The sequence below is a fragment of the Sphingomonas sp. SL1004 genome (assembly GCF_057815015.1).
The window spans coordinates 1,368,766-1,424,190 of sequence record NZ_JBYMUX010000001.1; the positions used below are offsets into that span (position 1 = coordinate 1,368,766).

General features: G+C 66.0%; 57 protein-coding genes, 1 tRNA gene and 2 other RNA genes (2 of these 60 cut by a window edge). 20 read left to right on the top strand and 40 right to left on the bottom strand.

What is annotated here, in order from left to right:
• Both AC3D24_RS06050 and AC3D24_RS06055 read left to right on the top strand, forming a co-directional pair.
• Nucleotides 1-344, top strand: partial view of a SulP family inorganic anion transporter gene (locus AC3D24_RS06050; RefSeq protein ID WP_489029076.1) — the 3' end only. Its footprint begins 1,237 nt before the window's first position; only the last 344 of its 1,581 coding nucleotides appear in the window; its start codon lies off the left edge, out of view; its stop codon occupies nt 342-344.
• Entirely contained in the window at nt 341-979 is a 639-nt protein-coding gene (locus AC3D24_RS06055) for a carbonic anhydrase (RefSeq protein ID WP_489029078.1), read from the top strand. The genes AC3D24_RS06050 and AC3D24_RS06055 overlap by 4 nt, the downstream gene beginning before the upstream one ends.
• Before the next feature lie 161 nt (nt 980-1,140).
• Here AC3D24_RS06055 and AC3D24_RS06060 read toward each other — a convergent pair whose 3' ends face one another.
• From AC3D24_RS06060 to AC3D24_RS06105, 10 genes are all read right to left on the bottom strand, one after another.
• Complete coding sequence (locus AC3D24_RS06060) at nt 1,141-3,087, bottom strand: energy transducer TonB (RefSeq protein ID WP_489029080.1); 1,947 nt, start codon at nt 3,085-3,087, stop codon at nt 1,141-1,143.
• Nucleotides 3,088-3,192: 105 nt separating this feature from the next.
• Nucleotides 3,193-3,577, bottom strand: an RNA gene (rnpB, locus tag AC3D24_RS06065) — RNase P RNA component class A.
• A 90-nt stretch (nt 3,578-3,667) separates the two neighbouring features.
• On the bottom strand, nt 3,668-4,300 hold the full coding sequence (locus AC3D24_RS06070) for an N-acetylmuramoyl-L-alanine amidase (RefSeq protein WP_489033069.1): 633 nt from the start codon (nt 4,298-4,300) through the stop codon (nt 3,668-3,670).
• 167 nt (nt 4,301-4,467) lie between these two features.
• Complete coding sequence (locus tag AC3D24_RS06075) at nt 4,468-5,310, bottom strand: CheR family methyltransferase (RefSeq protein ID WP_489029082.1); 843 nt, start codon at nt 5,308-5,310, stop codon at nt 4,468-4,470.
• On the bottom strand, nt 5,307-6,395 hold the full coding sequence (cheB, locus tag AC3D24_RS06080) for a chemotaxis-specific protein-glutamate methyltransferase CheB (protein ID WP_489029084.1): 1,089 nt from the start codon (nt 6,393-6,395) through the stop codon (nt 5,307-5,309). Before cheB ends, AC3D24_RS06075 begins: the two co-directional genes overlap by 4 nt.
• A gap of 52 nt (nt 6,396-6,447) precedes the next feature.
• Nucleotides 6,448-6,813 (bottom strand): response regulator, encoded by a 366-nt coding sequence (locus AC3D24_RS06085; RefSeq protein ID WP_489029086.1) that lies wholly within the window; start codon nt 6,811-6,813, stop codon nt 6,448-6,450.
• Nucleotides 6,814-6,888: 75 nt separating this feature from the next.
• Nucleotides 6,889-7,317, bottom strand: a complete 429-nt coding sequence (locus AC3D24_RS06090; protein ID WP_489029088.1) for a chemotaxis protein CheW — start codon at nt 7,315-7,317, stop codon at nt 6,889-6,891.
• Nucleotides 7,314-9,602, bottom strand: coding sequence for a chemotaxis protein CheA (locus AC3D24_RS06095; RefSeq protein WP_489029090.1), 2,289 nt, complete (start codon nt 9,600-9,602; stop codon nt 7,314-7,316). Before AC3D24_RS06095 ends, AC3D24_RS06090 begins: the two co-directional genes overlap by 4 nt.
• 113 nt (nt 9,603-9,715) lie before the next feature.
• The gene (locus AC3D24_RS06100) at nt 9,716-10,360 is read right to left on the bottom strand and encodes a histidine phosphotransferase family protein (RefSeq protein ID WP_489029091.1); all 645 of its coding nucleotides are present in this window, start codon (nt 10,358-10,360) and stop codon (nt 9,716-9,718) included.
• A gap of 161 nt (nt 10,361-10,521) precedes the next feature.
• Nucleotides 10,522-10,965: a M67 family metallopeptidase gene (locus tag AC3D24_RS06105; RefSeq protein ID WP_489029093.1), complete on the bottom strand. Its 444-nt coding sequence runs from the start codon at nt 10,963-10,965 to the stop codon at nt 10,522-10,524.
• A gap of 17 nt (nt 10,966-10,982) precedes the next feature.
• On the opposite strand from AC3D24_RS06105, the gene AC3D24_RS06110 reads away from it, so the two are divergent.
• The 4 genes from AC3D24_RS06110 (at nt 10,983) to mtgA (ending at nt 14,862) form a co-directional block, all read left to right on the top strand.
• Nucleotides 10,983-11,930, top strand: a complete 948-nt coding sequence (locus AC3D24_RS06110; protein ID WP_489033071.1) for an RluA family pseudouridine synthase — start codon at nt 10,983-10,985, stop codon at nt 11,928-11,930.
• 78 nt (nt 11,931-12,008) lie between these two features.
• Nucleotides 12,009-12,911, top strand: a complete 903-nt coding sequence (gene rpoH, locus AC3D24_RS06115) for an RNA polymerase sigma factor RpoH (RefSeq protein WP_056048373.1) — start codon at nt 12,009-12,011, stop codon at nt 12,909-12,911.
• 4 nt (nt 12,912-12,915) lie between these two features.
• The gene (locus AC3D24_RS06120) at nt 12,916-14,181 is read left to right on the top strand and encodes a flavin monoamine oxidase family protein (protein WP_489029095.1); all 1,266 of its coding nucleotides are present in this window, start codon (nt 12,916-12,918) and stop codon (nt 14,179-14,181) included.
• A 9-nt stretch (nt 14,182-14,190) separates the two neighbouring features.
• A complete protein-coding gene (mtgA, locus tag AC3D24_RS06125; RefSeq protein ID WP_489029096.1) occupies nt 14,191-14,862 on the top strand; it encodes a monofunctional biosynthetic peptidoglycan transglycosylase in 672 nt (223 codons plus the stop codon).
• A gap of 227 nt (nt 14,863-15,089) precedes the next feature.
• On the opposite strand, the gene AC3D24_RS06130 is transcribed toward mtgA, so the two are convergent.
• From AC3D24_RS06130 to AC3D24_RS06170, 9 genes are all read right to left on the bottom strand, one after another.
• On the bottom strand, nt 15,090-15,332 hold the full coding sequence (locus AC3D24_RS06130) for a hypothetical protein (protein WP_480964011.1): 243 nt from the start codon (nt 15,330-15,332) through the stop codon (nt 15,090-15,092).
• An 84-nt stretch (nt 15,333-15,416) separates the two neighbouring features.
• Complete coding sequence (locus AC3D24_RS06135) at nt 15,417-15,740, bottom strand: YbaB/EbfC family nucleoid-associated protein (RefSeq protein WP_254687211.1); 324 nt, start codon at nt 15,738-15,740, stop codon at nt 15,417-15,419.
• Nucleotides 15,737-17,434: a DNA polymerase III subunit gamma/tau gene (locus AC3D24_RS06140; protein ID WP_489029098.1), complete on the bottom strand. Its 1,698-nt coding sequence runs from the start codon at nt 17,432-17,434 to the stop codon at nt 15,737-15,739. Before AC3D24_RS06140 ends, AC3D24_RS06135 begins: the two co-directional genes overlap by 4 nt.
• Before the next feature lie 337 nt (nt 17,435-17,771).
• Nucleotides 17,772-17,865, bottom strand: an RNA gene (gene ffs / locus AC3D24_RS06145) — signal recognition particle sRNA small type.
• Between the two features lie 58 nt (nt 17,866-17,923).
• Nucleotides 17,924-18,163, bottom strand: a complete 240-nt coding sequence (locus AC3D24_RS06150) for a hypothetical protein (protein ID WP_489029100.1) — start codon at nt 18,161-18,163, stop codon at nt 17,924-17,926.
• Between the two features lie 82 nt (nt 18,164-18,245).
• Nucleotides 18,246-18,551, bottom strand: coding sequence for a hypothetical protein (locus AC3D24_RS06155; protein WP_489029102.1), 306 nt, complete (start codon nt 18,549-18,551; stop codon nt 18,246-18,248).
• A 112-nt stretch (nt 18,552-18,663) separates the two neighbouring features.
• Nucleotides 18,664-18,969: a 2Fe-2S iron-sulfur cluster-binding protein gene (locus AC3D24_RS06160; RefSeq protein WP_489029104.1), complete on the bottom strand. Its 306-nt coding sequence runs from the start codon at nt 18,967-18,969 to the stop codon at nt 18,664-18,666.
• Entirely contained in the window at nt 18,966-20,060 is a 1,095-nt protein-coding gene (locus tag AC3D24_RS06165) for a cysteine desulfurase family protein (RefSeq protein WP_489029106.1), read from the bottom strand. Before AC3D24_RS06165 ends, AC3D24_RS06160 begins: the two co-directional genes overlap by 4 nt.
• Nucleotides 20,057-21,076, bottom strand: a complete 1,020-nt coding sequence (locus AC3D24_RS06170; protein ID WP_489029108.1) for a cysteine desulfurase family protein — start codon at nt 21,074-21,076, stop codon at nt 20,057-20,059. Before AC3D24_RS06170 ends, AC3D24_RS06165 begins: the two co-directional genes overlap by 4 nt.
• 93 nt (nt 21,077-21,169) lie before the next feature.
• Here AC3D24_RS06170 and AC3D24_RS06175 point away from each other — a divergent pair, with 93 nt between their 5' ends.
• Nucleotides 21,170-21,826, top strand: coding sequence for an alpha/beta hydrolase (locus tag AC3D24_RS06175; protein ID WP_056048342.1), 657 nt, complete (start codon nt 21,170-21,172; stop codon nt 21,824-21,826).
• 148 nt (nt 21,827-21,974) lie between these two features.
• Here AC3D24_RS06175 and AC3D24_RS06180 read toward each other — a convergent pair whose 3' ends face one another.
• Nucleotides 21,975-22,154, bottom strand: coding sequence for a hypothetical protein (locus AC3D24_RS06180; RefSeq protein ID WP_489029110.1), 180 nt, complete (start codon nt 22,152-22,154; stop codon nt 21,975-21,977).
• A complete protein-coding gene (locus tag AC3D24_RS06185; RefSeq protein ID WP_489029112.1) occupies nt 22,151-23,113 on the bottom strand; it encodes a threonine ammonia-lyase in 963 nt (320 codons plus the stop codon). The genes AC3D24_RS06180 and AC3D24_RS06185 overlap by 4 nt, the downstream gene beginning before the upstream one ends.
• Nucleotides 23,114-23,250: 137 nt before the next feature.
• Here AC3D24_RS06185 and AC3D24_RS06190 point away from each other — a divergent pair, with 137 nt between their 5' ends.
• From AC3D24_RS06190 to AC3D24_RS06210, 5 genes are all read left to right on the top strand, one after another.
• On the top strand, nt 23,251-24,486 hold the full coding sequence (locus tag AC3D24_RS06190) for a type III PLP-dependent enzyme (RefSeq protein ID WP_332746997.1): 1,236 nt from the start codon (nt 23,251-23,253) through the stop codon (nt 24,484-24,486).
• A gap of 162 nt (nt 24,487-24,648) precedes the next feature.
• Nucleotides 24,649-25,710 (top strand): 1,9-bis(guanidino)-5-aza-nonane synthase, encoded by a 1,062-nt coding sequence (locus AC3D24_RS06195; protein ID WP_056048328.1) that lies wholly within the window; start codon nt 24,649-24,651, stop codon nt 25,708-25,710.
• A gap of 205 nt (nt 25,711-25,915) precedes the next feature.
• The gene (locus AC3D24_RS06200) at nt 25,916-26,341 is read left to right on the top strand and encodes an MAPEG family protein (protein ID WP_489029114.1); all 426 of its coding nucleotides are present in this window, start codon (nt 25,916-25,918) and stop codon (nt 26,339-26,341) included.
• A gap of 93 nt (nt 26,342-26,434) precedes the next feature.
• Nucleotides 26,435-27,439 (top strand): alpha/beta hydrolase, encoded by a 1,005-nt coding sequence (locus AC3D24_RS06205; RefSeq protein ID WP_489029116.1) that lies wholly within the window; start codon nt 26,435-26,437, stop codon nt 27,437-27,439.
• Nucleotides 27,440-27,507: 68 nt separating this feature from the next.
• Nucleotides 27,508-27,699 (top strand): hypothetical protein, encoded by a 192-nt coding sequence (locus tag AC3D24_RS06210; RefSeq protein WP_489029118.1) that lies wholly within the window; start codon nt 27,508-27,510, stop codon nt 27,697-27,699.
• Nucleotides 27,700-27,702: 3 nt separating this feature from the next.
• On the opposite strand, the gene AC3D24_RS06215 is transcribed toward AC3D24_RS06210, so the two are convergent.
• The 12 genes from AC3D24_RS06215 to AC3D24_RS06270 form a co-directional block, all read right to left on the bottom strand.
• On the bottom strand, nt 27,703-29,589 hold the full coding sequence (locus AC3D24_RS06215; protein WP_489029120.1) for an XrtA/PEP-CTERM system amidotransferase: 1,887 nt from the start codon (nt 29,587-29,589) through the stop codon (nt 27,703-27,705).
• Complete coding sequence (gene xrtA / locus AC3D24_RS06220; RefSeq protein ID WP_489029122.1) at nt 29,590-31,077, bottom strand: exosortase A; 1,488 nt, start codon at nt 31,075-31,077, stop codon at nt 29,590-29,592.
• Nucleotides 31,074-32,354 carry a glycosyltransferase gene (locus AC3D24_RS06225; protein ID WP_489029124.1) on the bottom strand — a complete coding sequence of 427 codons (1,281 nt, stop codon included), beginning with the start codon at nt 32,352-32,354 and terminating at the stop codon, nt 31,074-31,076. Before AC3D24_RS06225 ends, xrtA begins: the two co-directional genes overlap by 4 nt.
• Entirely contained in the window at nt 32,351-33,391 is a 1,041-nt protein-coding gene (locus AC3D24_RS06230; RefSeq protein WP_489029126.1) for a FemAB family XrtA/PEP-CTERM system-associated protein, read from the bottom strand. Before AC3D24_RS06230 ends, AC3D24_RS06225 begins: the two co-directional genes overlap by 4 nt.
• Nucleotides 33,388-34,248, bottom strand: coding sequence for an XrtA system polysaccharide deacetylase (locus AC3D24_RS06235; RefSeq protein WP_489029128.1), 861 nt, complete (start codon nt 34,246-34,248; stop codon nt 33,388-33,390). Before AC3D24_RS06235 ends, AC3D24_RS06230 begins: the two co-directional genes overlap by 4 nt.
• On the bottom strand, nt 34,235-35,305 hold the full coding sequence (locus AC3D24_RS06240) for an ExeA family protein (protein ID WP_489029130.1): 1,071 nt from the start codon (nt 35,303-35,305) through the stop codon (nt 34,235-34,237). Before AC3D24_RS06240 ends, AC3D24_RS06235 begins: the two co-directional genes overlap by 14 nt.
• Nucleotides 35,306-35,318: 13 nt before the next feature.
• Nucleotides 35,319-36,950, bottom strand: a complete 1,632-nt coding sequence (locus AC3D24_RS06245) for a hypothetical protein (RefSeq protein ID WP_489029131.1) — start codon at nt 36,948-36,950, stop codon at nt 35,319-35,321.
• Nucleotides 36,947-37,963, bottom strand: coding sequence for an AAA family ATPase (locus AC3D24_RS06250; protein ID WP_489029133.1), 1,017 nt, complete (start codon nt 37,961-37,963; stop codon nt 36,947-36,949). The genes AC3D24_RS06245 and AC3D24_RS06250 overlap by 4 nt, the downstream gene beginning before the upstream one ends.
• Before the next feature lie 6 nt (nt 37,964-37,969).
• Complete coding sequence (locus tag AC3D24_RS06255) at nt 37,970-39,493, bottom strand: XrtA system polysaccharide chain length determinant (RefSeq protein ID WP_489029135.1); 1,524 nt, start codon at nt 39,491-39,493, stop codon at nt 37,970-37,972.
• Nucleotides 39,494-39,503: 10 nt separating this feature from the next.
• Nucleotides 39,504-40,148: an XrtA/PEP-CTERM system exopolysaccharide export protein gene (locus AC3D24_RS06260; protein WP_489029136.1), complete on the bottom strand. Its 645-nt coding sequence runs from the start codon at nt 40,146-40,148 to the stop codon at nt 39,504-39,506.
• 185 nt (nt 40,149-40,333) lie between these two features.
• Nucleotides 40,334-41,560, bottom strand: coding sequence for a pyridoxal-dependent decarboxylase, exosortase A system-associated (locus AC3D24_RS06265; protein WP_489029138.1), 1,227 nt, complete (start codon nt 41,558-41,560; stop codon nt 40,334-40,336).
• Nucleotides 41,557-43,230: an acyl-CoA ligase (AMP-forming), exosortase A system-associated gene (locus AC3D24_RS06270; protein WP_489029140.1), complete on the bottom strand. Its 1,674-nt coding sequence runs from the start codon at nt 43,228-43,230 to the stop codon at nt 41,557-41,559. Before AC3D24_RS06270 ends, AC3D24_RS06265 begins: the two co-directional genes overlap by 4 nt.
• A 77-nt stretch (nt 43,231-43,307) precedes the next feature.
• Here AC3D24_RS06270 and AC3D24_RS06275 point away from each other — a divergent pair, with 77 nt between their 5' ends.
• Genes AC3D24_RS06275 through AC3D24_RS06285 form a run of 3 tightly spaced genes read left to right on the top strand, consistent with a single transcriptional unit; the run spans nt 43,308 to nt 45,024 of the window.
• Nucleotides 43,308-43,586, top strand: coding sequence for an acyl carrier protein (locus AC3D24_RS06275; protein WP_489029142.1), 279 nt, complete (start codon nt 43,308-43,310; stop codon nt 43,584-43,586).
• 11 nt (nt 43,587-43,597) lie between these two features.
• Nucleotides 43,598-44,278, top strand: coding sequence for an alpha/beta hydrolase family protein (locus AC3D24_RS06280; protein WP_489029144.1), 681 nt, complete (start codon nt 43,598-43,600; stop codon nt 44,276-44,278).
• Complete coding sequence (locus AC3D24_RS06285; RefSeq protein ID WP_489029146.1) at nt 44,266-45,024, top strand: hydrolase 1, exosortase A system-associated; 759 nt, start codon at nt 44,266-44,268, stop codon at nt 45,022-45,024. The genes AC3D24_RS06280 and AC3D24_RS06285 overlap by 13 nt, the downstream gene beginning before the upstream one ends.
• 22 nt (nt 45,025-45,046) lie before the next feature.
• Here AC3D24_RS06285 and trxB read toward each other — a convergent pair whose 3' ends face one another.
• Nucleotides 45,047-46,015: a thioredoxin-disulfide reductase gene (gene trxB / locus AC3D24_RS06290; RefSeq protein WP_423322737.1), complete on the bottom strand. Its 969-nt coding sequence runs from the start codon at nt 46,013-46,015 to the stop codon at nt 45,047-45,049.
• Between the two features lie 126 nt (nt 46,016-46,141).
• Here trxB and AC3D24_RS06295 point away from each other — a divergent pair, with 126 nt between their 5' ends.
• From AC3D24_RS06295 to fdhD, 3 genes are read left to right on the top strand one after another with little or no spacing between them, the layout of a single operon-like run.
• Nucleotides 46,142-48,430 (top strand): FdhF/YdeP family oxidoreductase, encoded by a 2,289-nt coding sequence (locus tag AC3D24_RS06295; protein WP_489029149.1) that lies wholly within the window; start codon nt 46,142-46,144, stop codon nt 48,428-48,430.
• A gap of 26 nt (nt 48,431-48,456) precedes the next feature.
• Nucleotides 48,457-48,942: a molybdenum cofactor guanylyltransferase gene (mobA, locus tag AC3D24_RS06300; protein ID WP_489033073.1), complete on the top strand. Its 486-nt coding sequence runs from the start codon at nt 48,457-48,459 to the stop codon at nt 48,940-48,942.
• Entirely contained in the window at nt 48,939-49,751 is an 813-nt protein-coding gene (gene fdhD / locus AC3D24_RS06305; protein ID WP_489029151.1) for a formate dehydrogenase accessory sulfurtransferase FdhD, read from the top strand. The genes mobA and fdhD overlap by 4 nt, the downstream gene beginning before the upstream one ends.
• Here the strand turns inward: fdhD and AC3D24_RS06310 are convergent.
• The 4 genes from AC3D24_RS06310 to AC3D24_RS06325 form a co-directional block, all read right to left on the bottom strand.
• Nucleotides 49,730-49,806, bottom strand: a tRNA-Met gene (locus AC3D24_RS06310). The two genes, fdhD and AC3D24_RS06310, sit on opposite strands and share 22 nt — an antisense overlap.
• 66 nt (nt 49,807-49,872) lie before the next feature.
• Nucleotides 49,873-50,394, bottom strand: a complete 522-nt coding sequence (locus AC3D24_RS06315; protein ID WP_489029153.1) for a 2'-5' RNA ligase family protein — start codon at nt 50,392-50,394, stop codon at nt 49,873-49,875.
• Nucleotides 50,395-50,560: 166 nt separating this feature from the next.
• Nucleotides 50,561-52,459, bottom strand: coding sequence for a potassium transporter Kup (locus tag AC3D24_RS06320; protein WP_489033075.1), 1,899 nt, complete (start codon nt 52,457-52,459; stop codon nt 50,561-50,563).
• A gap of 171 nt (nt 52,460-52,630) precedes the next feature.
• Complete coding sequence (locus tag AC3D24_RS06325; RefSeq protein ID WP_489029154.1) at nt 52,631-53,074, bottom strand: Lrp/AsnC family transcriptional regulator; 444 nt, start codon at nt 53,072-53,074, stop codon at nt 52,631-52,633.
• 127 nt (nt 53,075-53,201) lie between these two features.
• Between AC3D24_RS06325 and ald the strand changes: the two genes are divergently transcribed.
• Both ald and AC3D24_RS06335 read left to right on the top strand, forming a co-directional pair.
• Nucleotides 53,202-54,308: an alanine dehydrogenase gene (gene ald / locus AC3D24_RS06330; protein WP_489029156.1), complete on the top strand. Its 1,107-nt coding sequence runs from the start codon at nt 53,202-53,204 to the stop codon at nt 54,306-54,308.
• Nucleotides 54,309-54,359: 51 nt separating this feature from the next.
• Nucleotides 54,360-54,578 (top strand): DUF3072 domain-containing protein, encoded by a 219-nt coding sequence (locus AC3D24_RS06335; RefSeq protein ID WP_332798604.1) that lies wholly within the window; start codon nt 54,360-54,362, stop codon nt 54,576-54,578.
• 143 nt (nt 54,579-54,721) lie between these two features.
• Here the strand turns inward: AC3D24_RS06335 and AC3D24_RS06340 are convergent, their stop codons facing one another.
• Entirely contained in the window at nt 54,722-55,360 is a 639-nt protein-coding gene (locus AC3D24_RS06340; RefSeq protein WP_489029158.1) for a tetratricopeptide repeat protein, read from the bottom strand.
• Nucleotides 55,360-55,425 carry the 3' end of a cytochrome c-type biogenesis protein gene (locus AC3D24_RS06345; RefSeq protein WP_489033076.1) on the bottom strand. Its footprint extends 315 nt past the window's final position, so 66 of the gene's 381 nt are visible here — the last part of the coding sequence; its start codon lies off the right edge, out of view — the gene reads right to left on this strand; its stop codon occupies nt 55,360-55,362. Before AC3D24_RS06345 ends, AC3D24_RS06340 begins: the two co-directional genes overlap by 1 nt.

Sequence of the window (55,425 nt, forward strand, 5' to 3'; positions counted from 1 at the left end):
TCATCGGCCTGGCGGTCGGGTTCGTGTTCGTCGTCGCGCGCAACTTCCGCACCGCGATCACCTTTGCCTGCGACGATGACGATTGCCTCGTGCGTGCCCGCCGCAATCTCTACTTCATCCACAAGTACGAGCTGCAGAAGTCGCTCGACCGGGTGCCTGACAACGCCAATTTGCTGATCGACCTGTCGTCGACCAGCTATGTCGATCTCGACAACGTCGACATCATCAACGCCTTCATCAAGGGCGCCGAATATCGCGGCATCACCGTGCTGATCCGCGGCGATCTCGCGATGCGCACGGTGAAGCTGATCAACGCCCCCCAGACCGAGGTCCGTTTCGCATGAGGCAGTACAAGCAGCTCCTGCTCGCCAACAAGGCGTGGGCAGCCGAGATCATCGAGGAGAGCGCCGACTTCTTTCAGCGTCAGCTGATCGGCCAGAACCCGGAATTCCTGTGGATCGGCTGTTCGGACAGCCGCGTGGGCCCCGAACAGATGACGATGACGCCGCCGGGCAACATGTTCATCCACCGCAACATCGCCAATCTGGTCAACGACGACGACATGAACCTGATGTCGGTGCTGCAATACGCGGTCGACGTGCTCGGCGTGCGCCACATCATCATCTGCGGCCATTATGCGTGCGGCGGCATCCGCGCGACTCTCGACGGCGGCACCACCGGGCCGGTCGACGACTGGCTCAGCACCGCGCGCAGCGTCCTGCACGATCACGCCGACGAGATCGACGCGCAGCCCGACCGCGAGCAGAAGGTCAACCGGCTGGTCGAGGTCAATGTCCGCGACCAACTCATTCGCCTCGCGCGCACCGCGACGATCCAAGGTGCGTTCGCCCGCGGGCAGGAAGTGCTGCTCCACGGCTGGGTCTACGACATCCGCGACGGCCTCATCAAACCAATGATGGAAATCGATTCGACGACCGTGCTCGAAGAGGTCGGCCGGCCGGAAAAGGTGCTGGTGTAAACAATCGGGATCAGGCCTTTCGCCGATCCTCCCCCGCAAGGGGGAGGTGTCTGGCGCTTGCCAGACGGAGGGGGCGGTAAGCGCCAACGTCGGTTTCGTATCCCCCCCTCCGTCGCCTTCGCGCTACCTCCCCTCGCGGGGGAGGATCGCAAAGCGACACATCACCCCGGCATCTTGAACCGCACCTGCTGTGACAAACCGCCACAGCCGACGCCGCCATCGGGGCGGAAGGTCTTGCTCCACCGCGCCCCTGCCACCGTCTGCACGCCCGCCTTGGTGAACACGAACGGGGGGTAGCTCAACACGGCGCGCTGGTTGAGCACCCGGCCATCGGCATCGACATCGAACTGCGTCTTTGTCCACCCCTCGAACCCCCATTGTCTCGCTTCGTCGGGGAAGGTGCCGCCAGCCGACAGGAACCGCGGCGGCGCATCGAGAATCGCGCACTGGTTCGCGGCCAGCCCCGACCGCTCGAACGTCGCGCGCGCGGTGGCGGTCTCACCCGCCTGCTGCTGGAGTGAAGCGAGACGGATCAGCGCACCGACGCGCAGTGGATCGTTTGTGGCCAGACGCTTGTCGTCAGCGACCTGCTGCAACAACGTCGCGCGGCCGCTCCGCGAATCGGTCTTCTCGGCGACCAGCAACAGGATGGCCGACCGCGCCTTGGGATCGTTCGCATAGGCCGGTGTCGACGCGAGCGGCATCACGGCGCGCGCGTACGCGCCATCCTTCCAGCTGTCCGCGCTCGCGGTCTCGCGGATGCTGATGTCTAGCGGCAGCCGTGCGGTCGGCGGTGCACCCTGCGCTTCGGCGATCGCGAGCGCACGACGCGCGAGGACGTTGCTCTCTTCACGTCCGACAACCGCATTGTTCGCGAGTTGATACAGCGGGGGCAGTGCCGCGAGCGAAGCAGGCCCCGACTTCGCTTCGGCGGCAGCCAGTGCCGCACGCTGGCGCACGACGGCAACGGCATCGGCGCCACGCTCCTCGGTCGGCAGCGCGAGGCCCTTCGATTCGAGCCACGTCGCCATGTCCGCGTCGAGAAATTTGCCGATCGACGGACGCTCGAATGCGGTCGAACAGCGCATTTCGACACGCACATTGTAGCGGAAGAATGCCGGCAGCGCCTTTACCTGCTCCGCGGTCCAAGACCAGTCGCGGACCGCACGCGCAAACTCGAGCGCGACCGCGCCACCACCCGCCGCATAGATCGGAGACACGTTGCGCACGACGCCGTCGTCGCCGATCGAGAACTCGACCACCGCCATGTCCGCCGGCCGCAGGTCGGCCTCGCCACCGCACGGCGGGACGTCCATCTGCACGGCAGGGTCGAACTCGCCTTTGGTAAGCCGTCCGGCGCCGGTCATCGCCATATAGCGCCGCGCATCGTCCGACTTGCCCGATAGCAATGATGCGATCGCCGCATCGGACCGGGCGGACACGTCGCGCAAGTCGGTTTGGGTGGTCAAGCCGCCCAGCTGCTTGACGGCATCCACGGCATATGTCCGAGCTGGCTCGTATGCGCCGCGATTGAGCAACAGGATCGCATGACGCCGCGCGATATCGGCCTTCAACGGCTTGTCGGCGGACACCGTCTTGAGGAGCGCATCGACCCGCGCCAATGCAGCCTCTGCCGCCACGGGATCGGTGAACGTAGCGACGCTGGCGAATCCGAGCATCGACGCAGCCTTCAGCGCAGGCATGTCCGCGGCACTCTCCGCGCTTCGGAACGCATCGCCTGCCCCCGCATAATCAAGCGCGGTCTGAGCAATCAGGCCGAGATCGTAATAGGCACGCCAACGATCCTCGGCGAGCGTCGGATCGGTCGCCGGCAACAACGCCAGTCCGGCTCGCGCTGCAGTCACTGCGTCGTCCGAGCGGTCGAGCTTGAACAACGCCGCGCTCTTGCGGATCAGTGCGACGCCGCGGCTGCGCGAACCCGGCTTGGTCCGCGCCTCCAGCTTTTCCCACGCCGCAAGCGCTGCGACCTTGTCGCCCTTCGTATCGAGAGCGGCGGCGGCGTCGAAATCCTGCTGCACCGTCGTCGCGGGAACCTGGGCGATCACCGGCGCCGCCACTTGGAGCGTCGCCGCGGCAATTGCCATCATGCCCGCTCCCACGAAACCTACCCTGTCGAAACGCATTACTAACCCCCGGCGTTATTTCGTCGCAGTCTGCAATGATTGGGGAAAGTCTGCAATGGTTCGGGAAAGGATGCCAGAGGGTCTGTAAGCCGGGTTCTGTCCATTCCCGATCCTTCGATACGGGAGTTAGGCGACCATTCCTCTAGGACGACGGTTGCCCGCCGCCTCAAGCAATCAACCCGGGTGACGAGCTGAAACGAAGCCCATGTGCCACCCCTATTCGATCTTGCTCCCGGTGGGGTTTGCCGTGCCGCCCCTGTTACCAGGCGCGCGGTGCGCTCTTACCGCACCCTTTCACTCTGACCGCCCCGGCTTGCGCCGAGGGTTGGCCGTCTGCTCTCTGTGGCACTTTCCCTGAGGTCACCCTCGCCGGGCGTTACCCGGCACCGTCGTTTCGCGGAGCCCGGACTTTCCTCGCGTGTCCTAAAACACCCGCGGCCGCCCGACCCTCTGGCGACGCGGTCACTAGCGCGGGTGCAAGCGATGCACCACCGTTTTTCGCTGATGTACTGCGATCCCCCCCGCCGGGGGGGAGGATCGTTCGTCAGTCGTCGCCCATCGGCTTGGGCAGCAGCAGCGCCAGCAGGATGCACCGGCATTCCGCATCGACCTCGCCGTCCACGAGTTCCGGACGGAACCGCCGCTGGAACGCCATCGTTGCCGCCATCCGGTTCTCGACATCATACCCGAACCGTTCCAGCGCAAGGCAGAAGCCCCCCTCGGTCCAGCCGGGGTCCATCAAATTCTTGGTTGGCCGCGGCAACGCCAGCCGCCGCCGCGCGAGTTCATGCCATGGAAACAGTTCGCCGGGGTCGCGCTTGCGGGTGGGCGCGATGTCCGAATGGCCGACGATGTTGCCGCGCGTGATCTCATGGCGATCCTTGATCTCGGCAACGAGCGGGATCAACGACGCGATCTGCTCGGCCGGGAACGGACGATAGCCGAACTCATGGCCGGGATTAACGATCTCGATGCCGATGCTCGCCGAATTCACGTCCTCGATCCCGCGCCAGTGCGAGCGTCCGGCGTGCCATGCGCGCTTGTCCTCGGCAACCATCCGCAGGACGGTGCCGTCTTCCTCAATCAGATAATGCGACGAGACCTTCGCTTCGGGATCGCGCAACCGGGCGATCGCCGAGGCGCCGTCCTGCATACCCGTATAGTGCAGCACGATCATCGTAATGGGCAGCGTGCGATCGTCGAAATTCGGTGACGGTGTCTCGATGAACCTCAAGCCGGCTTCCCCCAGAGCGTATCGCCCCTGTTCCGACACGCGGCGTGCGTGCGGTGGCAGGGACGACATACACCGCGCTTGCCGATGCGGAAACCCGAACTGCGCCGCGCTCAGGCCGCGGCTTGGCTCCGAGCCTCGTCGCCCATCGTCTGGTAGAAGCCGCGAAAGCGTTTGCTGGGTTCGAACAGCCGGGTCTGGCCGATCACGGTCTCGCCTGCCCCCATCACCAGCTTGCCACCGGGGTTAAGCGCCGCCGCGATCTTCGGGAACACCTGCCCCTTGGTGTCGGTCGACAGATAGAGCAGCACGTTGCGACACAACACGATGTCGAACCGCCCCGCCGGCGGCTGATCAGACACGAGGTTCATGCGGCGGAACGCGACCATCTTCACGAGCTCGGGTTTCGCCACCCAGTCGCTGCCGGTCGTATCGAACCAGCGGATCATCCGACGGACCGGCAGCCCGCGCTGGATCTCGAACTGCGTGAAACGCCCCGCGCGGGCACGGGCGATCGCCGCTTCGGAAACGTCGGTGGCGACGATCTCCGGCATCGGCGCGCCACTCGTCTCGCTGCGTTCGGCGAACAACATCGCCAGCGACAATGGTTCCTGCCCGGTCGAGCAACCCGCACACCAGATCCGCACGCGACGGCGTTCCGATTCAGCGAGCGCGACCGCCTCGATCAGCAGGTCAAACACCTGCGCATCGCGGAAGAACGAAGTCTCCTGATTGACCAGCGCGTCGACGATCCGGTCGCCGATCTGCCGGTCGCTGCCTTCGAGCAATTGCGTCACGAGCTGGTCCAGCGTTTCAAGCTTCCGGTCGCGCAACAGCGGTTTCAGCGCGGTATCGAGCCGCCAAGACCGATAGGCTGCGATCTGCTGTCCGGTGCGCGCCTCGAGCAGCGCGGTAAGGACGTTGATCGCGGTCTGCGAAGGCGCAGCCGGTGTCATGGACGACGCCGCGTCGCGACGAGCCGACCGATCGCGTCGGGCGGCAGGACGGCGTCCGCCACGCCCGACGCTGCGACTGCGCCCGGCATGCCCCAGACCACCGAGCTCGCCTGATCCTGCGCGACGACACAGCCGCCCAGATCGTGGACGTGGCGCGCACCCTCGGCACCGTCGCGGCCCATGCCGCTAAGGATGATCGCCAGCATGCGCGGGCCGTAGACGTCCGCGATCGACGCCAGCATCGGATCGACCGACGGCATGCAGCCGCTGACCGCCGGATCATGCGTCAGGCGGAACGCCGCGCCGCCATCGCTGAGCTTCACGCATTTCAGATGCGCGTCGCCGGGCGCGATGACGATTCGACCGGGCCGAACCCTCAGCCGATCGGTCGCGACTTCGCACGGCCGCCCGGCAAGCAAGGCGATCTGCGCCGCGAAATAGGGCATGAACGATGCCGGCAGATGCTGGGTGATGATGATCGGCAGGCGAAAGCCGCTGGGCAGTTCGCGAAACAGCTGGCTCAGCGCGTGGATGCCGCCGGTCGACGCGCCGATCGCGACGATGTCGTAATCCTCGCTGCCGGTGCGGGGCGTGGCGACCGGAACCGCTGCGGCGGGTCGCGTCGGCAGGGCGCGGATCACGATGGCCGGGGGCAGTTGCACGACGGTCTCGCAAAGCCGTTCGAGCTTGGCGACCAGCGCCGAGCCGAACCGCCCCGACAGCGCACCCGCGGAGGGCTTTTCCAGCGTTTCCGCGGCGCCGAGCGCCAGCGCCTGCACGGTCGCGGCGCCGCCGTCATCCGCGGATGACGAGACGATCAGCACCTTGGCCCCCCGCCCCGCGGCGATCAGGTCCGGCAGTGCGGTCAGGCCGTCGACGCCCGGCATCTCGATATCGAGCAGGATGAATTCGACTGTCGTGCGGCCGAGAAACTCCAGCGCCGCCTTTGCCGTACCGACTGCGCCGACCACCGAAAACCGGTCGCTCGCGTCGATCAACCGCGCGATCACCGCGCGGGCCACCACCGAATCGTCGACGATCAGCACCCGTGCCGTGTCGGCGATGTCGCGAGCGGCATCCCGCAACGGGGATGCCTGCAACGATGAGGGGAATCTGCTCGCCACGATCGGGTCCGGTTCAGGCCATGCCGACGATCTGGAGCTTCGATTCGAGCGTGTCGCGGTCGAACGGCTTCATGACGTATTCGTCCGCGCCCGCCTCGATGGCCGCGCGGATATAGGCCATGCCGTTCTCGGTCGTGCAGAACACCACCTTGGGCCGGCGCGGCACGTCCGCCTCGCGCAGCGCACGCAGGAAATCCATCCCGCTCATCACCGGCATGTTCCAGTCGAGCAGGATCACGTCGGGAATCGACGCCAGGCACGATGCCAGTGCCTCGCGGCCGTCACACGCTTCGGTGACGGTAAAGTCCAGCGTCTCGAGGATGTGACGCGCGACCTTGCGGATCACCTTTGAATCATCGACGACGAGACAGGTCTTCATGGAAAGCCTTCCAGGGGTAAATCGTGAGTCGGTCTACGCGGCAAAGCGTAAGCACCGGGTTAAGCAACGAAATTATCAGGCAGCGAGCGCAGCCGCCGGAATGACCGCGGCGAGATCGAGGATCAGCAACGGCTCGCCGTCGCGTTCGACCAGACCGGTGCCTGCCGCGGCCCAGCCACGGTGCAGCGCGAGCCCCGACGACAGCGGCACCCGCACGAACGGTGCGACATCCTCGACCGAATCGACCAGGATCGCGTAATGATGCCCCTCGACCGCGGTGATCACCGCGCGCCGCACGGTCGTCGGCGTCGGCGCGAGGCCGAGCGCCGTGCCGGTGTCGATCACGGTCACGACCCGGCTGCGGAGTGCCGCCAGCCCGCGAACGAACGCCTCCGCGCGGGGAACCGCGACGATCTCGCCGATATCAACCACCGAATCGACCTGCGCCGCGGCAATCGCGACGCCGCGCCCGGCGATGTGCGCCACCAGAAACAGGTCCGTCACAGCGCCCTCCGAGCGGCCAGCGCGGCGATCAGCGCCGGCCGATCATAGCGATAGACGCTGGCATCGTCGGCCCCATCCGCACTTTTCGTGCGCCGCAGCGTCACCACCGGCGCCAGCGTCTCGCGTACCGGAGAGTCTTCCATCGCCAGCGCAACCGCGGCGACCTCCCCCTTCGCCAACGTCGTCACGCACCGATAGCCGGACGCCTCCAGCGCCGGCTTGAGGAACGTCTCCATCCAGCCCGAACCATCGACCTGCAACAGGCACACCGGCGGCGACGCGATCACCACAGGCTGGCCCGAGAACAGGGCGTGCGGATCGACCAGCTCGACCTGCTCGCCCGCGATCAGCACCACGCCCGCGATCGGTCCTGCGCCCCGCGCCGGTGCGACCTCGCGGGGCAGTTCGACGATCTCTATCGCCTCGGCAATCGCATAGGCCATCTCGCTTTCGCCATCGGTCAGCCGCAATACGGCGACGTCTTTCCGCGTCCCGAGATCGCCAACCGCGTACAGGGGAATGATCGCGTCACCGATCGACAGCCGCATCGCGCCTGCGGACCAGCGGATCGCATCGGTCGGTACTGGTTCGACACGGTCGATGACGGCCAGCGCGATCGCCCGGCGCGCGCCATCGAGATCGTCGAACAGCAACGCCGGCACGCCGGGTACGATCTCCTCGACGATCGCCGTGTCCGCCGCGGTGACCGGCGCGAACCGAAGCCCGGCGACTGCAGCGACGCCCGACACATCGAGCAGCAGCATCGGCAGGCCGTTGTCGGGCAAGGTCTTGCCCGCATAGACGCCGGTCGCCATCACCGCGGGCGACGCGGGCTTCACGACCAGCTCCTCGGTATCGAGCACGGTGTCGACGCCAAGCGCGTAATCGCCCTCGCGGGTCGATACGATCACCAACGTCGGCGGCGAGCCGGTCCCGAGAGCGAACAGCTGTGCGAGCGAAACCAGCGGCATACGGCGACCGCGCACCGTGGCCGTCGCCGCGTCACCGATCGTATCGATTCGCACCTGGTCCCCGCGGACCATGACGATTTCCTCGATCGCCTGACGCGGCAGGGCGAAGCGCTGCGTGCCGACGCCGACGATGATCGTCGACAGGATCGACAAGGTCAGCGGTACGTGGATGACGATCCGAAGCCCGCGCCCCGCCTCGTTGGTCAGCACGATGCGACCGCCGATCTGCTCGATATTGGCCCGTACGACGTCCATGCCGACGCCACGGCCCGAGATCGCGGTCACCGCATCGCGGCTCGACAGCCCTGCCGCGAAGATCAGGTCGAGCCGCGATGCCTCGCTCATTGCCGCCAGTTCGGCTGGCGTGTGGAGCTTCTTCTCGGCAGCCTTGGCGACGATCCGGGCGACGTCGATGCCCTGCCCGTCGTCGCTCACCTCGATGAGAATCTGGTTGCCGGACTGGCGCGCGGACACGACTAGCCTGCCGGTCTCCGGCTTGCCCGCCGCGCGCCGCGCCAACGGGGTCTCGATGCCGTGGTCGATCGAATTGCGGATGATATGGACGAGCGGATCGCGCATAAGCTCGATCATCTCGCGGTCGAGTTCGACATCGGCCCCCTCGATCACGAGGTTGACCGCCTTGCACAGCTCCGCACTGGTATCGCGCACCATCCGCGGCAGCGCCGAGAACAGCGCATCGACTTTCTGCATGCGGGTCCGCGTGACCGTATCGCGCATGTCGGCGACGGTCAGCGACAGCCGCTCCAGCGCCGCCTCGACCTTTGGATCGACATCGCTGTCACGCAGCCGCCGGGCGAGCTCGTTACGCGCGAGCACCATCTCGGACATGCCGCTCATCATGTGATCGAGCAGGTCGACGTTCAGCCGGACGCTGCGGCTGGCGCTGCGCCCGACGGTGGCGGCGGCGACCGGCGCGACAGGCCGCGCGTCGGGCGCGAGTGCGGCGATCAGCAGGTCCTCGCCCGAATCGTCGAGTGCCGCGCCGCTGTCGATCGCTTCGACGATCTCGGCGATCCGGTCGACGATGCCGAGCACGGCGTTGACGAGCGCGGTATCAGGGGTCCGCTTGCCGTCACGCACCGCAGCCAGCACGTCCTCGGCCGCATGGCTCAGGCGCGCGAGCCGCGGGAGATCGAGAAAGCCGCAGCTTCCCTTCACGGTGTGGACGAAGCGGAAGATCGCGTCGAGACGCGCACCATCGGCGGGTGCAGCCTCCCACGCGACGATCTCGCCGGAGATCGCCTCCAGCGTTTCGCGCGTCTCGGCAATGAATTCCTGTAACAGATCGTCCATGCGAGCCCCGCGTTCGAGGCACCGTCATGCATGGCGGAGGTTAAGAGGCCGTTAGCTCTGGCGGGTAACCTGATCCTCCCCCGCAAGGGAGACGATCGTAAAAGCCGACGTCTTTACCCAGCGTCGAACACCGCGCCGAAGATCATGATGTCGTCGGCAGGCTCGGATACCACGACCGTCCCTCCGGCATCGGTAACGATCGTATTGATCATGTACGCGGCGGCGGCGCGCGGGGTGACGGTGTGGACGCCCTCGCCCTGCACCAAAGTCCGACGAATTTCGGGATCGAGCACGATCCGTGCACCCTCGATCTTCACGACGATCTCCAGCTGGCCTTCATTGTCCTCGCCACCGACTTCCATCGTGCCGCCGCGGACCAGTGATTCGGTCGCGATCAGAACGAGGTTGAGCAGCACCTTCACCGCGGACTTGGGCATCGCCGGCGTCTCGACCGCCCAGACGAACTTGATCCGCTTGTTCTCCGCGACCAGCCCCTCGATCGCGTTCCGGGCTTCATGCGTGTCGACCAGTTCGCCGAACCCGCCAGCCGCACCGAACGCGAGTCGGAAGAATTTCAGCTTGCTGGCCGACGCCCGCGCGCTGTCGGCGAGCAACTGCATGACGCGCTCGCGCATCGCCGGATCGGTTTCGTCGGCAAGCAGCTCCAGCCCGTTGTTGAGCGCCCCCACCGGCGACAGCAGGTCGTGACACAGGCGCGAACACAGCAGACTCGCGAAATCGACCGGGCTGACCGTCATGAAAATCCCCTCGTTACAGCCTGTCTTCTGGCGGGGGTGGGACTGGTGCGCAAGTGGTGGTTGGGATCGACAATAGGCGACGCGATCCAGGCCACTACACTCCACCCCGGCGAAGGCCGGGGCCCAATTGGGGAACATTGCCAACTAAACGCTGCGCTCCGTTACTCCGACCTTCCCAATTGGGCCCCGACCCTCGCCGGGGTGGAGGTGTCTTCAATACGCTGGATCGCCTCCTCGACGAACGCCCCCACTTCAACCGACCGCCAAGCCCGAGCCACGCCGCTGCCGAGGATCACCCAGACCGCCCCATCCCCCATAGCCTGTGCCGCATCGCGCGCAGACGGAACCGGCAAGCCCGAAGGATGCGAATGATAATGCCCCATCACCGCCAGCCCTCCCCCCCGAGCCCGCCGATACGCCGCAAACAACGCCGTCGGATCGATCTCGAACGTCCGCGCCGGGCTCGCCGCGACATTCGCGCATGTCTCCGCCGCCTCGATCCGCCCCGCAGCGCCGAACAAAAGCCCGCAAATCTCCGCATCCGGCGAAGCCTTCGCCTCCGCCAACAATCGCTCCAGCAATTCGCTTGAAATCGTCACGCTCATCGCCACATCGCTACGACATGGACCGGGGGGTTTCCATCGTCGAAGCATCGATTACGCCGGCCACGGATGGCTGGAGGCTCGACCGCGCGCTCGCCGAAGTGCTGCCCGACATGTCGCGTGAGCGGTTGAAGGCGCTGATCGCCGCAGGGCAAGTGACGCTCAACGGCCGAGAATGGCGCGATTCGGCAAAGAAGGCCGCGACCGGCCAGGTATTTGCGGTCGCGATCCCGCCGCCGACCCCGCTCCATAACGAAGCGCAGGATATCCCGCTCGTCGTCGCGTACGAAGACGACGACCTGATCGTGATCGACAAGCCCGCCGGCCTCGTCGTCCACCCCGCCGCCGGCAATTTCGACGGGACGCTGGTCAACGCCCTGCTCCACCACTGCGCCGGCAACCTCTCGGGCATCGGCGGCGTCGCGCGACCTGGCATCGTCCACCGCATCGACAAGGATACGTCCGGGCTGATGATCGCCGCCAAGACCGATCGCGCGCACGAGGGCCTGGCAAAGCAATTCCACGACCACAGCATTGATCGGCGCTACAAGGCGATCGTCGGCGGCATCCCGCGCCCGCCGAGCGGGACGGTCGACGCACCCCTCGCGCGGAGTCCGCAGAACCGCAAGAAGATCGCGATCGTGCAGGGCGGCAAGCGCGCGGTGACGCATTTCTCGACGATCGAGACGCTCCGCGATGCTGCACTGATCGAGTGCCGGCTAGAGACCGGGCGCACGCATCAGGTGCGCGTGCACATGGCGTCGATCGGCCACGCCTTGTTGGGGGACCCGGTCTATGGTAGAACAAAGCAAGCTCAGAAGTCGCTGCTCGAAACGCTTGGTTTCCGCCGGCAGGCCTTGCACGCGGCGCATCTGGGGTTCATCCATCCGGTGAAAAGCATCGCTTTGGCGTTCGAAAGCGAAATGCCCGCAGACATGCAGGAACTGTTCACCCAGCTTCACGTATAGATAATCGACACTATGCCGCAACGCGGCAATCGGGGGCCGCGGTGCGGCAATCGAGGTCAGCAGAAAGGGATTACGACAATGGCAGCCCGCTCCAACGTTCCAGCGACGATTCCTGCGCTCGGCAGCGAGGCGGGTCTCAATCGCTATCTCGCCGAGATCAAGAAATTCCCGCTGTTGAAACCCGAGCAGGAATACATGCTCGCCAAGCGCTTCCAGGAGCATGGCGACACCGAGGCCGCGGCGCAGCTGGTAACCTCGCATCTCCGCCTCGTGGCGAAGATCGCGATGGGGTATCGCGGCTATGGCCTGCCGACGTCGGAGCTGATCTCCGAGGGCAATATCGGCCTGATGCAGGGCGTGAAGAAGTTCGAGCCCGAGCGTGGTTTCCGCCTCGCCACCTATGCGATGTGGTGGATCCGCGCGTCGATCCAGGAGTATATCCTGCGCTCGTGGAGCCTCGTGAAGATGGGGACCACCGCCGCGCAGAAGAAGCTGTTCTTCAACCTGCGCCGGATGAAGAGCCGTCTCGATGCGTTCGAGGATGGCGATCTGCGTCCCGAGCACGTCACCAAGATCGCCACCGATCTTGGCGTTGCCGAGACCGACGTCGTCAGCATGAACCGCCGCATGGCGATGGGCGGCGACACGTCGCTCAACGTGCCGATGCGCGAGGACGGCGAGGGCCAGTGGCAGGATTGGCTGCAGGACGATGCGCCGCTGCAGGACAAGATCGTCGCCGATGCGCAGGAGGCGGACGTCCGCCATTCGATGCTGGTGTCGGCGATGGACGACCTCAACGAGCGTGAGCAGCATATCCTCACCGAGCGCCGTCTGACGGACGATCCGAAGACGCTCGAGGAATTGTCGCAGGTCTACGGCGTGTCGCGCGAGCGCGTGCGGCAGATCGAGGTGCGTGCGTTCGAGAAGCTGCAGAAGGCGATGATGCGGATCGCCGGCGAGAAGCGCCTGCTGGCGGCGTAAGCTGGTGCGTACCGTCGTCATCGGCGGCGGTGCGGCCGGGATTGCTGGAGCACGGGCTCTGCACGATGCTGGGCGCGATGTCCTGCTAGTCGAGGCCAGCGATCGCCTAGGTGGCCGAGCCAAGAGCCTACCCCTAGCCTTGTTCCCCCGCGATGGCGGGGGCCCAGACTGGCCCCCCGCCATCGCGGGGGACCATGTCGACGCCGGTTGCGGCTGGCTACATTCCGCCCAGCGCAATCCCTGGACGTCGATAGCAGAGGCCACCGGCTTCACTGTCGATCGCTCCGATGCGAACTGGCGCACCCAGTGGCGCGACCTCGGCTTCTCGTCCGAGGACCAAGCGTCCTCTTCCTCCGCCTACCAAGACTGGAACGAGCGTGCGCTGGCGGCGCTGGACGGCCCCGACCGCCCCCTTTCCGACTTCATCGCCCCCCACGACAAATGGCGCCCGAAGATCGACGCGATCTCGGGCTACGCCAACGGTGCGAACCTCAGCCAGGTCTCCCTACATGACTGGGCGGCGTACGAAGAAGCCTCGATCGAAGACAACTGGACCGTGAAAGAGGGCTACGACACGCTGGTCGCCAGCCACGCCGCCGGCCTGAATATCCGCCTGTCGACACCCGTTACCCGCATCGATCACAGCGGCCGCGCCCTCAAACTCGACACCCCCGCCGGCACGATCGAGGCGGACCGCGTCATCGTCTGCGTCCCCACGACCGTCCTCGCGAAGTCGCAGATCGTGTTCGACCCGCCGCTCCCCGACAAGCACGCCGCCGCCGCCGACCTCCCGCTCGGGCTCGCCGACAAGGTGTTTCTCCATGTCGACCGACCCGAATGGCCGACCAACGCACACCTGATCGGCAATCCCTATACCGCCTGCACCGCCAGCCACCGCCTGTCGCCGTTCGGCTGGCCGATCGTCGAGAGCTTCTTCGGCGGAGACTGCGCGGCAATGCTGGAGGACGGCGACGCCGCGCAGTTCGCGATCGACGAGCTCGTCGGGCTGCTCGGCAGCGACTGGCGCAGGCGCTTCACGCCGCTGACCGCGACCCGCTGGCGTCACGAACCCTATATCGGCGGCAGCTACAGCCACGCACGCGTCGGTCGCGCCGGGCAACGCGCCGTTCTGGCCGCACCGGTCGACGGCCGCATCCACTTCGCCGGCGAGGCTTGCCACGCGTTCGACTTCTCCACCGCACACGGCGCCTACGAAACGGGCGTCGCGGCGGCGCGCGCGGTGATTGGCGAGTCCATCCCGATCGCATAAGAGGCGACGATGGGTTTTTTCCGCATCGCCGCCAAAATCATCTTCGGGTTCGTCCTGATTACCGTCGCCTGGGTCGGCATCTACCGGTTCGTGCCGGTGCCGTTCACCTGGACGATGATGGGCGACGTGCTCAACGGCCACGGCGTGACGAAGGACTGGATGCCGCTATCCGAGATGGACCCGGACATGGCGCGCGCGGCGATCGCGGGCGAGGATTCACGGTTCTGTTCGCATCATGGCTTCGATTTCAAGGCGATGGCGGGCGCGGCGGCGCGTAATGCGCAGGGCGGGCGGATCCGTGGCGGCTCGACGATCAGCCAGCAGACCGCGAAGAACGCGTTCCTGTTCCAGGGCGGCGGTTATGTGCGAAAGGCGTTCGAGGCGTATTTCACCGTGCTGATCGAAACGCTGTGGGGGAAGCGGCGGATCATGGAGGTGTACCTCAACATCGCCGAGACCGGGATCGGGACGTACGGCGCGAACGCTGGCGCGATCCGGTATTTTCATCACGACGCGTCGCGGCTGTCGCCGACCGAGGCCGGACGGATCGCAGCGGTGTTGCCGTTGCCGAAGAAACGCGCTGCGATCGATCCGCATGGGTTTGTGCGGAAGCATGGGAATACATTGTCGCGGCGGGTTTCGACCGTGAGGAACGACGGTCTGGATGGGTGTCTGCGATAGGGGCCGACAAGACCGCCAGCTAATCTACCACCCCGGCGAAGGCCGGGGCCCAGTTGGAAAGGTGCTCGTGAAAACGCGCGACGTTCAGTTAGCAGCGTTTCCCAACTGGGCCCCGGCCTTCGCCGGGGTGGTGCTTAGCTTCACTTTGCCGCCCGCCGCTTGTTCTCCAGCGATGGCGGGAGCCCAGCCTGGGTCCCCGCCTTCGCGGGGACCCAGACTAGGAGCCTTTACTGCGTCGACTTCTCGACCGCATCACCGGCCTTGTCGGCGGCACTGCCGACGCTCTTCGCCGCGGAGGTGATCGCGGCATCCTTGCTGTTCTGCGCGCCCTGGCGGCTGAACAGGTAATAGCCACCGATCAGCACTGCGATCAGCAGGACGACGCCGATCAGCATGCCGCTGCCGCCGCCGCGGCGTTCGATGATCGTGGTGTGGGTGGTCGGCGTTTCGACGATGCGCTCTTCGGCCATGTTCACTCTCCCTGATTACTGAAAGAGCGCAACGCCGGCCGAAGAGCGATTGTTCCCGCGCCGAAACGACCTAACCGAAGTGGTTTAAAATGGCAGCTTGAAGCCCGGCGGCAGTTGCAAGCCACTCGTCATCTTCGACATCTCGCTGCCCGACACAGCATCCGCCTTCGCCCGCGCGTCGTTGAACGCCGCCGTCAGCAGGTCCTCGAGCATCTGCTTCTCGCTCACCTGCATCAGCGAGTCGTCGATCGCGATGTTGATGATGCGGCCCTTGGCGGAGGCCTTCACCTTGACCAGCCCGCCGCCGGACGCGCCCTCGACCTCGATGTTGTCGAGATTCGCCTGCGCCTTTTCGAGTTCGCTCTGGACGTTCTGCGCCATGGCGAGGATTTCATCGATATTCTTCATGCGTTGCTCCTTTGACCGGGCCACGATTCTAGCTGGGCGTCCGGAAACGCTGCCACCGCGGCCTTCATGATGGGGGATTCGAGAATAGCTTGGCGCACCGCGGCGTCGGCCGAGTCCTGTGCCTCGCGCAGCGTCGGCGCGCCGGGGGCATCGACGATCGACACTTTCCACGCGGTCCGCGTCACCGTCTTCAACAGCGTGTTGAGTTCGGCGAGCGTGTCGGCCGAGACCGGGCGACTGCCGCTGAGCGCGAATTCGGGCGGCGCATAGCTGACGACTCGCGCACCGTGGCGGAGCCGTGCGGCGATCGCGAGGCCGCCCGATTCGTCGAGCAGGTCGACCAGCGCCTCGAACGTCGGCGGCAGGATAGGTCCGGTCGCCGCAGGCTCGGGCGCCTGCGCAGCGGATCCCGCGTTCCAGGGCGGCGCTTCGCCCGACGGTGGCGCAGGGGGTGGCGGCGGTGACGACGGTGCCGCCGAGGGCGCCGCACAGCTGGCGATCTGGCGCGCGAGTTCGCCGGGGTCGGGCAGCGTCGAGGCATAGATCGCGCGCAACAGCGCCATCTCCGCCGCCTCGATCGGCAGTGCGGCCTTGGCGACTTCGTCATGGCCCTTGAGGAACAGCTGCCACAACCGGTGCAGCGCGGGATAGCCGAGCGACGCTGCCCATTCCTCGCGCGCCGCACGCTCTTCCATCGGCTGCGCGGCGTCCGGCGGCGTGCCGACCTTGGTCAGCGTGATGCCGTGGACGGTTTCGAGCAGCGAGCGCAGCACCGACAGCGGGTCGACGCCGTAGTCATATTGGCGGCGCATCGAGGCGAGCGCCCCTGCCCCGTCGCCGGCGAGGATCAGCGTCAGCAGGTCGCGGACCGCGCCGCGATCCGAGAGGCCGAGCATCTGGCGCACAGCGTCCGCGGTCACGCCGCCGCCTTCGAGCCCGGCATGCGCGATCGCCTGGTCGAGGATCGACAGACCGTCGCGCGCGGAGCCTTCCGCGGCGCGCGCGATCAGCATCAGCGCCTCGGGATCGGCGGTGACGCCCTCTTCGGTCGAGACCCAGGCGAAGTGCTTGGCGAGCTGTTCGGCGGAAATGCGGCGCAGGTCGAACCGCTGGCAGCGCGAGAGGACCGTTACCGGCACCTTGTTCACTTCGGTGGTCGCGAACAGGAATTTCACATGGGGCGGTGGCTCCTCCAGCGTCTTCAGCAACGCGTTGAACGCGTTCTTCGACAGCATGTGGACTTCGTCGATGATGTAGATTTTAAAGCGCGCGGTGACCGCCGAATAGCGTGACGCGTCGATGATCTCGCGGACGTCGTCGACGCCGGTGTGGCTGGCGGCGTCCATCTCGATCACGTCGATATGGCGACCCTCGGCGATCGCGCGGCAGGGTTCGCAGATGCCGCAGGGGTCGATCGTCGGGCCGCCCTCGCCGTCGGGGCCGATGCAGTTAAGTGCCTTGGCGATCAGGCGGGCGGTCGACGTCTTACCGACGCCGCGGACGCCGGTCATCAGGAAGGCGTGCGCGAGCCGGTCGCGCTTGATCGCGTTGCCGAGCGTCTGGACCATCGCGTCCTGGCCGATCAGCTCAGAAAAGGTTTGCGGTCGGTATTTGCGCGCTAGCACGCGGTAGGCGGGGGCGTCCGGCGTTTTCACCGGCTGCGGGGGTTCGCCCAGGTCGAAGGAATCTGACATTGCGCTCGTCATAGCGGGTGCTGCGCGTGCTGTCGAAGGGGAGTGAAGTATAGAAAGTGCAGACGCTGGGAGAGTTCTGCACTTCGCTCGCCGAGAGGGTCGCGCGGGCTTGGCGCGGGGCTGATTGTGGAGGGCGTGCGGGGCATGGGCCGATCTTGGCACAGCGTTGCGACGTAGGACAGCGATTCGGAACGTTTCAGGAACACGCAGGGCCGCAATGTATTTTGCGGGGCCGACAAGTTCAGGAGAAGTTTAGAAGGTGCGCTGCGGCTTAGCCGCATCGTCAGTCGGTGCTCTGCACCGCTGGCCGCGCTCGCATGTCGGAACGACATGTTCGCGGTGGGAGCCGGGACGACCCGTGGCTTAGTCGTTGTGGCTGCTTCCTTCCGGATCTGACCAAGTTGGCGACGACCACGTCCGCCCGACTCCCGCGGCGCATATGGCGGGGTCGGGCGGGATGATCAAGCCGCTTTAGACGCGGGCTCGGTCTTAGCGGTTGACGCGGACCGTGCGGCAGACGCGCTGGCGGTGATGGTTGCGATAGACGTTGCGGCACACCTGGCGCGTACGGACGACGTGGCGACGATAGCCGGGACGGCGATCGTCGTGGCGAACGACGGTCCGCTCATGCACGACGGTGCGCTGAGCCGAGGCTTCGGCGGCGATGCCGACTGGGGCAAGGCCGGTAAGCGCGACGAGACCGGCAGCGGCGAGGGTAAACAACTTCATGGGACTTCTCCTGCTGGGTGCCGGCCCTGCTGGGCCGTGCAACCTATGTCACCTAACTAAAGGCAGTCGTTACGGTTCCGTATCAGCGACGGAAACAGCGACGAACCGGGCCATAATAGCCGCGCTCGATCCGGCACCCGACGCGCGAACGGCCGTAACCGCGTGGGCCACGATAGCCGTAGCCGCCGCCCCGATAGCCACCACGATATCCACGGTAACCGCGGTCTCCGCGATAGCCGTGGCGCGGGCCATTCCAGCCACGATTGCCATGCCAGCCGCGGTTGCCGCGATGGCCATCCCAGCCATGGCGCTGGGCATCGGCCGGCACCGCGGCAAACAGCGTTCCCGCGGCCAGGGCGCCAGCGGCGAACATTGCGATGATCTTCATGTTCGGTACTCCTCTCAAGACCCCGTACATTGGGGCGATGAGGGGATAATCCGCTTCGGGCGGTGGACGTTCCCTGAACCGGCCGTTGTCTTCCTGTAAGCTTTGCTGACGTTTAATTCGGGATGCGGACGGTCAGTCCGTCGAGCGCCTCGGTAAGGCGTATCTGGCAGGCGAGCCGGCTTGTCCGTGTCGCATTGTGCGCGAGGTCGAGCATGTCCTCCTCGTCCTCGCTTGCCGGCGGCAGGCGGGCGAAGTCGGCGGGATCGACGATGACGTGGCAGGTCGCGCAGGACAGCTGGCCTTCGCAGGTGCCTTCGAGCGGCTGGTCATGCGCCTGCGCTACGTCCAGCAGGCGGTCGCCGGGCGTCGCGTTGGCCAGCGTGGCGGTGCCGTCGCGGGCGATGAAGCGGACGATCATGGCCATTGTCCGTCGGCTGCCGCGACGATCGCGTCGATCGCGTCGATCGCGTCGCGGAGTTCGGTTTCGGTCGTGTAGCGGCCGAAGCCCAGGCGGATGCTGGAGCGTGCTTGCGCTTCGGTGAGGCCTATCGCGCGAAGGACGTGGCTGGAGCGGCCCGAACCGCTGGCGCAGGCCGAGCCGGCGGAGAAGGCGATGTCGCGGAGGTCGGACATCAGGCGGTTTACGTCGAGGCCATCGCGGCGGATGTTGAGGTTGCCGCGATAGCGGTGGTCGGTGGCGCCGTTGATCGTCCAGCCGGGGCCGAGGCGGTCGAGGGCTAGCGACCAGAGGCGATCGAGGTAAGCTGCGTCCTGATCCTTGCGGTCGGCCATGAATTGCGCGGCGACGCCGAACCCTGCGCAGAGCGCGGGTGAGAGCGTGCCCGAGCGTCCCGGCGCTTCCTGTCCGCCGCCGTGCATCAGCGGGGCAACGTCGACGCCGTCGCGGATCCAGAGCGCACCGATCCCCTTGGGACCGTGGATCTTGTGCGCGGAGATCGCGATCAGGTCGGCGGTGTCGGGAACAGGCACGCGGCCATAGCCTTGCACCGCATCGCTGAGCATCAGCGCGCCGGCTGCGTGGGCGATCTCGGCAAGTGCGCCGATCGGTTGGACGACGCCGATCTCGTTGTTGACGAGCATTGCGGCGACGAGGCCGGTGCCGGGGCGGATCGCGGCGCTGGCTACGTCGAGGTCGACCAGGCCGTCGGGGCCGACCGGGAGGATCGATACCTGGCGCCCCCTCGCCGATTCTGCAGCGACCGTATCGAGGACGGCGGCGTGTTCGGTGGCGAGCGTGACGATCGGCCCGGTCGTGCCCTTGATCGCCCAGTTGAGCGCCTCGGTCGCGCCGCTGGTGAAGGCGATGCGCCCGCCGGGGGGCAGCAACGCGGCAACCTGATCGCGGGCGACCTCGACGGCGGCTTTCGCGCGGCGCCCTTCGCGGTGGGAGGAATGCGGATTAGCGTGCTGCGATTCGAGCCACGGGAGCATCGCCGCGAGTGCTTCGGGCGCGAGCGGGGTGGTCGCCTGATAGTCCAGGTACGTCATGCGGCGCGCCTTATGTCGGTGGCGATGCGCGTCCACGCCTCGGCGAACTTCGCGACGTCGGCGGCGGTCGTGGTCCAGCCGAAGCTCACGCGGACGACTTCGCCGGCAGCTTCGGGGGTGTAGCCCATTGCCGCAAGGACGTGGCTAGGCCGCATGCTGCCTGACGAACACGCGCTGCCGGCCGATACTGCAAACCCGGCCATGTCGAGGCGGATCAGCTGTGCGGCAGAGCTGACGCCGGGCATCCGGTAGGAGGCGATCGTCGGGATACGCTGGGCGTGGTGCGCGACGATTTCGCCGCCGCTTGCGAGAATCGCCTCGTCGAGCTTGGCGCGGAGATCGGCCATGTCGGCAAACCAGTCGTTGGGGGCCTCCAGCGCGGCGGCGAACCCCAGCGCGCCGGGGAGGTTTTCGGTACCGCCACGATAGCCGCGTTCCTGCCCGCCGGTCGGGTCGAGCAGGCCGAGATCGCGAACCAGCAGCGCGCCGATGCCGGGAGGGCCGCCCAGCTTATGCGCGGAGACGATGATGAGGTCGGCGTCGGGGAGCGGGAGCTTGCCGGCGGTCTGCGAACAATCGGCTATCCACAAGCTGGTAGGTCGATCCTGAAGCACGCCGGTTTCGCTGTTCGCGGATTGCAGCGCGATCGCCTGCCCACCCTCCCCGTTCACGACGATACCGCGTCCGTCGACCGCCAGCATAACCGGCTGTTCCGCCGCGCGGAGAACCGCGTCGTGCTCGATCGCTGCCACGCCGATACCCGGCCTGCCGCGCAGCGCCAGCGCGGCGGACTCGCTCGCGCCACTCGTCAGGATCACGTGATGCGGCCAGTCCAGCGCCTTGGCGATCCGCTTCCGCGCATCCTCTAGCGCAGCCCTCGCCGCGCGCCCCTCGGCATGCGGCGAGGACGGGTTCGCCCAGCGCGCCATGCCCTCCATCACGGCCGCGGTTGCCTCGGGGCGCATCGTCGTGGTGGCGGCGTGATCGAGGTAGATGCGGGAGACGCTGCGGGACAAGGTCGGTTCCAATTGCGAAAACGGGCGTTCAGCCTATATAATGCAGATCACCCCGCACTCCACCCGAGTGCGTATCCCAGCTCGCGAGTGCCTATGCCAGAAGTCATTTTCCCCGGTCCCGAAGGCCGTCTCGAAGGTCGTTTTGCGCCGGGACCACGTCCGCGTGCGCCCGTCGCGATGATCCTGCACCCGCATCCGTCGGCCGGTGGCACGATGAACAACGCGATTGTGCAGCAGCTGTACAAGACCTTCCAGCGGCGCGGTTTCGCGACTTTGCGGTTCAACTTCCGCGGCGTCGGCAAGAGCCAGGGCGTGTTCGACAATGGAGTCGGCGAATTGTCCGATGCGGCGAGCGCGCTCGACTGGGTGCAGAGCTTCCATCCCGAGGCGCAGACGACCTGGATCGCCGGCGTCAGCTTCGGCGCGTGGATCGGCATGCAGTTGCTGATGCGCCGGCCTGAGATCCGCGGGTTCATCTCGGTGGCACCGCCGGCGAACCTGTACGACTTCACGTTCCTCGCGCCGTGCCCGTCGAGCGGGATCATCATCCAAGGCGAGGCCGACGAGGTCGCGACGCCGGGTGCTACGCAGAAGCTGGTGGATAAGCTGCGCACGCAGAAGCACATCACGATCCATCACGACACGATCCCGAAGGCGAACCACTTCTTCGAGCATGAGATGCCGGAGTTGATGGGGAGCGTGGACAAGTATCTCGACATGCGCCTCGACCCGAACTCGCCGATCAGGTGAAGTCCTTCTCCCCTTGGGGAGAAGGTGGCGCGGCAGCGTCGGATGAGGGGGAGTTGGGGATCGATCCGCGCTCCCCAACTCCCCTCACCCTCCCACCGCAAGAGCGGCGGGCCCCTCCCTCTCCCCGAAGTGGAGAGGGCTTTATTAGTCAGAGCGTCCAGATCGCTACGTTGCCCAGCAGTACCGCCGCCATGATCAGCATTAGCACGCCTTTCCTGCGGTCGCGCTTCTTCACGATCAGCGTGATGCCGCCGATTAGGCAGGCGAACATCCCCAGCATGGCGATGGCGGGTGCAGCGGCAGCGATCGATGTCAGTGCGGCGTTCATGCGGCCATCGCCTTTGCGTAAGCAGCGAGATCGACGTTCCCGCCGGAGAGGATGACGAGCAGGCCGGGTTCGAGCGTGACCTTACCGGCCAACACCGCCGCCAGCCCGACCGCGCCGCCGGGCTCGATCACCAGCCGCAGTTTCTCCGCCGCCCAGCGCTGCGCTGTGGCAATCTCCGATTCGCTGACCGCAACGCCAGTCGCGTCGCGGCGCGAGAGGACGTCGAAGGTCAGTGACGACACGCGCAATGTCTGGAGTGAGTCGCAGGCGGTCGGCGGCGGGTTGGGGCCGACGGGTTCTATCCACGACGCCTCCAGCGAGCGGCGCATGTCGTCCCAGCCCTCGGGTTCGACGACGGTTATCGCGCTGTCCTTCAACGCCAGCGCGATGCCTGCCGACAGGCCGCCGCCACCGCAGGGGATGACGACGCGGCTAGGGACGCCCATGCCCAGCGCTGCCATCTGCGCCGCCGCCTCGATCCCCGCGCTCCCCTGCCCCTCGATGATCCAAGGGTCGTCGAAGCTCGGGACCAGCGTCGCGCCGCGCGCCTCGGCCAGACCTGCGGCGATCGTCTCGCGGCTTTCGGTGGCGCGGTCGTAGGTCACCACCTCCGCGCCCAGCGCCAACGTCGACTCGCGCTTCAGACGCGGCGCATCCGAGGGCATCACTATCGTGGCCGCGATACCGAGGCGTTTCGCCGCCCAGGCCACGCCTTGCGCGTGATTGCCCGAGGAGAACGCGACCACGCCTTTTTGTCGCGTGGCTTCGTCTAGCGCGGTGAGCCGATGCCATGCGCCGCGAATCTTGAACGCGCCGATTGGTTGCAACGATTCAGCCTTGAACGCGACCGGTACGCCCTTGATTTCACTGACGAACAGCGGCGTCGGCGGGAGGATCCGGGCGATCTTCTCCGCGGCGTCCCGCACACCTGCCCGCGTCGGTTGTCGCAAAATCGTCACACGCCGTCTCCTATCCGCCAAACGCTATTTACATGGGGGGCGCGTAACCCTAGATCGCGCTTCCGCTGCCCCATGGGACTTCCAACCGCAAGGCAGTGTTTTCGTAATTTGTCTCAGGACATTGGAGGTCCCTTGAATTGGTCAAGCATCATATCGCGCTGGGGTTAGCGAAAGCCCATTCGACCGCCGACACCTCCCACATCGGGAGCGGCATCGACATCGCTAAAGGGCGTCCGGTCAACCCGGTCACGCTCGTTCGTCCGCACGCCGCTGCGCGCGCCGCTCGGTTCTTCGTCGAGAAGTTCCCGGGCCGCTCGATGTATGCGGTGAAGGCGAACCCGTCACCCGAACTCCTGCAGATCCTGTGGGACAATGGCATCACGCATTACGACGTGGCGTCGATCGCCGAAGTGCGCCTGGTCGCACGGACGCTTCCCGAGGCTACGCTGTGCTTCATGCACCCCGTGAAGGCCGAGGAAGCGATCGCCGAGGCGTATTTCACGCACGGCGTCCGCACCTTCAGCCTCGATAGCCTCGAAGAACTCGACAAGGTCGTTCGCGCCACCCGCGAAGCCACCGACCTGACGCTGTGCGTGCGTCTGCGCGTGTCGTCGGAGCATTCGAAGCTGAGCCTCGCATCGAAGTTCGGTGCAGCCCCGCATGAAGCCAAGGAGCTGCTGTTCGCGGCCCGCCAGGCGGCGGACGCGCTCGGCATCTGCTTCCATGTCGGTTCGCAGGCGATGACCCCGGAGGCGTATTCGAACGCGATGGAGCGCGTCCGTGCGGCAATCGTCGAGGCGGCTGTCACGGTCGACGTCATCGACGTCGGCGGCGGCTTCCCGTCCTCGTACCCCGGCATGGAGCCCCCGCCGCTCGAGCATTTCTTCGAGACGATCCACCGTGCGTTCGAATCGCTGCCGGTCAGCTATTCGTCCGAGCTGTGGTGCGAGCCGGGCCGGGCGCTGTGCGCGGAATATTCGTCGATCATCGTGCGCGTCGAAAAGCGTCGCGGGACCGAGCTGTACATCAACGACGGTGCTTATGGCGCGCTGTTCGATGCGGCGCATATCGGCTGGCGTTTCCCGACCGAGCTGCTCCGCGAGCCGGACAGCCGTGCGAAGGACATGGAGTTCAGCTTCTATGGTCCGACGTGCGACGACATGGACTATATGGTCGGCCCGTTCATGCTGCCCGCGGATACGCAGGCCGGCGATTATATCGAGATCGGCATGCTGGGCGCGTACGGCTCGGCGATGCGGACCGCGTTCAACGGGTTCGGATCGGACGAGACGGTGATCGTGACGGATGAGCCGATGGTCTCGCTGTATGACGAGCGGTTCCAGGACCTCGCGTCGAACGTCGTCAAGCTGTAACCAACACTAAGTAATCGTTCGCTCTTCGTCTTCCCCTCCCGCATGCGGGAGGGGACCGAGGGGTGGGCGCGCGTTTTCCACATCCGGAGCGTTCGCGGTGAGCGAGCGCCCACCCCCTAGCCCCCTCCCGCAGGCGGGAGGGGGGATCAGGAGAAATTAGACATGACCGAAGACACCCGCATCGACGCGCAGCGCAAGGCGGAACTCCTCTCGACCACCGTCGAGCATATCGACATCACCAGCTTCGACGCGCGACCGATCGTCGACGCGATGAAGAAGATGTCGTTCACCAGCCGCGATCTCGGCCGTGCGACCGACATCTACAACCAGATGCTGGCCGACAAGGACTGCACGATCTTCCTCGTGATCGCAGGCTCGACGAGCGCCGGCGGTTGCATGGATCTGTATGCCGAGCTGCTGCGCAACAACATGATCGACGGCATCGTCGCGACCGGCGCGACGATCGTCGACATGGATTTCTTCGAGGGCCTCGGCCACAAGCATTACCAGGCACTCGAAGTGCCGCACGACGACGTGCTGCGCTCGCTGATGATCGACCGGATCTACGACACCTATATCGACGAGGAAGAGCTCCAGCACGTCGACCACACGATCTTCGAGATCGCCGAGACGCTCGAGCCGCGCGCCTATTCGAGCCGCGAGTTCATCCGCGAGATGGGCAAGTATCTCGTCGAGCACGGCAAGAAGGAGAACAGCCTCGTCAAGCTCGCCTATGAGCATGACGTGCCGATCTTCTGCCCGGCGTTCGTCGATTCGTCGGCCGGCTTCGGTCTGGTCAAGCACCAGGTCGACGCGGTGAAGGCGGGCAAGCCGTACATGGTCCTCGACGCGATCGCCGACTTCCGCGAGCTTACCGAGATCAAGATCAAGGCCGGCACCACCGGCCTGTTGATGATCGGCGGCGGCGTGCCGAAGAACTTCATCCAGGACACCGTGGTGTGCGCCGAGATCCTCGGTCACGACGACGTCCAGGTCCACAAGTACGCGGTGCAGATCACGGTTGCCGATGTTCGCGACGGCGCATGCTCGTCCTCGACGCTGCAGGAAGCGGCTTCGTGGGGCAAGGTGAACACGGGCATCGAGCAGATGGTGTTCGCGGAAGCGGGTTCGGTGATGCCGCTGCTGGCATCGGACGCATACCACCGCGGTCTGTGGAAGGACCGCCCGGTCCGCAAGTGGGGCGCGAGCTTCGACAAGGCCTGAGGCTGGATGATCCTCCCCCGCTAGGGGGAGGTGGCAGGCGCTTGCCTGACGGAGGGGGAGGTAAACGCAACCTTGGTTCCGTATCCTCCCCCTCCGTCACCTTCGGCGACACCTCCCCCTGGCGGGGGAGGATCAGAGTCGATCGACGTTGTCCTAACCCGGCAATTGATGCAGCCTCTCCCGGATAACCGGGGGAGGCTTTTTCATGCACAGCGACATCCTGCGACCGATGGTTGCTCTCATCGCGTGGACGCTCGTGATGCTGGCTTGGACGCTCGCCACTCGGTTGCCGGCGATGAAGGCGGCCGGCGTCGACATGGCCAAGCTCGTCGGCACCAAAGCGTCCGACGCGGATCGATCGCTACCGCCGCAAGTCCAGTGGAAGGCGCATAACCACAACCATTTGATGGAGCAACCGACGCTGTTCTACGCGGTCTGCGCCGTGCTGGCGTTCAGCGGCACGGGCCACGGCGTCAATGCCTGGATCGCCTGGGCCTATGTCGCACTCCGGATCGCGCACAGCCTCGTGCAGGCGACCAGCAACCGCGTCCGTGCGCGCTTCCTCCTGTTCATGCTGTCCAGCCTGATGCTCGTCGCGCTGACGCTCCACGCCACCCTCGCGGTATTTTGACAAGCGTCGAGCGGCATTGTGCATCCTACGAAAAATCGTCGGTCGCGTCGCTCACCCCTCCCCGAACGCGGCTCGATCGGCTAGCATTCCCGCATGACCTTCGACCGCCGCACGCTGCTCGCCCTTCCCCTCGCCGCCGGCCTCGCGCCAGCCGCCCTAGCCCGAACCGGCGCGCAGGCTGTCGCCGCGCAGCCCCGCGCGTCGGACATACCGATCTGGCCCCCCGCCGAACGGTTCGCGCTGTGGCCGGGCATTCCGCAGGGGGCACCGAACCCTCTCCCGGTGCCGCATCCCACGATGCCGGTCTATCCCGACGGTTACCGCGATTATCAGATGCGCGGCGTCGTCCGTCCCGAAGTCGGCGTGTTCCGCCCTGCCCGTCCCGACGGCCGCGCGGTGCTGATCGTCCCCGGCGGCGGTTATTCGATCACGTCGCTTCGCAACGAAGGCATCGACATCGCGCGTGCGCTGAACGCGTTCGGAATCACCGGGTTCGTGCTCAGCTACCGCCTGCCCGGCGAAGGCTGGGCCGATCGCGCCGACGTGCCGCTCGCCGACGCCCAGCGCGCGATGCGGCTGATCCGCGCCAATTCGCGCACCTACGGCATCCGGGCGGAAAAGCTCGGCGTGCTCGGCTTCTCGGCGGGCGGGCATCTCGCCGGATCGCTGGCGGTGCTCTCCGACTACAAGGCCTATCGCGCGCTCGACGCCGCGGACCGGCATTCGGCACGCCCGGCCTGGGCCGGCCTGATGTACGCGGTCTCGAACATGGATCCGGGTCGCAGCCACGGGGGATCGCGCACCAACCTGCTCGGCCCCGATCCGCTGCCCGCCGTCCAGGCACGCTATGCGATCGACCGCCAGTTGAAGCCGGGCGCGCCGCCGCTGTTCCTGGTCCATGCCGAGGACGACAATACCGTGCCCGTCGCCAACAGCGTCGACACGCTCGCCGCCGCGCGCCGCGCAGGCATTCCGGCCGAGGCGCATTTCCTCCAGCATGGCGGGCACGGCTTCGGCATGCGCCTGTCGCCCCGGTCGCCGGGCTCGCTATGGCCACAGTTGTTCGATCGCTGGATGGGCGAATTGGTCGCAGGCTGACGGTTCGAGTCAGCACTGCGGACCTATCACGTCGTCGCGGCGTTGTTCCTGGGGAATAGGAGAGCGCGATGACTCGTCCGCATACCCAGCCCCGCGACGTCTTTCACGAGAATGGCGAGGTGATCATCGACGGTCCCGATGGGACCGTGATCTCGATGACGCCCGAAGCGGCGCTACGCACTGCGGGGCGGCTCGACGAGGCTGCGCTCGATGAACTGATTGCCCGGGCGCAGATCCAGGCGGATCGGGATCCAAGCTAGCCGTCAGCCGAACATCCGCTTCATCGACCGTTCCAACATCACGAACTGCCACAGCGTGCGGCCATGCTCGGCGCGCCCCATCCGGTGTTCATCAGCGATCCGCGCGATCGTCGCCATGTCGAACCAGCCCGTCTCGGCAAGACTACGCGATTTCGCCAGAGCGGATGCCTCGCCTGCCAGCCCCTCGCGGAACCACGCACTGATCGGCGTCACGAAGCCCATTTTCTGCCGATAGAGAATGTCGCGCGGCAGATAAGGCTCCATCGCCTTCTTCATCAGCCATTTGCCCTCGCCGTGCCGCAGCCGCATATTGGCTGGCAATTTCGCGCAGAACTCGATCAGCCGGTGATCCAGCAACGGTTCGCGCGCTTCCAGCCCGACCGCCATGCTCGTGCGATCGACCTTGGTGAGGATGTCGCCGGGCAGCCAATGCTTGATATCGGCATATTGCGCGCGGTCGATCGCGTCGCGCGCCGGCGCGTTCGCCATCGTCGCGACATAGCGGTCTTCGGCCCGGTAGCCCTGAAGCGCCGTGCGCGCGGTTGCGTTGAACAGGTGCGCACGCAGTTCGGGCGTGGTGACGCCGACCGATCGCGCATAGGCCTCGCCACCCCCCTGCGCGAGGGCCAGCAACGTCGATTTCGCACGTAACGGCCGCGGCGCCCAATCGGCCTTGGGATAGCAGCGACCGAGCGTGCCGAACACGTCTGCGCGAAGGTGCTCGGGCAACAGGCCGCGCACGCGCTCTTCCGCCGCCTGGAACTTGTAGCGGCGATACCCGGCCAGCGCTTCGTCGGCACCATCGCCCGACAGCGCGACCGTAACGCTCTCCCGCGCCAGCGCGCAAACCTGGTAAGTGGCTAGCGCGGAGGCATCGGCGAAGGGCTCGTCGAAACTGGCGACGAGCGTGTCGATCAGGCCGACATCGCCCGACTGGACGATGCGTTCGCGGTGGTCGGTGGCGAAGCGCCGCGCCACGGTGGCAGCATAGCTGCGCTCGTCGTGCCCGGCTTCGTCGAAGCCGATCGTGCAGGTGCGGACTGCCTTCGGGCTCGCTTCCGCCATCAGCGCCACGACTGCCGACGAGTCGACACCGCCCGACAGGAACGCGCCGAGCGGCACGTCGGCAACCATCCGCGATCGCACCGCGGCGCGCATCCGGTCGACCAGTTCCTCGCCCAGCGCCTTGACCGATCCGGTCGCGCGATCGGAGAAATCCAGGTCCCACCATTTGCGCGGCTGCGGCACCGGCCGCCCGCGTTCGACGAGCAGGAAATGCCCCGCCGCAAGCTTCTTCACGCCTGCGACGAGGCACGCATCGTCGGGGACGTAACCGAACGCCAGATAATCCTCGACCGCGCGAAGATCGGGCACACGGCGCAATTGCGGGTGCGCCAGCAGTCCCTTGAGTTCCGACGCGAACGCGAGCGATCCATCCGCCAGCTCGACATAATGGAGCGGCTTCACACCCATCCGGTCACGCGCGAGAAACAGCGTGTGCGCGGCCGAATCGTGGATCGCGAACGCGAACATGCCGTTCAGCCGGTCGAGCATCGACGGGCCCCACGCACGCCACGCGTGGAGCAGGACTTCGGTATCGCCCACCGTCCGGAAGATCGCTCCGTTCACGATCAACTCATCGCGGAGTTCGGCGAAATTATAGACTTCGCCGTTATACGTTATCGTCAGAGATCCATCCGACATCGGCTGCGGCGAGCCTTCGAGATCGATGATCGACAGCCGGCGATGACCGAGGCCGACGCCCGGCGCGGTCCAGATGCCGTCGCCGTCGGGCCCGCGGTGCGCCTGCGCGGCGATCATCGCATGGACGCGGTTCGGGTCGACCGGCTTGGGTGTGCCGGGGTGGAAGATCCCGGCGATGCCACACATCTAGCGTGTCCTCGGGGTTTGGCCCGCGGCGTGATCGGCAACGGCATCGATCGGTCCGAGCGCGGCGAGGAAGCGGACGATAGGACGCGGATCGTCCCCCTCGACCGACAGATGGATCGCCACCGCCCGCTGCGGACCGCCCAGCAACCGTGCCTTCATCGTCTCGATCTTCACCAGCGTCTCGTCGTTCGTCGTTGCGTCGCCGACGCGGTACCACGTCGCGACGATCCGCTCCACGGGCCCCGGCGCCGTGATTCGTATGGCCGAGCTGCCGGCGATCGAAGGCAGATCCGCCACGCGGACCCAGCGATCCTCCTCGCGCAGGACACCGGTGCCGAACGCGATAAGTTCCTTGCCCTCGTGCTGGCTGCCGAACACTGCGATGCTCATGTCGACGGCTGCGTTCGATGCGTCGGCGTAGCGACCGAAGAGATAATGGTCGGCGCCGGGGTAGGACGGCATCCAGGGCGCACGCGTGCTCACGGGCACGCGGCGCCAGCCGGCGACCTCGGGCAGATCGATATGCGCCGGCAGGATCTGCGCGCGGCCGGCGACGGCACTGCTCCAGGCCGGGAACGCGACGGCCGTTGCGAGCACTAGCAGCGTCGCGACGGCGAGGTCGGCGCGGTGGCGCGGGATCGTCTGTAGCGTGACCGGATCGAACGCGGGATCGTCGGGCGCACGATCGAACCAGCGCCAGCCGATCGCGAGCACCCCCGCCATCACCAGGCCGAAGAACACCCAGCCATAGACGATATGGTCGAACCCGGTCGCTGCTTCGACCGAGGTAAGGTCCGCCGCCCAGATCGTCCCGAACGCGCGGAAACCGTTGGCGATCACCGGCACGACGACCGAAACCGCGAGGAATATCGCGCGGCGCTTCCACGAGACGAAACACAAGTTGGCGACCAGCACGCCAAACGCGACCATTGCGATGACGAACTTGGCGCCCGAACATGCCTCGGCGACCTCGAAATAATAGCGGCCGGCGTGAATGAGAACGCCGTCGACCACCGCCGGCACATCGACGAGATGGAGCAACGGCATGACGATCGCGACCGTCACGGTCTGCAGCGGCGGTTCGAGCCCCTCGCCGAACGGCACGAGGAAGAAGGCATAGGCGAGCGGGAAGAGTAGCCCGCGAGCGACGTTGGGGCCGAGGATCGTAACAGCCGCACCTTGCAGCATCATCACCAATCCGAGCTGGCGCGCGAAACCGACCGATGCCGCATCGCCCATCAGCCAGCCGAACCCGCCGATCGCGACGAGCCCTAGTCCTGGCCACCAGCCGGTCGGCGCAAGCTGTCCGAGCTCGTCACGACGCTGCCAGACGAGCCACGCGATGACCGGGCCGATGAACAGGCAGTGCCCGAAGGTGGTGCTGGTCCACCAAATCCGCGCGAGATCGCCGACGTCGCCGCGAAAAACCAGCAGGATCAGCGCCGTCGCGATCGCAAGCGCGATGCCGTGACGGCGCCAAAGGGTCATGCGGTCAAGCCGAACAGCGCATCTAGCGGCGCCAACCGCGCGTCCCAGCCATAGCGGCGAATGACCTGCACGCGGGCGGCGTGGCCGAGTTCGGCGGCTGTTTCGCGGGCTTCCAGCAATGCGACGACCTTATCGGCGAAGTCCTGCGCGGTTCCAGCGACTCGGATCGTGTCGGCGTGGTCGATCCCTTCCGCGGCAGCGCCGGAGGCGACGACCGGCCGCGCCATCGCCATCGCCTCGAGCACCTTGTTCTGAATTCCGCGTGCGAGTTTCAACGGGGCAACGCAGACGGCCGCAGCGGCGAGCCAGCCGCGCACGTCATCGACTGCGCCGGTGACGGTGACGTGCTCACCCGCGAGCGCGCTCACCGCTGCGGTCGGTGCGCGACCGACGATTGCGAAATGCGCGGGGTGGCGCTGGCGGATCAGTGGCAGGATGTCGCGCGCGAACCAGGTCACCGCATCGATGTTGGGGCGATAGTCCATCTGGCCGGTGAAGACGATCAGGGGCCTATCATCCTCCTGCCCCTCCCCGGCGGAGGCCGGGGCCCAGTTGGGGGACGTTGATGACGAAGGACTGTCCCCAGTTATGACAACCTTTCCAACTGGGCCCCGGCCTTCGCCGGGGTGGTAGCTCGGCTGCGGGTAGCTGCCAGCCGGGTCGAACTTTACCGAATCGATCCCGTTCTCGACGGCCAGTATCCGCCCCCCCGCACCACCAGCGCGAAACACCCCCGCCTCCGCCTCGCTAACGAACAGGCTCGCGGAAAGGCGCGCAGCGATCCCACGCTCGAACGCGCCAAGCAGCCGCGCTTCACGACGCATCATCCAACGCAACGGGCCGCGCGCGTCCTCCGCAAAACCGGCGAACTTGGCGGAGTCCACATCGACGAAATCCATGACCACCGCCGGACCGCGCTCGGGAAGATACTGCGCCATCTGCCCCGAGAAGCAATAAACCCCGGCCGCGTCAGGCAGCACGCGATCGACCGCCGCCCGCATGGCCCGGCTCGCAAACGCGGTAAGCGACACCGGCTTGCCAGTCGCGAGGGCTTCAACCGCCGCACGCGTCTGCGATTTCCCGCGTGGCAGGATCGTGCAGCTCGCCAGCATGTCCGTGAACGCCGCCGGCGGAGCCAGGTCCGCCTCATCGTCCGCAAACGCCACCAGATGCACGGGCGTGCGTCGCGCGAGATACTGGAGGATGTGAAAGCTGCGGATCTTGTCGCCGCGGTCGGGCGGAAAGGGCACGCGGTGCGCCAGGAAGAGCAGACTCACCCCAGGCCTCGGGAAATCCACGGTCCTGCTACGGTCGCCGCCCAGAGCGGGAGCTTCTTCCACGTCCGCACCATCAGCGCGTATTTGGGATTGAGAGGATTGACCTCTCGCGCCGGGCCGTTGCTGCGCTTGGCATAAAGCCGTGGTTCTGGCGCAAAACCCCAGTTCTTCTTGAACGCCGCGGCCCCCGTGCCGGTCTTCGAACGCCCGAAATCGAACCGCGTGCACCCCCTCGCCCGAGCATGCGCCATCAACGCGAAATACATCCGGTCGTTGGCGCGCAGTCCCCGCGCGGCACCCGTTCCACCGCCCCAATAGGGATAAACGGTGCCCTTGAAATATACGCTCAACACGCTGGCGACCGCCCTGCCTTCATGACGGACAGTGAGAATATCAGCATCCATCATGCTCGCAACGCTGCGAAATAGCTTCGCGGGGAACACTGGCGTGCCGAGGTTGCGGACCGACTCGGCATAGACCCGGTAATGTTCGGCCAGCAGTTTCCGGTCGTTGCCGGTGACGATCTCCAGATCGAACCCAAGCGAGCGGCGCACTTCGGCGCGCTGTTTGCGCGGGATCGCGAGCAGTTCGGCATCGTCGTCCGCAGCCAGATCGCGGACGAAGCCGAGATAGCTCGTATCGTCGCTCGCCCAGCCATCCGGCGCTGGACCGCCGCGCAGTTCGACGGACGGACAGCCGACCCGTAGCGCGAGGTTCCATGCCCCGCTCGCGAGATCTTCGACCGACCCGCCCAGGATTCCGCCATCGACACCGAACCCGGTCGACACGAGCGCACGCCCAAAGAGCGGCGAACGCATTTCAGTCAGCGGCAGCACCCCGACGATCGCACCGCTGGCATCCTCGGAGATCAGATACCGCGCCCGCTGGCCGCAGCCATCCTGCACCGCCCGGCTCCACGCCGGCAAATGGAACGGCGTGGCGCCCGCCGAAGCTTCGACGAACGCAGCGATCCGCGCGCATTCGGCTGGATCGCGAAGGTCCGCTTCGCGCACGCTGACTGGCATCGGCGCGGTCACGCCAGCCGGGCCGCTTCGCGCGCGACAACGGCATCGACCCGACCCCAGTCGTGACGACCGAGCAACCCGCGCAACTTGCCCGCCATCGCCCCAAGCCTCGAATAATGCCGGATTTTGGAGCGCATCGGCGCCTGCGCCACGCGTGGCTGCGCCGGATCGATTTCCCAAGGGTGGAAATAGAACATGGCCGGGCGGTCTTCCCGATTGACCTGACGCACCGCGAAATCGGTGATCGCGGCCGGCAGCAAACGAAAGAATCCGCCGCCAGTCGCCAGCTTGCGTTTGCCGAACTCGGCGACCGTAACCGGCACCTCGATCAGCGCGCTGTCGGCCAGCGGCTTGAACCCGTAGCGCGGCGCGTCGAGCCAGCCGTAATGGTCATGCTTTACCGGAGCCACACTGGAGGAATAGGCATAGCCCGCCTCAGCCAATTCCACGTGCGCCCATGGCGTACGCTGGTCGATCGAGAAGCTCGGCGCGCGGTATCCCGTCACCCGCGTTCCCGCCGCATCCTCGATCGCCGTCCGCGCCCGGACCAGGTCGGCGCGAAACACCTCCGGCGTCATCGTGAAGACGCGCTGATGATCCCAGCCATGGCTGGCGATCTCATGCCCGGCATCGACGATCCGGCGGATCAGCGCGGGATAACGGTGCGCGACCCAGCCGAGCGTGAAGAACGTCGCCTTGGTATCGCGCTCGGCAAACAGTGCGAGGACCGCGTCGGTATTCGCCTCGACGCGCGGCATCAGCGAGTCCCAGTCGGCCTTGTCGATGACCTTCTCGAACGCGCCGACCTGGAACCAGTCCTCGACGTCGACCGACATGCCGTTGAGCACGGCCATCCTACGCGGCGTCATGCCACGCGGCGACACCCCGGATCGGCGCGTATTCCGGCTTGTCGGCATCGCTCTCAACCCAGTCGACCAGCAACGTCAGCACGCGGCGCAACGCCTTGTCCTGCAGTTCCACGCGCGCTTCGAGTTCGGCGATACGGTCCTCGATCGCGGGATCGGTACGCGGCATCTCGGCAACCGGCGCGGGTTTCGAGACCGGCTCCGCTACTGCCGCAGCCCCCTTGCCCGTATCCGTCGCCAGCATCGGCAGGTCGCCCTCCAGGTCACGCTGCACCGAGCGCACGACCGCCGCGTCGATCACCGTCAGATCCTCGATCGCGGCATACAGCATCACCCGCCCGGCGAGCAGGTTCAAGCGACGCGGCACGCCCGCCGAGCCTGCGTAGAACGCCGCGAACGCATCGTCGGCAAAGTCGGGATTGCCGGTCCAGCCGACCACCGTCAGGCGGTGGGCGAGATAATCGGAGACTTCGTCCTCTTCCATCGGATCGAGATGGTGGATCGCGATCACGCGCTGACGAAGCTGTTCGAGCCGCTCCGACCCGTGCAGGCGGTCGCGGAATTCGGGCTGGCCGAGCAGCACGATCTGCAACAGCGCATGCCCGCCAGCCTGAAAGTTCGACAACATGCGCAGTTCTTCCAGCGCGGACACCGGCAGCGCCTGCGCCTCGTCGACGATCAGCAGCGTGCGCTTGCCCGTGCGGGCGACCGCGTGCAGCCCGCGCTCGATCGCGGTCAACAGTTCGGCCTTTGTCAGGCCTGCCGGATCGACCTTCAGTTCGGTAGCGACGATCCGAAGCAGGTCGTCGGCCTCGATCGCGGTCGACACCAGCTTGATCGCGTTGAGTTGCTGGTGATCGATCGTATCCATCAGGTGACCGACGAGCGTCGTCTTGCCCGCACCGATGTCGCCGGTGATGACGATGAAGCCTTCGCCCTGCGCCAGACCATAGCCGAGATACGCCATCGCCTTGCGGTGCGTGGCGGTCTCGAACCAGAATTTGGGATCGGGGGTGAGCTGGAAAGGCCGACCCGTCAGTCCGTAATGTTCGTCGTACATAAGCTGCTCGCCTTCAGAACTGGTACCGCGCACCGATCAGCGCCTGCGCCGACCAGTCGCTGTCGAGGTCGCCGACCTTGAAGCTGTAAAGCCCGAGCGACGCGGTCGTGCCGAGTCGTCCGAAATTGTGGTAATAGGTTCCGGTCCCGCCATACGACCAAACGCTCGTATCGCCCGTGATATCCTCGACGCCGCTGTCGAAGTAATTCACGAACAGATCGGCGTTGACACCCGACTGCTGGGTCAGCGTCCGCGTGTAGAACAACTGGCCGTAATAGCTCTGGTCGTCGAGCCCGCTGGCCACGACGCCGGGTGCGAGGGACGGCGCATAGAGCTTGCGGCTCGCATAGCCGGCACCGGCGCCCCAGGTCGAACGGCCGCGCGTCGCGACGATCACGCCATCGATACCGCGCGCCCGGTAGCTGGATGTCGAGATCGACTGGAACACGTCGTCGAGGCAGGCGCCCGGCTGCGCGCCACTGGATCCGAACACGCAGCCGTTGAACTGCTGGCCGAAGCCCTGCTGCTGGTTCGAAATGAAGCTGGTCGGCAGATTGCCGAGGCCGGTACGAAGCTGACGTCCGAAGGTCTGCACGCCATCATACACGTTGACCGCCAGGCCGACCGACTGCGATGCTTGATAGGTCGCCTTGCCGGTGTAGCTCAGCGAGCCATAGCGCTTGCCAATATGACCCTCGACCGAGGTGCGCCGATTGGGCCGCCAGACCACGCCCGCATCGTAATAGATCCCGTCGGTACGGTACGCGATCCGCCGCGGTGAGGCCGAATTGGTGACGAACCGGCCGTCCTTGTCGAGCACGGGCGCGCCCGTCGCGTCGACCAGCGCATCCTTCTGGCTCGTCTCGATCTTTTCGTAACCGACCCCCGCGGTCAGCGCGACATAGGGCGAGATCGGCTGGAGCACGTCGCCGCGGCCGTAATAACCCTCATAGCGCTGTTTCAGCTGGCTCGCCGTCTCACGGTCATACGCGCCGCTTAGCGTCACGCCGAACGGCAGCACGGCCCCCGGTGCGATCGACGCGTTGGCGTTGACGGTGTGCCCGATCGAATCGTCGTAATAATCGAGCCGTTGCGCCCCGACGCTCGTATCCGCAAAGGTCGGCGTTTCGACCTTGGTATAGCCGAGGCGATAATTGGCGTTGAACGCGACTGGCCCTGCGTTGGTGGTCAGCGTCGGGCCGCCATAGACGGCGTACACCTGGGAGACGTTGTCGATGTTGCCGACCAACAGGCCAGGTGCAGCGCCGCGAATGTCCGAGCGCGTGCGCGTGGCGATCCCGCCCGCTTCGAACGACAACGCCTTGGTGAGCTTGGCGTTGACGCGGGCAAGACCCGAATGGATGTCGTTGTCGCCGACGTCTTTGTCCCACGCGAACCGACGCTCGTAGCGATAGCTGATCTGGCCCGACACGCGCTGCGTCTCGATCGCGGCATCCACCCCGGCGGCAAGGCTCGTATAGGTCAGCACGTCGCCGCCGCTGAGATCGGCGTCGAGGATCTGGCTCGCCTCGATATACGGCGTGATCGAGACGCGGCGGGTCGCCTGCGCGGTTACGGGGGTCGCGATAAGCCCGGCGAGCGTCACCGCGCCGCCCGCCATCGCCAGCCTGCGGATTGCGGTCACTTGGAGCCCTCCTGGCCGTAATAACTGCCGAACCGCGCGCCGCCCTGGACGAACGAAACCGCGTTCAGGACGAGCTGAATGTGCTCGCACCCGTCGAGGATGTTGACCGCCGCGCGCAGTTCGCTCTCGGGCGTGCGATCGGCGCGCACGACGAGCATCACCTGCCCGACGCGCATCGCCAGCACAGATGCAGCCGACGCGGCCAGCGCAGGCGGCGAATCGATGATGATGACGCGGCGCGGGTTCGCCGCGAGCAGCCGCGCGATCACCGCCTTGGTCCGCGCGCTGGCGAGCAGTTCGGTATCCATCGCGGTCTTGGTACCGGCGGGCAGGATCGACAGATGCGGCACATCGGTGCGGATCACGAGGTCCTCGACGTCGATCCGCGAATCGCCCAGCGCATCGAGCAGGCCCGGGCCATCGGTCAGGCCGAGCTGGTTGACGATATCGGGCTTGGCAACGTCGGCGTCGACCAGCAGCACTTCGGTATCGCGCTCGGCAGCGATCGAAAGCGCGAGGTTGACCGCGCAGAACGTCTTGCCATCCTCCGGCCGCGCCGAGCAGATCAGGATCATCCGCGCCTTGTCGGGGCTATCGCTTTCGGCAATCCGCGTGCTGGCGATCAGCAACTGGCGCTTGATCAGGCGAAACTCTTCGGCAAGCGGACCGACCGGTGCGCCGGGCACGATCATGCCGTTGGCGGCGAGCATCCCGCGATCGATCCGCGCGGTGTCGGCCGACTCCTCGGGGTAATACACCTCGTCGGTGAACTCGTCGCCGATCGGCGCACGCAGCTCCTCCGGGATCGCGAGAAAGGTCGCGTCGGCGAAATCGTGCGAAGGTCCGGCTACGGGCTCGGGCTCGGGTGTGATCTCGGTCTCGACCGGGCGCGGGTCCGCAACCGGCGCCTCTGCAACCGATACGGCGCGCGCGCGCGCATGGGCGGAGAAATCATACACCTTGGCTGCGCGTTCGAGCAGCGAGGGTTCGCGATCAGGTTTCGTCACGGTCATACCCTCCTAAGCCGCCAGCCCGCGCTGGAGAATCTCGACCCCCAGCAACAGGACATAGGCGGCGCCCAGCGCAGCAGTGCCACCCAGGAACATCTTCAGCTTGCGCCGACGCTGGCTCGATTGCACCCGCGTCACCACTTCGCCGATCGATCCGATCACGGGCATCCCGGCCGCCTTTTCCAGCCGCGTGGTCGTCGCGAACGTCGTCCGCAACTGGCCCATCGCAAACGCCGCACCGATCCCAGCGGCAAGTCCCGCGATCAGCACCCCCGTCAGTACTAGCATTCGGTTCGGTGCGCTCGGTGTGCTTGGCATCGTCGGCGGATCGATCACGCTGAACTTCACATGATCGCTCTGCGACTGCGCCTGCCCCATCAGCGCGGTCTGCTCGCGCTGTTTGAGCAATGCATCATACTGATCCTTGAGAACCTGATAGTCGCGATCGATCGAGCCTTGTTCGGCAGCGACTTCCGGATCGCCCGACAGTTTCGAATTCAGCAGGTCGAGATCGCCCTGAAGCTGGCTCCGCCGCACCCGCAGCGACGCAACCGTCGCCTGCCGGTCCGCAACCATCGACTGGAGCGACGCATAAAGCGGGTTCTGCGCGCTGCCGCCGGCACTGCCCCCCGACAGCGGTTCGCTACGCGCCGCCGCGGTAGCAGCCGCAAGCTGGCTCTTCAGCGCCACCACGTCGGGATGGTTTTCGGTATAGCCTCTCGCGCGCGCATCGGCGAGCTGGCCCTGGATCGCCTGCAGCCGCGCGCGCGCCGGCCCCGCCGCACCCGCGACGCCGCCAGCCCCCGCCACAGTCGCCGGCGTCCCCGCCATCTGGCCCTGCACCGCGGACAGGCTCGACTGCGCCGCCGCGAGGTCGCCGTCGACCTGCGCCATCTGCGACCGCGCCGCACCGATCCGGTCGCTGACCGATCCGGTGCCGGGCAACGCGCCCAGATAGCGGTTCTGGAAATCGGCGCGCTTCGCCTCGGCATCGGCAAGCTGCTTCTGTCGCGCGGCGAGCTGCTGGTCGAGGAAGGTGAGGCTCTGCGAGGTCTTCGAGCGGTCACCCGCCAGGTTCTGCTCGACGAACAGGTCGATCAGCTTCTGCGTGATCTGTCGTGCGAGCTTGGGGCTCGCCGCGGTCGTCGTGATCTGGAACAAATTGTCCTGCTGCGACACGATCTTGATGTTCGGTGCGAGCGCCGCCACCCGGTCGGCGACGTCGCGATCGCTCGACACGGTGTTTGCCAGATCGGTGCCACGCACCACCTTTTCGAGGTTCACGGCAGAGATCAGCGTGGTGCGGATCGTATCGACCGTCATCGGCACGCTCTGCGGCACGCCGTCCATGCCAGCCGGCAGGATCGACTGCATCTGCACGAATACGCGCGAAGTCGATTCGTAGCGGCTGGGGATCTGCGACACGACCAGCCAGCCGAGCACGCACACGCCCCACGCCACTGCCAGCGCCAGCCAGCGCCGCGTCCAGATCGCGTGCAGGGCAACCCGCACCTCGTCGTAGATCCCGTTCATCCAGCGTGCCTCAGAACATCGATTCGGGGATGATGATCACGTCGCCCGGCTCGAGCCGGACGTTGGCCGACGAATCGCCCTTCTTGAGCAGGTTGCCGATCTGCAACGCGAACTCGGTCTGCTTGCCGGTCGCACGATCGTAGCGCACCAGCCGCGCCTTGTTGCCCGCCGCGTACTGGCTCAGCCCGCCCACCGCGATCATCGCGTCGAGCAGGGTCATGTTGGCGCGGTACGGGATCGACGCGGGCTTCTCGGTCGCGCCGACGATGCGGACCTGCTGGCTATACGTACCGCTGAAATTCTCGACGATCACCGAGACGATCGGATCCTTGATATACGCACCAAGCGCCTTCTTCATGTCGTCCGCGAGCATCGCCGGCGTCTTGCCGACCGCGGGCATGTCGTTGATCAGCGGCGTCGTGATCCGGCCATCTGGGCGCACCTGGACCTTCGACGACAGTTCGGGATTGCGCCAGACGAAGATGTTCAGCTGATCGAGCGGGCCGATGACGTATTCCTCGCCCGGCAGCTCCTTGTTCGCGACGTACGACGCGGGCGGCAATTCGGGGCGACCGCCGGTCGTCGAACACGCGCCAAGCGTCATGGCGACGAGACCGACGGTAAGCAGGGACTTCGAAACGGATCCGGAACGCATGGGCACTTTTCTCCTGGCGCCACACTGGCGGGACGCTGGCCATCGGTTGCCCGGCGACCAGCTAAACTCAGCCTCGGCTATGCGAGGAACAGGTGAAGATAGCGTTAGGAGCGCCCCGTAACCATGCTCCCCGCGGGCGATGGCCCCAGATTGGGACAGCCCAAATCTGAGACGGTACCGACAGTCTATGGTCCAGTAACGATCTCGATCGCCGCTGGATGCCCGAGAAACGCACTCGGGCTCGCACTCGCACCATAAGCACCGGCGAGAAAGATCGCGATCACGTCGCCAACCTCGATCCGTGGCAGCGCGACCTTGTCGCCAAGCCGGTCGAGCGGGGTGCACAGCGGCCCGACGACCGATACGGTTTCGGTCGAGATATCGCCCAGCCGCGCGGCGACGGCGATCGGATAATTGCGGCGGACGACGGTGCCGAAATTGCCGCTGGCGGCGAGCTGGTGGTTCAGTCCGCCATCGACGACGACGAAGGTCTCCCCTTGGCTGTCCTTCACGTCGACGACACGGGTGAGGTAAACACCCGCCTCGGCGACCAGCCAGCGGCCGAGTTCGATCGCGAACCGCGTATCGGCAAGCACTGTCGGACGCGCGGCTAGCGATTCGGCAAGCGCTTCGCCGACGCGCTCCACATCCAGCGCCACGTCGCCCGCGAAATACGGCACGCCGAAGCCGCCGCCGAGGTTGACGAGCGGAGGCACGATGCCGGCCTCGTCCGCCAGCCGTGCAGCGAGCGCGATCGTCGCGGCCTGCGTCTCGATGATCGCCCCGGAATCGAGAGCTTGGCTGCCGGCGTAGATGTGGAAGCCACGCCAGTCCGCCCCGGTGGAGACGATCGCCTTCACCAGCGCCGCGGCGCGCACCGCATCGACCCCGAACGGCGAGGCCCGTCCGCCCATCCGCATACCCGAACCGCGCAGCTCGATATCGGGGTTCACGCGCACCGCCATCCGCGGGACCAACCCAAGCCGATCGCCGATCGCGAACGCCCGCGCGGCCTCGCCTTCGGACTCGACGTTGAGCGTGGCGCCCGCGGTGATCGCGGCGACGAGTTCGGCGTCGCGCTTGCCGGGGCCGGCGAAGCTGATCGAGGCAGCGGGCTTGACCGTCAGCGCCTTGGCGAGTTCGCCCGAAGAGGCGACGTCGAGTCCATCGACCAACGGCGCGATCGCGGCGAGCAGATCGCCATGCGGATTGGCCTTGATCGCATAATGTAGGTCGATCGCCGGCATCGCCGCTCGAAACCGCGCGATGCGGGAGGCGACGATGGCCATGTCGTAGACGAACAGCGGCGTATCGCCAGCCTGCGCAGCCCAGTCGTCAGCCGACCGACCACCGATCTTCAGCGCGCCGGACTGCTGAGAGAACTCCCGAGGAAGGGCACCCATCGGTTTCATGACGCACTCCCTTCCATGTTCCCCCGCGAAGGCGGGGGCCCAGTCTGGACCTCCGCCTTCGCGGAGGAACACGCCCTTACTTCAGCAGCGATAGCAGACCTATCCAGCTTCCCATTGGCATTACGCGGTAAGTCATCGCGCCACAAATATACTCCCGGCTGCATGAAGCTCGGCAACGCCGTACGCAGCCGCGCCCGCAAGGCACTCTCCCCAGCAGCATCCCCAGCCAGCATAACGACGATAGCCTGCCCCAGCCGATCGTCCGGCACCCCAACCGCGACCGCCTCGCGCGCCTCGCCCCCCGCCAGCACAGCCTCCTCCACTTCGAGCGGACTGATCCGGTTCCCCGCGCTCTTGATCATCTCGTCATCGCGCCCGACGAACCGAAGCAAGCCGTCCTCGCCCTCGACGACCGTATCTCCAGACCACACCGCAACTCCGACGCCATCCGGCGCAGGCCGAAACCGCACCGCGGTCCGCTCCGCATCCCGCCAATACCCTTGCGCCACCAGAGGCCCGGAATGCACCAGTTCGCCCGCCTCGCCGGGCGAGGCACGCGTGCCGTCCGGCTTCACCACCGACACCTCCGCGAACGGTATGGCCCGCCCCATCGCGTCGGGCTTCGAATCGATCAGCGCCGGATCGAGATAGGTCGACCGAAACGCCTCGGTCAGCCCATACATCGCGTACACATCCGCCGCCGGAAACCGCTCGCGCAGTCCACGCACGAGCCTAGGCGTCAGAGCACCCCCAGAGTTGGTCAGCCGCTTCAACCGCGCCGCGGTCTCCGCCGGCCACTCCGCCTCCAGCAACTGCACCCACAAGGGCGGCACCCCGGCCAGCGTCGTCGCCCCGAATCGTTCGACTGCCTTCACGACATCGCGCGCGACCAGATAATCGAGCGGCGCCACCGATGCCCCCGCCGCCCATGTCGAGAACAGCTGGTTCTGACCATAATCGAACGACAACGGCAGCACGCCGAGCACCCGGTCTTCGGGTTCCAGCTTCAGATAACGCGCTACCGAGATCGCCCCGAGCCACAGGTTCGCATGGCTGAGCATCACACCCTTCGGCCGCCCGGTAGACCCGGAGGTATAGAGAATTGCGGCAAGACTATCCGGATCGGCATCCGACGGCCCCAAAATACCGTGCTCACGGTTCCCCGGAGAAGGCCGGGGCCTAGTTGGGAGAACCTTCGTGGCAGCACGTCGAGCAACATCATCGGCATCGCCCTCACTGGCCCCCGGCCCCCGCCGCGGACCCGAGGGCAGATCGGCCTCGTCGACGATCGTGCACTCATTCGGCACGTCGTCCGCTTCCAGCGTCCCCGCCCGCACGCTCTGCGTCACCAGCAGCAGCGCCCCGCTATCCCCAAGAATATGCGCAACCTGCGCCCTACGCAGCAGGGGGTTGACCGGCACATGCACCAGCCCCGCGCGCGCCACCGCAAGCGGCATCAGGCACGCGACGCGCGTCTTTGGCAACCAGGTCGCCACCCGATCCCCAGCGGTCAGCCCCCTGCCCGCAAGCCAGCCCGCCAACGCCCCGACGCCCGCATCGAGTTCGGCAAACGTCATCGTGCCCGCCTTGTCGATCAGCGCGACGGTATCCGGTGCGCCGCGCAACGCGACGTGGTCGATAGGGTACGGCTTGGGGTCGAGCGCAATCATTGCCCCCTCATAGCGCCAAGCCGTTGCCGAATTCACCCCCACACGCTAGCGGAGCGCGGTTCGTAACGGTTCAGGCGATGCTCGTGATTTTCGAAGGTACTTCCCAAGTCGAAACGACGGTACGCGCCGTCCTTGCCGACATCCTTGGCCTAAGCGCCGATCGCGTCGCCGCGTTCACCGCCGAAACGCCGCTGTTCGGTGCGCTGCCCGAACTCGATTCGATGGCGGTGGCCAGCGTCCTGACCGAACTCGAAGACCGGCTCGGCATCCTGATCGAAGACGACGAGATCGACGGCGAAATGCTTGAGACGTTCGGCGCGCTGGTGACGTTTGCCGCGAGCAAGGCGCTGGTCTAGCTTTAGCAAGGATGACCGGCCTCCGCTTCGATACCTATGATTGGACGGGCGGCCGTGAGGCAATGCTGCGATTCGGCCCATACACTGGCCCGATCATCATCGCTGCACTTCCGCTGTTCGAAGAAGCGAACCGCACACGTCAGTTCCTGGTGACGATTTTACGCGATCTCGCGACCCATGGGATCGGCAGCGTACTCCCCGACTTCCCCGGCATCGGCGAGAGCATCGTTATCACTGCCGACGCTCGCCTGCTCGACCAGCGGGAGGCCTATACAGAGCTAGCGGAGCGGCTTGGCACCCGTTGCTACGCCCTATCCATCAGGAGCGGCGCATTGCTCGACACGCAGGCGACCCTCGCCGGTCGCTGGGAACTTGCGCCGCAGACCGGAGAAGACCTGCTCCGCGAACTCGAACGCACGCGCACCGCCGCTACGCGACCTGCCCCGGCCACAGACAACGAATATGCCGGCAATGTCCTGTCGCCCGATATGCTCGCCGATCTCCGCGAGGCAATGCCGTACGCCGGCGAAGGCCCGATGCGGATCGCGCGATTGGACACCGACCCGCGGCCCGCAGACGTTACATATCCGGGTTCGCCGCTCTGGCGTCGGTCAGAGCCGGGGAACGATATCGACCTGGCACAGAGGCTTGCGGCCGATATCGCACAGTGGATCGCATCATGCGAAAGCTGATCATATTCACGTGCGAAGGCGAAATGCTCGCCGCCACACTCGACGAAGCGTCGGGCACCACCGGCCTGCTGATCGTCTCCGGTGGCAACGAGATCCGCAGCGGCGCGCATCGTGGCATGGCCATGCTCTCTCATCGCCTTGCCGAAACGGGCACCCCCGTGTTCCGCTACGATCGCCGCGGCGTAGGTGATTCAACGGGCGACAATGCCGAGTTCCTTTGCGGCGAGCCCGACCTGATCGCCGCTGCGGAGGCGTTCCGATCCGCCGCCCCACACGTCACTCGCATCGTCGGTTTCGGCAACTGCGACGCTGCCAGCACGCTGGCGCTGTTCGGACAGGCAGCAGGTGTGGACCGGATCATCCTCGCCAACCCCTGGGTGGTTGAACCGATCGACGATCTCCCGCCCGCCGCCGCCATCCGTGCGCGCTACAGAACCGCGCTGCGCGACCCCGCGACATGGCGCCGCGCGCTATTGGGTGGCGTCAACTTTCGCAAACTCGTCAGAGGCTTGTGGCGGTTGGGTGGCACGCAATCCGAGGCACTGGCGACCCGGGTCCTGACCGCGCTGGCGGTGTGGGACACCAACGCCGCGGTCATCCTCGCCCGCGGCGACGCGACCGCAATCGCCTTTGCCGACGCCGCCGGTGCCGCCGTGCCGACCGAGACGATCGACACCGACTCGCACAGCTTCACCGGCGCGGCAGGCGCCGCGCTGGAGACGGCGCTCAGGCGTAACCTAGCCTAATCTTCTTTCCCGATTCCTCCGTCTATTCAGCGGCTTCGGCCAGCTCCGCAAACTCGGCCGCAGCCAGGAAGCGCTCGGCATCCAGCGCCGCCATGCAGCCTGTTCCAGCTGCGGTCACCGCCTGCCGGTACACCTTGTCCGCCACGTCGCCGCACGCGAACACGCCCTCGACGCTGGTCCGCGTCGAGCCGGTTTCGACCGCGATGTACCCGTCCGAATCTAGGTCGATATGGCCGCGGAACAGCTCGGTCGCCGGGTGATGCCCGATCGCCACGAACCCGCCATCGACGTCCAGCCGCGAGCGCTCGCCCGTGACCGTGTCCTCAAGCTCAAGCGCGACCAGCCCGGCATTGCCGCCGCCATCGACGAACTCGCGAACTTCCTTGTTCCACAGCACCGTCACGCCCTTGTGCGCGAACAGCCGCTCCTGAAGGATCTTCTCCGATCGCAGCGAATCGCGGCGGTGGATCAGAGTCACGTCGGGCGAATGGTTGGTGAGGTACAGCGCCTCCTCGACCGCGGTGTTGCCGCCGCCGATCACCGCCACCTTCTTGCCGCGGTAGAAGAACCCGTCGCAGGTCGCGCAGGCGCTGACGCCCTTGCCCTTCATCGGCTCCTCGCTGTCGATCCCGAGCCACTTCGCCTGCGCGCCAGTCGCAATCACCAGCGTGTCGCCTTCGTACACGTCGCCACTGTCGCCGATCAGCCGGAACGGGCGGCTGGTCAGATCGACTTGCACGATCGTGTCCCACATCATCCGCGTACCGACATGCTCGGCCTGGGCCTGCATCTGCTCCATCAGCCACGGCCCCTGGATCACGTCCTTGAAGCCGGGATAATTCTCGACATCGGTCGTCGTGGTCAGCTGGCCGCCGGGCTGGATGCCCTGCACGACGATCGGCGCCATCCCGGCACGCGCGCCATAGATCGCGGCGGAGAGCCCGGCAGGCCCCGAGCCGAGGATGAGCATGCGGGTGGTATGGGTGGTCATCGTCGTTCCTTGGAGATTCGAGACTGCATCTAGGGGATGCGCGGCCGGATTTGAACCGTCGGTAAATCTGTCGCGCCTGCATCGAAAGCTTTGCCGCTTCGTTGACTGGCAAAAGCGGAGATGAGCATGAGCGACGACCGGACCGTAGAGATCGAGGACTACACGGCACCAGCAGGCGGCTGGGGCTCGATGAAGTCGCTTGTCGAGATTTCAGCACGCGAGAAGGTCGGGCCGGAAGTGATCCGCGAACTCGCCCGCCAGAACAAGCCGGACGGCTTTGCGTGCGTGAGCTGCGCCTGGGGCAAGCCGGCCCATCCGCATGTCGCGGAGTTCTGCGAGAACGGGGCCAAGGCCACCGCGTGGGAGCTGACCTCGTTCCGCGTCACGCCGGCGTTTTTCGAGCAGCACACGGTCAGCGAACTGATCGGCTGGAAGGATTACGACCTCGAACAAGCCGGGCGTCTCACCCATCCACTGAAATACGATGCGACGACCGACAAATACGCGGCGTGCAGCTGGGACGAGGCGTTTGCGGGCATCGGCGCCAAGCTGAAGACCTATGATCCGACCAAGGTCATCTTCTACGCGTCGGGCCGCGCCAGCCTCGAAACGTCGTACATGTATAGCCTGCTTGCGCGGATGTACGGCAGCCAAAACCTGCCTGACAGCTCGAACATGTGCCACGAGACGACCTCGGTTGGCCTCAAGTCGGCGATCGGCTCTGCGGTCGGCACGATTCACCTTACCGACTACGAGAAGTGCGACGCGATCTTCTATTTTGGGCAGAACCCCGGCGTAAACAGTCCGCGGTTCCTGCATCCGTTGCGCGATTGCGCGAAGCGCGGTGTCGAGATCGTCGTGTTCAATCCGCTCAAGGAGCGCGGACTGGAAAAATTCCAGGATCCGCAGAATCCGATCGAGATGGTCACCGGCAAGTCGACGCCGATCGCCTCGCAATATCACCAGTTGAAGACCGGCGGCGACGTCGGGGCGATCATGGGGATGTGCAAATACCTGATCGAGGCGGACGACAACGCCAAGCGGATCAACGGCCTGCCCGTTTTGGATCACGCCTTTCTCGCCGAACACACGACCGGCTTCGAGGCGTTCGCCGAAGTCGCGCGTGCGACCGATTGGGCGACGATCGAGCATGAGAGCGGCCTGCCCCGTACCGAGATCGAGGCAGCGGCGAAGGTGTACGCCAAGTCGAAGGCAGTGATCGCTGTCTACGGCATGGGGCTGACGCAGCACGTCGGTGGCATCGACAACGTCCACATGGTCGTCAACCTGATGCTGCTCCGCGGCAATATCGGCAAGCCCGGCGCGGGCATGGGCCCGGTCCGCGGGCATTCGAACGTGCAGGGCCAGCGCACCGTCGGCATCACCGAGAAGCCAGAACTCGCCCCGCTCGACAAACTCGCCGAGCAATACGGGTTCGAGCCGCCGCGCGCGAAGGGTTGGGATACGGTCGAGGCATGCGAAGCGGTGCTCGACGGCAGCGCGCAGGCGTTCGTCGGGCTCGGCGGCAATTTCGTCCGTGCGATCCCGGATCATGCACGGATGGAGCCCAAGTGGCGCGCGCTCGACCTGACCGTGCACATCGCGACCAAGCTCAACCGATCGCACCTGTTGCCCGGCGAAACGTCGTACCTGCTCCCGTGCCTCGGCCGGATCGAGACCGACATGCAGGGCACCGGGCCGCAGAGCGTGTCGATCGAGGATTCGTTCAGCCAGATCTACGGCTCGAAGGGCAAGGCAACGCCCGCCGCCGAGACGTTGCTGTCCGAGCCGGCGATCGTCGCGGGGATCGCCAAGGCAACGCTCGCAACCAATCCGAAGCTCGACTGGGATGCATGGGTGCGCGATTATGCACGCGTTCGCGATGCGATCGAGGTGACGTATCCGGACCTGTTCAAGGACTTCAACAAACAGATGTTCACGCCCGGCGGGTTCTGGAAGGGCGTGCCCGCGGCGCACCGCGAGTGGAAGACCGAGAGCGGCAAGGCAGAGATCAACGTTCCGCAATCGCTGAACGTGACCGGGTTCGAGGAGGCCGAAGGCCGTTTCCGGCTGATGACGCTGCGGTCGAACGACCAGTTCAACACGACCGTCTACGGCTATCACGACCGCTTCCGCGGCGTGAAGGGTACGCGCGACATCGTGTTCATGAACCGCAGCGACATGATCCGTATGGGGATCACCGATGGCGACGACGTCGATCTGGTCGGCGATGCGGGTGGCAATTCCGATCGGCGCCTGAACAAGCTTCGTGTGGTCGAATATGCGATCCCCGAAGGCTGTCTCGGCGCCTATTACCCCGAGTGCAACCTGCTCATGCCGGTCGCTCATCATGCCCGTGAGAGTCACGTCCCTGCGGGGAAATCGGTGCCGGTGCGGATCGAGAAGACGCGCTGACCGAGCAGCGTATTCTCGGCGTCGTACTGGCCGGCGGGAGATCGTCGCGCTTCGGGTCCGACAAGGCTATGGCCGTGTTGGACGGGCGCGCGCTGGCCGAACATGCGCGCGGGTTGCTGTCACCTTATGTCGAGCGCGCCGTGATCACAGGGCGCGATGGTGCGATACCTGACCGGCCAAGCCCGGGCATGGGTCCCCTGGGGGGTATCGCCGGTGCGCTCGATCACGCGGCCTCGGCTGGGTTCACGTCGGTTCTGACGATCGCGTGCGACATGCCGCGGCTGCCGGAAGGATTGCTCGCGGCGCTGTCGCGTCGTGCCTCCGCCTATTGTCCTGATGCACCCGTCCTTGGGCATTGGGAGACGGGGCTGCTCGACAATTTGCTGATGCACATCGAAACCGTACCGCGCCGATCGGTGCGCGGTTGGGCGGAGGCAGTCGGCGCCATTCCCATCCTAGCGGGTGCGCCTATCCCGAACGTCAACACGCCGCAGGACCTCAATACCTTATGACCACGTCGCGCACCCAGGCGATCAAGATCCTGCAGCCTGATTCGCTTACCGCCGGCGAGCGCGCCATTGCGGTCGAAGTCCCCGTCGCGATCGAGATCGACGGGCTTGGCTATGCGGTGATGATGATGACGCCCGCCGACCTGCCCGAGTTCACCACCGGTTTCCTGCTGACCGAGCGCCTGGCAGACAACGCCGACGACGTTAGCGACATCGATATCTTCGAGGCGGAAGCGGGCTGGATCGTTCGCGTCGGCCTGTCCGAACGGTGCAAGGGGCGCATTCACGACCGTGTCCGCCACCGCACCAGCGACACGAGCTGCGGGCTATGTGGCATCTCGGGGTTGGAACAGCTCCGCAAACCGGTACCCAGGACTCCCCCGAGGCCCGACACGCCCGTTCCCGCACTGTTTGCGGCACTGGCAGGGTTACGCGCCCATCAGCCTCTCAACGCCGCTACGGGAGCGATCCACGCCGCCGCCGCGTGCGATCGCTCTGGCGATGTCATCATGGCCTTCGAGGACGTGGGTCGCCACAACGCACTCGACAAGCTCGTCGGCGGCCTGGCGATCCGGGTACAGGCTATCGACGGCTTCATCCTCGTCACGTCCCGGATCAGTTTCGAGATGGTCGACAAGGCGTTGATCGCCGGTGCACCGATGCTGGTAGGCATCTCAGCCCCAACCAGTCTGGCGATCGATCATGCACGCGAGCACGGCCTGACACTGCTCGCACTCGCCCGCAGCGATGCGATCCTAGTGGTCAACGACCCGTGGAATATATTTCAAAATGGTAGCGAAGGAGGGACTTGAACCCCCGACCCCAGGATTATGATTCCCGTGCTCTAACCAACTGAGCTACTTCGCCGTACCGTCCGTCAGGGAAGCGTTCTTCCCTGCGAGGCGCGGCCTATAGGAAGCGGTTTCGAGGCGGTCAAGCGAACATGTGTCGAGAAATCGCTTCCCAGGGTCCGCCGCGGTACCACCACGCGCCAAGACCGGCGATTTCGACGTCCCGCGGGGCGAAATCGCGCTGCAGGTTGCCGAGCAGGAGCTTGGCGACTTGCGGGCCGACCTTGTTCTGGATTGTGACGTGCGGCCGCCAGCCGCCGGCGTCCTGCGGGGTGAGCATGCCGGTGAACGCGTCCGCGAGACGCGCGCGGATGCCGACGAGGTCAGGGGACTCGATCCGGTAGGCGACACCGCGACCGAGCGACATAAGCCCGCCAATCCGCGCCTGCGGGGAACGGATCCCGCGCGTTTCCTGGTTCAGTCGGTGCTTCAGCTCATCAAGTCCCGAGGGCGGCAGATGGTGGAACAGCGTCAGATGTGCGTCGAGCTGGTTGCGCTCGGGCGGAAAATGCTCGCGGCGCATTGTATCGAAGAATGCGGTGTCCTGGCGACCGAACAGGGCGGTGACGATGATCGGGGCGACTTCAGTAGGGCCGGTCGTCATAGAAACACCCCCCCGGCGAAGGCCGGGGTCCAATTGAGGGACGTCGATGACGAGGGTCGCGCTCCGTTATCAAGACCTCTCCAATTGGACCCCGGCCTCCGCCGGGGGGGAGCTACTGTCGGAAAAAGATGCGTGCCTGTTACGCTGAGGTTTACGACGTGGCCCATCAAATCTCGACCTGGCTGCCCAGCTCGACGACGCGATTCGTCGGTAGCCGGAAGAACTCCATCGCGCTTTCCGCGTTGCGCAGCATCCAGGCGAACAGCTTTTCGCGCCAGATCATCATGCCGGGCTTGTCCGACGCGAGCAGCGTCTGGCGTGACAGGAAGAAGCTGGTGTCCATCATCTTGAAGTCCGCACCGCAATTATGGACTTGGCGCAGCGCCGCGGGCACGTCGGCATCCTCCATGAAGCCGTAGCGCAGCACGAGGCGGTGGAAGCCGTCGCCGAGTTCCTCGCGCACCGCACGGTCGTTGGCGGGCCAGTAAGGCTGGCCGACGATCTTCACGGTAAGCAGGATAACGCGCTCGTGCAGCACCTTGTTGTGCTTGAGATTGTGGAGCAGCGCGTGCGGCACCCCGTCCGCGGTCGAGGTCATGAAGACCGCGGTCCCCGGCACGCGCGACGCGGAGCTGGCGGCCGAGCCGATGAACACCTTTATCGGCATCGCGGCTTCGTGCATCCGGTCGATCATCAGCTGCCGCCCCTTCGACCAGGTCGTCAGGAAGGTGAAGATGATGAACCCGACGAGCAACGGGAACCAGCCCCCCGCCGGCACCTTGGTGAGATTGGCCGCGAAATAGGCGCCGTCGACCGTGAAGAAGATCGCCAGTAACGGAATCGCCGCGATCTTCGGCCAGTTCCAGAGGCGGAACAGCACCACCCCGAGCAGGCACGTGTCGATGAACATCGCGCCCGTGACCGCGATCCCGTACGCGCTCGTCAGGTTCGACGAGGTGCGGAAGAACAGCACGAGTAGGATCACCATCACCATCAGCGCGCCGTTGACGAGCGGGATGTAGATCTGGCCGGCGGTCGAGGCGCTGGTGTGCTCGATGCGCAGACGCGGGATGAAGCCGAGCTGGATAGCCTGCTGCGTCACGGAGAACGCGCCGGAAATCACCGCCTGCGACGCGATCACGGCGGCCATCGTCGCGAGGATGACGAGCGGGAGCTGGAGACTTTCAGGGGCGAGATTGTAGAACGGGCTGACGAGCGCCTCGCGGCCGTCGCGGAACAGCAGCGCGCCCTGCCCCATGTAATTGAGGATCAACGCCGGGAGCACGAAGAACAGCCACGACAGGCCTATCGGCTTGCGGCCGAAATGCCCCATGTCAGCATACAGCGCTTCCGCGCCGGTGACTGCGAGGACGACCGATCCGAGTGCCAGGAACGCCCGCTCGGGATCGATGATGAAGAACTCGACCGCGTAGTGCGGCGACAGCGCCCAAAGCACCTCGGGCGTCTGGACGATGCTGAGAATGCCGAGCACCGCGATTACGCTGAAATACACCAGCATGATCGGCCCGAAGACGAGGCCGATGCGCGCGGTGCCGCTCTTCTGCACCCAGAACAGCCCGATCAGGATGACGATCACGATCGGCAGCACGAGGCCTGCGAAAGCGGGCGCGGCGACGGCAAGGCCCTCGACCGCGGACAATACCGACACCGCGGGCGTGATCATGCTGTCGCCGTAGAACAAAGCGGTCGCGAAGACGCCGAGCAGGATGATTCCGCGGCTCCAGCGCTTCGTCTTGGTCTTGCCCGAGACGAGTGCGAGCAGCGCGAGACTGCCGCCCTCGCCCTTGTTGTCGGCGCGCATGATGATGATCACGTACTTGACCGTCACGACGATCATCATCGACCAGAACATCAGGCTGATGACGCCCATGATGTGCGCCGCGTCGAGCGCCAGCTTGTGATGGCCGGCGAAGGTCTCGCGGAAGGCGTAGAGCGGGCTGGTGCCGATATCGCCGAAGACGATGCCGATCGCACCGAAGGCGAGCTTCAGCATGCCGTCCGAATTGTGATGCCCCGTCTCGAGATCGAGATTGGCGGGTGGCACGGTCGAGGCCGCGGCGGTCTGGTCGACGCTCACTGGACGGTGAATCGACCCGGAAGTGCAGCAATCTTCATCGAATTTCCGATTTCACCCTGTGCCCCAAGCGCGCGCATTTAGCATGAGGGGTAGAGGGCGGCAACGGCGAGGCTGGCAACGTGGATTAACTGGGGCTGATCAACCGCGCGTGATCACTTCACGGATGACGAAATGCGAGGCCAGCCGCGTTACACCCGGCAATTGCGAGAGCGTCTCGCGGTGAATACGTTCGAACGTCTCGCCGTCGCGGATCTCGACATGGAGCATGTAATCCGCTTCGCCGCTCATCAGGAAACATTGCACGACCTGCGGGCAATCGACAATCTCCGCCTCGAACGCGGCCATCGTCTCCTTGCGCTGGTCCCGCAGCGTGACGTTGACCAGGACGATGCTCGGGTCGCCCCGCGCCGCGCGCGACAGGACCGCACGGTAACCGGTGATCGCGCCGCTTTCCCGAAGCTGCGCGACGCGACGGTGCGCGGCGCTCGCCGATAGGCCAACCGCGTCACCGAGCTCTGCGCTGGTCAGGTCGGAATTGGCGGCGAGCAGGTCCAGAATCCTGCGTTCGATCGCGGCGCTCAAGATTCTCTCGTTTTGATGGCGGTGGATGCACGCATCTTGCAAACGCGCTATCGTATCGAAACGAGTTTGCGAACCCTTCCCGTCCAAGGCGCGCTAATATGGCGCAAACGATAATGGAGTGGAATCAATGCGCGTCGGTGTCCCCAAGGAAATCAAGAACCACGAATATCGCGTCGGCCTGACCCCGCCGTCGGTCGCCGAACTGGTCGCGGCCGGTCACGAGGTCGTCGTCGAGACGCAGGCCGGATCGGGCATCGATTTCGAGGACCAGGACTATGTCGACGCGGGCGCGACGATCCTGCCGACTGCCGCCGCCGTATTCGCTGGCGCCGACATGATCGTAAAGGTTAAGGAACCGCAGCCGGGCGAGATTGCGATGCTCGAGCCGCGCCATCTGCTGTTCACCTACCTCCACCTCGCCGCCGACAAGCCGCAGGCCGAGGGGCTGATGAAGTCCGGCGCGACCTGCATCGCGTACGAGACCGTCACCGACAACCGTCGCGGCCTGCCGTTGCTCAAGCCGATGTCCGAGGTCGCAGGCCGCATGTCGGTGCAGGTCGGCGCGCATTATCTTGAGAAGGAGCAGGGCGGACGTGGCGTCCTGCTCGGCGGCGTGCCGGGTGTTGCCCCCGCGAAGGTAGCGATCCTCGGTGGCGGCGTCTCGGGCGTCAACGCCGCGCAGATGGCGGTCGGCATGCGCGCCGACGTGACGATCTACGACATCTCGAACGATCGCCTCGCCGAGCTCGACATGTTCTTCTCCAGCCAGATCAAGACGGCGTATGCCTCCAAGGCTGCAATCGCGGCAGCGGTGAAGAACGCGCATCTGGTGATCGGCGCGGTGCTGGTGCCGGGGGCCGCTGCGCCCAAGCTCGTCACGCGCGAGATGCTGAAGACGATGAAGCGCGGCTCGGTGCTGGTCGACATCGCGATCGACCAAGGCGGGTGCTTCGAGACGTCGCACGCCACGACGCACGAGGATCCGGTGTTCGAAGTCGATGGCGTAATCCATTACTGCGTCGCCAACATGCCCGGCGCGGTCGCGCGAACCTCGGCGTTCGCACTGAACAACGCAACGCTGCCGTTCGCGCTGAAGCTCGCCAATTTGGGCGCCGAGGCAGCGATGAAGGCCGACCCGCACCTCGCCAACGGGCTGAACGTCTACAAGGGCAAGATCGCGTACAAGGCAGTCGCCGATGATCTAGGTTTACCTTACGAAGCTTGGGCTGGCTGACTCGGGAACGGATACGGAACATGGGTGTTGGACAGGGGAAAGGAATTTCCAATGTCCGACACCCCGAACCCCAAGTCCGAACCGTTCTCGAACGCCGAGAAGGACCCGGACGACTGGACCACCGGCGACGAGAAGATGACCGGTGCGCAGGCGAGCTACCTCAAGACGCTGTCCGAGGAAGCGCACGAGGAATTCGACGAGACGCTGAGCAAGGCGGACGCGTCGAAGAAGATCGACGAACTGCAGTCGAAGACCGGTCGGGGTCAGTAAGGAGGCGTCCTGGGGGCGCCACACCTTCCCAAGGTCCGTTATCCCCGCCAGGCGGGGATCCATAAACTCCAGACCCCGTGAACACTTGTTACGGTCTGCCGATATGGATCCCCGCTCCCGTGGGGCCGACGATTCGGCTTAAGTTAGGGTCTGTCCGTTCCGTCCTGTGCGGCCAGCAATCGATCGAGCAAAGCGAGCCGTACCGCGATTTCACCCCGGTATGTGATGTTGGCCGGCGTTAGCGCCAACGCCTTCGCCCAATACGGGCGAGCCGTTGCGAACTCTCCGGCCCTGACATAGGCCAGGCCCAGAAAGAAGGGCGGCGCGGGATGCTTCGGCGCCAGTCGCATCGCCTGCTGAAACGCGAACAGCGCGGGGGGCGAAACCTGATTGGCATCATGAGCGGACAGCGCATTTGCCAGACCGGTCCACAGCACCAGGCTCTTTGGCGCGATGCGAATGCCGCCCAAGAGTACCTGAACCGCCGCGCGACGATCTCCAACTCGCGTCATCGCGTCCGCAGCAACCAGATACGCCGCGGCGCCCGTATACCGCTCCAGCATTTGATCGCGCAGTTCGAGCATCGCGCTGTCATCGGGCGCCGGCGCGAGCCCTGTCGCCACCGGATGCCCGACAAGCCCTGGCTGCCCCTGCAACGCATAGCCCGCCGCGCCCAGCATCAACACCGACGCGACCATCGTCCACAACAGCCGATCGACCTTGAGCACCGCGAGCAACGCGAACGCGCCCGCACCGATAGCGGCAAGCCAGACCCAGCCCATCAGCGTGTCCTCCGCCGGAAACTCGACCGTGCGATCCAGCCGCCGACGCCAAGCAGCAGGATCGG

Bases quoted from the DNA above. Each gene is read 5' to 3' on its own strand.
- AC3D24_RS06180 (WP_489029110.1), bottom strand. From the start codon at position 22,154: ATGAACGCCGCACTGACATCGATCGCTGCCGCTGCACCCGCCATCGCC.
- AC3D24_RS06215 (WP_489029120.1), bottom strand. From the start codon at position 29,589: ATGTGTGGCATCGCCGGGATCTTCCACCCCGGCACACCCAAGCCGGTC.
- AC3D24_RS06255 (WP_489029135.1), bottom strand. From the start codon at position 39,493: ATGAACGGGATCTACGACGAGGTGCGGGTTGCCCTGCACGCGATCTGG.
- AC3D24_RS06085 (WP_489029086.1), bottom strand. From the start codon at position 6,813: ATGAAGACCTGTCTCGTCGTCGATGATTCAAAGGTGATCCGCAAGGTC.
- AC3D24_RS06265 (WP_489029138.1), bottom strand. From the start codon at position 41,560: ATGAAACCGATGGGTGCCCTTCCTCGGGAGTTCTCTCAGCAGTCCGGC.
- AC3D24_RS06210 (WP_489029118.1), top strand. From the start codon at position 27,508: ATGACTCGTCCGCATACCCAGCCCCGCGACGTCTTTCACGAGAATGGC.
- AC3D24_RS06060 (WP_489029080.1), bottom strand. From the start codon at position 3,087: ATGATGGCAATTGCCGCGGCGACGCTCCAAGTGGCGGCGCCGGTGATC.
- AC3D24_RS06055 (WP_489029078.1), top strand. From the start codon at position 341: ATGAGGCAGTACAAGCAGCTCCTGCTCGCCAACAAGGCGTGGGCAGCC.
- trxB (WP_423322737.1), bottom strand. From the start codon at position 46,015: ATGACCACCCATACCACCCGCATGCTCATCCTCGGCTCGGGGCCTGCC.
- AC3D24_RS06295 (WP_489029149.1), top strand. From the start codon at position 46,142: ATGAGCGACGACCGGACCGTAGAGATCGAGGACTACACGGCACCAGCA.
- rpoH (WP_056048373.1), top strand. From the start codon at position 12,009: ATGGCAGCCCGCTCCAACGTTCCAGCGACGATTCCTGCGCTCGGCAGC.
- AC3D24_RS06100 (WP_489029091.1), bottom strand. From the start codon at position 10,360: ATGACGGTCAGCCCGGTCGATTTCGCGAGTCTGCTGTGTTCGCGCCTG.
- AC3D24_RS06160 (WP_489029104.1), bottom strand. From the start codon at position 18,969: ATGATCGTCCGCTTCATCGCCCGCGACGGCACCGCCACGCTGGCCAAC.
- AC3D24_RS06195 (WP_056048328.1), top strand. From the start codon at position 24,649: ATGACCGAAGACACCCGCATCGACGCGCAGCGCAAGGCGGAACTCCTC.
- AC3D24_RS06140 (WP_489029098.1), bottom strand. From the start codon at position 17,434: ATGTCAGATTCCTTCGACCTGGGCGAACCCCCGCAGCCGGTGAAAACG.
- AC3D24_RS06260 (WP_489029136.1), bottom strand. From the start codon at position 40,148: ATGCGTTCCGGATCCGTTTCGAAGTCCCTGCTTACCGTCGGTCTCGTC.
- AC3D24_RS06270 (WP_489029140.1), bottom strand. From the start codon at position 43,230: ATGATTGCGCTCGACCCCAAGCCGTACCCTATCGACCACGTCGCGTTG.
- AC3D24_RS06110 (WP_489033071.1), top strand. From the start codon at position 10,983: ATGGACCGGGGGGTTTCCATCGTCGAAGCATCGATTACGCCGGCCACG.
- AC3D24_RS06280 (WP_489029144.1), top strand. From the start codon at position 43,598: ATGACCGGCCTCCGCTTCGATACCTATGATTGGACGGGCGGCCGTGAG.
- AC3D24_RS06240 (WP_489029130.1), bottom strand. From the start codon at position 35,305: ATGTACGACGAACATTACGGACTGACGGGTCGGCCTTTCCAGCTCACC.
- AC3D24_RS06070 (WP_489033069.1), bottom strand. From the start codon at position 4,300: ATGATCGTGCTGCACTATACGGGTATGCAGGACGGCGCCTCGGCGATC.
- AC3D24_RS06095 (WP_489029090.1), bottom strand. From the start codon at position 9,602: ATGGACGATCTGTTACAGGAATTCATTGCCGAGACGCGCGAAACGCTG.
- AC3D24_RS06135 (WP_254687211.1), bottom strand. From the start codon at position 15,740: ATGAAGAATATCGATGAAATCCTCGCCATGGCGCAGAACGTCCAGAGC.
- AC3D24_RS06155 (WP_489029102.1), bottom strand. From the start codon at position 18,551: ATGAAGATCATCGCAATGTTCGCCGCTGGCGCCCTGGCCGCGGGAACG.
- fdhD (WP_489029151.1), top strand. From the start codon at position 48,939: ATGACCACGTCGCGCACCCAGGCGATCAAGATCCTGCAGCCTGATTCG.
- ald (WP_489029156.1), top strand. From the start codon at position 53,202: ATGCGCGTCGGTGTCCCCAAGGAAATCAAGAACCACGAATATCGCGTC.
- xrtA (WP_489029122.1), bottom strand. From the start codon at position 31,077: ATGACCCTTTGGCGCCGTCACGGCATCGCGCTTGCGATCGCGACGGCG.
- AC3D24_RS06200 (WP_489029114.1), top strand. From the start codon at position 25,916: ATGCACAGCGACATCCTGCGACCGATGGTTGCTCTCATCGCGTGGACG.
- AC3D24_RS06130 (WP_480964011.1), bottom strand. From the start codon at position 15,332: ATGGCCGAAGAGCGCATCGTCGAAACGCCGACCACCCACACCACGATC.
- AC3D24_RS06275 (WP_489029142.1), top strand. From the start codon at position 43,308: ATGCTCGTGATTTTCGAAGGTACTTCCCAAGTCGAAACGACGGTACGC.
- AC3D24_RS06335 (WP_332798604.1), top strand. From the start codon at position 54,360: ATGTCCGACACCCCGAACCCCAAGTCCGAACCGTTCTCGAACGCCGAG.
- AC3D24_RS06205 (WP_489029116.1), top strand. From the start codon at position 26,435: ATGACCTTCGACCGCCGCACGCTGCTCGCCCTTCCCCTCGCCGCCGGC.
- AC3D24_RS06175 (WP_056048342.1), top strand. From the start codon at position 21,170: ATGCCAGAAGTCATTTTCCCCGGTCCCGAAGGCCGTCTCGAAGGTCGT.
- AC3D24_RS06285 (WP_489029146.1), top strand. From the start codon at position 44,266: ATGCGAAAGCTGATCATATTCACGTGCGAAGGCGAAATGCTCGCCGCC.
- mtgA (WP_489029096.1), top strand. From the start codon at position 14,191: ATGGGTTTTTTCCGCATCGCCGCCAAAATCATCTTCGGGTTCGTCCTG.
- AC3D24_RS06075 (WP_489029082.1), bottom strand. From the start codon at position 5,310: ATGACACCGGCTGCGCCTTCGCAGACCGCGATCAACGTCCTTACCGCG.
- AC3D24_RS06150 (WP_489029100.1), bottom strand. From the start codon at position 18,163: ATGAAGTTGTTTACCCTCGCCGCTGCCGGTCTCGTCGCGCTTACCGGC.
- AC3D24_RS06340 (WP_489029158.1), bottom strand. From the start codon at position 55,360: ATGGGCTGGGTCTGGCTTGCCGCTATCGGTGCGGGCGCGTTCGCGTTG.
- AC3D24_RS06165 (WP_489029106.1), bottom strand. From the start codon at position 20,060: ATGACGTACCTGGACTATCAGGCGACCACCCCGCTCGCGCCCGAAGCA.
- AC3D24_RS06250 (WP_489029133.1), bottom strand. From the start codon at position 37,963: ATGACCGTGACGAAACCTGATCGCGAACCCTCGCTGCTCGAACGCGCA.
- AC3D24_RS06315 (WP_489029153.1), bottom strand. From the start codon at position 50,394: ATGACGACCGGCCCTACTGAAGTCGCCCCGATCATCGTCACCGCCCTG.
- AC3D24_RS06105 (WP_489029093.1), bottom strand. From the start codon at position 10,965: ATGAGCGTGACGATTTCAAGCGAATTGCTGGAGCGATTGTTGGCGGAG.
- AC3D24_RS06235 (WP_489029128.1), bottom strand. From the start codon at position 34,248: ATGACGCCGCGTAGGATGGCCGTGCTCAACGGCATGTCGGTCGACGTC.